72 protein-coding genes and 1 pseudogene (1 of these 73 cut by a window edge) are annotated in these 56,857 nt (G+C 38.9%); all 73 read left to right on the top strand.

The window, feature by feature from the left end:
• Window positions 1-72, top strand: the 3' portion of a protein-coding gene (locus AN618_RS02880) for a QueT transporter family protein (RefSeq protein WP_066351972.1). It extends 405 nt beyond the left edge of the window; only the last 72 of its 477 coding nucleotides appear in the window; the start codon falls outside the window, past its left edge; it ends in the stop codon at window positions 70-72.
• 14 nt (window positions 73-86) lie between these two features.
• A complete protein-coding gene (gene mltG, locus AN618_RS02875; protein WP_066351849.1) occupies window positions 87-1,160 on the top strand; it encodes an endolytic transglycosylase MltG in 1,074 nt (357 codons plus the stop codon).
• A gap of 176 nt (window positions 1,161-1,336) precedes the next feature.
• Window positions 1,337-2,806 (top strand): peptidoglycan D,D-transpeptidase FtsI family protein, encoded by a 1,470-nt coding sequence (locus AN618_RS02870; protein ID WP_157081609.1) that lies wholly within the window; start codon window positions 1,337-1,339, stop codon window positions 2,804-2,806.
• A 60-nt stretch (window positions 2,807-2,866) separates the two neighbouring features.
• Window positions 2,867-3,586 carry an RNA polymerase sporulation sigma factor SigK gene (sigK, locus tag AN618_RS02865; RefSeq protein WP_066351842.1) on the top strand — a complete coding sequence of 240 codons (720 nt, stop codon included), beginning with the start codon at window positions 2,867-2,869 and terminating at the stop codon, window positions 3,584-3,586.
• Between the two features lie 66 nt (window positions 3,587-3,652).
• The gene (locus tag AN618_RS02860; RefSeq protein WP_066351835.1) at window positions 3,653-4,165 is read left to right on the top strand and encodes a YqeG family HAD IIIA-type phosphatase; all 513 of its coding nucleotides are present in this window, start codon (window positions 3,653-3,655) and stop codon (window positions 4,163-4,165) included.
• Window positions 4,166-4,227: 62 nt separating this feature from the next.
• Window positions 4,228-5,931 (top strand): GspE/PulE family protein, encoded by a 1,704-nt coding sequence (locus AN618_RS02855; protein ID WP_083515011.1) that lies wholly within the window; start codon window positions 4,228-4,230, stop codon window positions 5,929-5,931.
• A 17-nt stretch (window positions 5,932-5,948) separates the two neighbouring features.
• Entirely contained in the window at window positions 5,949-7,154 is a 1,206-nt protein-coding gene (locus tag AN618_RS02850) for a type II secretion system F family protein (RefSeq protein WP_066351834.1), read from the top strand.
• 28 nt (window positions 7,155-7,182) lie between these two features.
• Window positions 7,183-7,527 carry a type II secretion system protein gene (locus AN618_RS02845; protein ID WP_066351833.1) on the top strand — a complete coding sequence of 115 codons (345 nt, stop codon included), beginning with the start codon at window positions 7,183-7,185 and terminating at the stop codon, window positions 7,525-7,527.
• A gap of 22 nt (window positions 7,528-7,549) precedes the next feature.
• Window positions 7,550-7,624, top strand: a pseudogene (locus AN618_RS14135) (prepilin-type N-terminal cleavage/methylation domain-containing protein); the annotation flags it as partial.
• Window positions 7,625-7,657: 33 nt separating this feature from the next.
• The gene (locus AN618_RS02840; RefSeq protein WP_245628362.1) at window positions 7,658-7,999 is read left to right on the top strand and encodes a GspH/FimT family protein; all 342 of its coding nucleotides are present in this window, start codon (window positions 7,658-7,660) and stop codon (window positions 7,997-7,999) included.
• Window positions 7,983-8,366 carry a type IV pilus modification PilV family protein gene (locus AN618_RS02835; protein WP_066351827.1) on the top strand — a complete coding sequence of 128 codons (384 nt, stop codon included), beginning with the start codon at window positions 7,983-7,985 and terminating at the stop codon, window positions 8,364-8,366. The genes AN618_RS02840 and AN618_RS02835 overlap by 17 nt, the downstream gene beginning before the upstream one ends.
• Entirely contained in the window at window positions 8,341-8,817 is a 477-nt protein-coding gene (locus AN618_RS02830; RefSeq protein WP_066351826.1) for a PilW family protein, read from the top strand. The genes AN618_RS02835 and AN618_RS02830 overlap by 26 nt, the downstream gene beginning before the upstream one ends.
• A gap of 20 nt (window positions 8,818-8,837) precedes the next feature.
• Window positions 8,838-9,113, top strand: a complete 276-nt coding sequence (locus tag AN618_RS02825) for a late competence development ComFB family protein (RefSeq protein ID WP_066351823.1) — start codon at window positions 8,838-8,840, stop codon at window positions 9,111-9,113.
• A gap of 11 nt (window positions 9,114-9,124) precedes the next feature.
• Entirely contained in the window at window positions 9,125-10,129 is a 1,005-nt protein-coding gene (gene pilM, locus AN618_RS02820; RefSeq protein WP_066351820.1) for a pilus assembly protein PilM, read from the top strand.
• Window positions 10,129-10,698 (top strand): PilN domain-containing protein, encoded by a 570-nt coding sequence (locus tag AN618_RS02815; protein WP_066351818.1) that lies wholly within the window; start codon window positions 10,129-10,131, stop codon window positions 10,696-10,698. The genes pilM and AN618_RS02815 overlap by 1 nt, the downstream gene beginning before the upstream one ends.
• The gene (gene pilO, locus AN618_RS02810; RefSeq protein WP_066351816.1) at window positions 10,673-11,209 is read left to right on the top strand and encodes a type 4a pilus biogenesis protein PilO; all 537 of its coding nucleotides are present in this window, start codon (window positions 10,673-10,675) and stop codon (window positions 11,207-11,209) included. Before AN618_RS02815 ends, pilO begins: the two co-directional genes overlap by 26 nt.
• A gap of 105 nt (window positions 11,210-11,314) precedes the next feature.
• A complete protein-coding gene (locus AN618_RS02805; protein ID WP_066351814.1) occupies window positions 11,315-12,388 on the top strand; it encodes a M24 family metallopeptidase in 1,074 nt (357 codons plus the stop codon).
• Window positions 12,389-12,426: 38 nt separating this feature from the next.
• On the top strand, window positions 12,427-12,984 hold the full coding sequence (efp, locus tag AN618_RS02800) for an elongation factor P (protein WP_066351810.1): 558 nt from the start codon (window positions 12,427-12,429) through the stop codon (window positions 12,982-12,984).
• Window positions 12,985-13,007: 23 nt separating this feature from the next.
• Window positions 13,008-13,469, top strand: a complete 462-nt coding sequence (locus AN618_RS02795) for a CD1247 N-terminal domain-containing protein (RefSeq protein ID WP_066351808.1) — start codon at window positions 13,008-13,010, stop codon at window positions 13,467-13,469.
• A 99-nt stretch (window positions 13,470-13,568) separates the two neighbouring features.
• On the top strand, window positions 13,569-14,585 hold the full coding sequence (gene spoIIIAA / locus AN618_RS02790) for a stage III sporulation protein AA (protein WP_066351796.1): 1,017 nt from the start codon (window positions 13,569-13,571) through the stop codon (window positions 14,583-14,585).
• Complete coding sequence (gene spoIIIAB / locus AN618_RS02785) at window positions 14,585-15,103, top strand: stage III sporulation protein SpoIIIAB (protein WP_245628361.1); 519 nt, start codon at window positions 14,585-14,587, stop codon at window positions 15,101-15,103. The genes spoIIIAA and spoIIIAB overlap by 1 nt, the downstream gene beginning before the upstream one ends.
• Before the next feature lie 28 nt (window positions 15,104-15,131).
• Window positions 15,132-15,329 carry a stage III sporulation protein AC gene (gene spoIIIAC, locus AN618_RS02780; RefSeq protein WP_066351790.1) on the top strand — a complete coding sequence of 66 codons (198 nt, stop codon included), beginning with the start codon at window positions 15,132-15,134 and terminating at the stop codon, window positions 15,327-15,329.
• A gap of 12 nt (window positions 15,330-15,341) precedes the next feature.
• Entirely contained in the window at window positions 15,342-15,728 is a 387-nt protein-coding gene (spoIIIAD, locus tag AN618_RS02775; protein ID WP_066351788.1) for a stage III sporulation protein AD, read from the top strand.
• 4 nt (window positions 15,729-15,732) lie between these two features.
• Window positions 15,733-16,890, top strand: coding sequence for a stage III sporulation protein AE (gene spoIIIAE / locus AN618_RS02770; RefSeq protein ID WP_066351786.1), 1,158 nt, complete (start codon window positions 15,733-15,735; stop codon window positions 16,888-16,890).
• Window positions 16,891-16,894: 4 nt separating this feature from the next.
• Window positions 16,895-17,485, top strand: a complete 591-nt coding sequence (spoIIIAF, locus tag AN618_RS02765; protein ID WP_066351784.1) for a stage III sporulation protein AF — start codon at window positions 16,895-16,897, stop codon at window positions 17,483-17,485.
• Entirely contained in the window at window positions 17,485-18,084 is a 600-nt protein-coding gene (locus AN618_RS02760) for a hypothetical protein (protein ID WP_066351782.1), read from the top strand. The genes spoIIIAF and AN618_RS02760 overlap by 1 nt, the downstream gene beginning before the upstream one ends.
• A gap of 17 nt (window positions 18,085-18,101) precedes the next feature.
• Window positions 18,102-18,641: a SpoIIIAH-like family protein gene (locus tag AN618_RS02755; protein WP_066351780.1), complete on the top strand. Its 540-nt coding sequence runs from the start codon at window positions 18,102-18,104 to the stop codon at window positions 18,639-18,641.
• A 92-nt stretch (window positions 18,642-18,733) separates the two neighbouring features.
• Entirely contained in the window at window positions 18,734-19,111 is a 378-nt protein-coding gene (locus AN618_RS02750; RefSeq protein ID WP_066351778.1) for an Asp23/Gls24 family envelope stress response protein, read from the top strand.
• 48 nt (window positions 19,112-19,159) lie between these two features.
• Window positions 19,160-19,699 (top strand): alkaline shock response membrane anchor protein AmaP, encoded by a 540-nt coding sequence (amaP, locus tag AN618_RS02745; protein WP_066351777.1) that lies wholly within the window; start codon window positions 19,160-19,162, stop codon window positions 19,697-19,699.
• Complete coding sequence (locus AN618_RS02740; protein WP_342670459.1) at window positions 19,696-19,920, top strand: DUF2273 domain-containing protein; 225 nt, start codon at window positions 19,696-19,698, stop codon at window positions 19,918-19,920. Before amaP ends, AN618_RS02740 begins: the two co-directional genes overlap by 4 nt.
• A 15-nt stretch (window positions 19,921-19,935) precedes the next feature.
• Complete coding sequence (gene nusB / locus AN618_RS02735; protein WP_066351775.1) at window positions 19,936-20,358, top strand: transcription antitermination factor NusB; 423 nt, start codon at window positions 19,936-19,938, stop codon at window positions 20,356-20,358.
• Between the two features lie 17 nt (window positions 20,359-20,375).
• Window positions 20,376-21,608: an exodeoxyribonuclease VII large subunit gene (xseA, locus tag AN618_RS02730; protein WP_066351772.1), complete on the top strand. Its 1,233-nt coding sequence runs from the start codon at window positions 20,376-20,378 to the stop codon at window positions 21,606-21,608.
• Entirely contained in the window at window positions 21,595-21,825 is a 231-nt protein-coding gene (locus AN618_RS02725; RefSeq protein WP_066351771.1) for an exodeoxyribonuclease VII small subunit, read from the top strand. The genes xseA and AN618_RS02725 overlap by 14 nt, the downstream gene beginning before the upstream one ends.
• Window positions 21,816-22,718 (top strand): polyprenyl synthetase family protein, encoded by a 903-nt coding sequence (locus AN618_RS02720; protein ID WP_245628360.1) that lies wholly within the window; start codon window positions 21,816-21,818, stop codon window positions 22,716-22,718. Before AN618_RS02725 ends, AN618_RS02720 begins: the two co-directional genes overlap by 10 nt.
• Before the next feature lie 857 nt (window positions 22,719-23,575).
• Window positions 23,576-24,052 carry a hypothetical protein gene (locus tag AN618_RS02710; RefSeq protein WP_245628359.1) on the top strand — a complete coding sequence of 159 codons (477 nt, stop codon included), beginning with the start codon at window positions 23,576-23,578 and terminating at the stop codon, window positions 24,050-24,052.
• A gap of 17 nt (window positions 24,053-24,069) precedes the next feature.
• A complete protein-coding gene (locus tag AN618_RS02705; RefSeq protein WP_066351762.1) occupies window positions 24,070-24,864 on the top strand; it encodes a TlyA family RNA methyltransferase in 795 nt (264 codons plus the stop codon).
• A gap of 29 nt (window positions 24,865-24,893) precedes the next feature.
• A complete protein-coding gene (locus AN618_RS02700) occupies window positions 24,894-25,409 on the top strand; it encodes a hypothetical protein (RefSeq protein ID WP_066351759.1) in 516 nt (171 codons plus the stop codon).
• A complete protein-coding gene (locus tag AN618_RS02695) occupies window positions 25,402-26,262 on the top strand; it encodes an NAD(+)/NADH kinase (protein ID WP_245628358.1) in 861 nt (286 codons plus the stop codon). The genes AN618_RS02700 and AN618_RS02695 overlap by 8 nt, the downstream gene beginning before the upstream one ends.
• Before the next feature lie 14 nt (window positions 26,263-26,276).
• On the top strand, window positions 26,277-26,723 hold the full coding sequence (locus tag AN618_RS02690) for an arginine repressor (RefSeq protein ID WP_083515006.1): 447 nt from the start codon (window positions 26,277-26,279) through the stop codon (window positions 26,721-26,723).
• A 16-nt stretch (window positions 26,724-26,739) separates the two neighbouring features.
• Window positions 26,740-28,470 carry a DNA repair protein RecN gene (gene recN, locus AN618_RS02685; protein WP_066351752.1) on the top strand — a complete coding sequence of 577 codons (1,731 nt, stop codon included), beginning with the start codon at window positions 26,740-26,742 and terminating at the stop codon, window positions 28,468-28,470.
• Between the two features lie 118 nt (window positions 28,471-28,588).
• Window positions 28,589-29,902 (top strand): SpoIVB peptidase, encoded by a 1,314-nt coding sequence (spoIVB, locus tag AN618_RS02680; protein ID WP_066351957.1) that lies wholly within the window; start codon window positions 28,589-28,591, stop codon window positions 29,900-29,902.
• A gap of 83 nt (window positions 29,903-29,985) precedes the next feature.
• Entirely contained in the window at window positions 29,986-30,771 is a 786-nt protein-coding gene (gene spo0A / locus AN618_RS02675; RefSeq protein WP_066351750.1) for a sporulation transcription factor Spo0A, read from the top strand.
• 168 nt (window positions 30,772-30,939) lie between these two features.
• The gene (steA, locus tag AN618_RS02670; RefSeq protein WP_066351749.1) at window positions 30,940-32,073 is read left to right on the top strand and encodes a putative cytokinetic ring protein SteA; all 1,134 of its coding nucleotides are present in this window, start codon (window positions 30,940-30,942) and stop codon (window positions 32,071-32,073) included.
• A gap of 12 nt (window positions 32,074-32,085) precedes the next feature.
• Window positions 32,086-32,715 carry a copper transporter gene (locus AN618_RS02665; protein ID WP_066351747.1) on the top strand — a complete coding sequence of 210 codons (630 nt, stop codon included), beginning with the start codon at window positions 32,086-32,088 and terminating at the stop codon, window positions 32,713-32,715.
• Between the two features lie 32 nt (window positions 32,716-32,747).
• Window positions 32,748-33,518, top strand: a complete 771-nt coding sequence (locus AN618_RS02660; protein WP_157081605.1) for an MraY family glycosyltransferase — start codon at window positions 32,748-32,750, stop codon at window positions 33,516-33,518.
• Window positions 33,519-33,537: 19 nt separating this feature from the next.
• Window positions 33,538-34,686, top strand: coding sequence for a DUF3866 family protein (locus AN618_RS02655; protein WP_066351742.1), 1,149 nt, complete (start codon window positions 33,538-33,540; stop codon window positions 34,684-34,686).
• Window positions 34,629-35,171, top strand: coding sequence for an NUDIX domain-containing protein (locus AN618_RS02650; protein ID WP_066351731.1), 543 nt, complete (start codon window positions 34,629-34,631; stop codon window positions 35,169-35,171). The genes AN618_RS02655 and AN618_RS02650 overlap by 58 nt, the downstream gene beginning before the upstream one ends.
• On the top strand, window positions 35,172-36,344 hold the full coding sequence (locus AN618_RS02645) for an endonuclease Q family protein (protein WP_066351727.1): 1,173 nt from the start codon (window positions 35,172-35,174) through the stop codon (window positions 36,342-36,344).
• A gap of 96 nt (window positions 36,345-36,440) precedes the next feature.
• Complete coding sequence (gene spoIIM, locus AN618_RS02640) at window positions 36,441-37,034, top strand: stage II sporulation protein M (protein WP_245628367.1); 594 nt, start codon at window positions 36,441-36,443, stop codon at window positions 37,032-37,034.
• 46 nt (window positions 37,035-37,080) lie between these two features.
• Window positions 37,081-37,968 carry a site-specific tyrosine recombinase XerD gene (xerD, locus tag AN618_RS02635; RefSeq protein WP_066351956.1) on the top strand — a complete coding sequence of 296 codons (888 nt, stop codon included), beginning with the start codon at window positions 37,081-37,083 and terminating at the stop codon, window positions 37,966-37,968.
• A gap of 55 nt (window positions 37,969-38,023) precedes the next feature.
• Complete coding sequence (locus AN618_RS02630; RefSeq protein WP_245628356.1) at window positions 38,024-39,199, top strand: D-alanyl-D-alanine carboxypeptidase family protein; 1,176 nt, start codon at window positions 38,024-38,026, stop codon at window positions 39,197-39,199.
• 102 nt (window positions 39,200-39,301) lie between these two features.
• A complete protein-coding gene (gene spoIIAA / locus AN618_RS02625; RefSeq protein WP_066351723.1) occupies window positions 39,302-39,637 on the top strand; it encodes an anti-sigma F factor antagonist in 336 nt (111 codons plus the stop codon).
• Window positions 39,638-39,648: 11 nt separating this feature from the next.
• Window positions 39,649-40,080, top strand: a complete 432-nt coding sequence (spoIIAB, locus tag AN618_RS02620) for an anti-sigma F factor (RefSeq protein ID WP_066351720.1) — start codon at window positions 39,649-39,651, stop codon at window positions 40,078-40,080.
• A gap of 20 nt (window positions 40,081-40,100) precedes the next feature.
• Complete coding sequence (gene sigF / locus AN618_RS02615; RefSeq protein ID WP_066351718.1) at window positions 40,101-40,835, top strand: RNA polymerase sporulation sigma factor SigF; 735 nt, start codon at window positions 40,101-40,103, stop codon at window positions 40,833-40,835.
• A gap of 71 nt (window positions 40,836-40,906) precedes the next feature.
• On the top strand, window positions 40,907-41,128 hold the full coding sequence (locus AN618_RS02610) for a hypothetical protein (protein ID WP_157081604.1): 222 nt from the start codon (window positions 40,907-40,909) through the stop codon (window positions 41,126-41,128).
• Window positions 41,109-41,321, top strand: a complete 213-nt coding sequence (locus tag AN618_RS02605) for a dodecin family protein (protein ID WP_066351712.1) — start codon at window positions 41,109-41,111, stop codon at window positions 41,319-41,321. Before AN618_RS02610 ends, AN618_RS02605 begins: the two co-directional genes overlap by 20 nt.
• An 18-nt stretch (window positions 41,322-41,339) precedes the next feature.
• Complete coding sequence (gene spoVAC, locus AN618_RS02600; protein WP_066351711.1) at window positions 41,340-41,792, top strand: stage V sporulation protein AC; 453 nt, start codon at window positions 41,340-41,342, stop codon at window positions 41,790-41,792.
• A 9-nt stretch (window positions 41,793-41,801) separates the two neighbouring features.
• Complete coding sequence (gene spoVAD, locus AN618_RS02595; RefSeq protein WP_066351710.1) at window positions 41,802-42,812, top strand: stage V sporulation protein AD; 1,011 nt, start codon at window positions 41,802-41,804, stop codon at window positions 42,810-42,812.
• Between the two features lie 23 nt (window positions 42,813-42,835).
• Window positions 42,836-43,189, top strand: a complete 354-nt coding sequence (gene spoVAE / locus AN618_RS02590; RefSeq protein ID WP_066351949.1) for a stage V sporulation protein AE — start codon at window positions 42,836-42,838, stop codon at window positions 43,187-43,189.
• A gap of 15 nt (window positions 43,190-43,204) precedes the next feature.
• A complete protein-coding gene (locus tag AN618_RS02585) occupies window positions 43,205-43,576 on the top strand; it encodes a hypothetical protein (RefSeq protein WP_066351709.1) in 372 nt (123 codons plus the stop codon).
• A gap of 154 nt (window positions 43,577-43,730) precedes the next feature.
• On the top strand, window positions 43,731-44,729 hold the full coding sequence (locus tag AN618_RS02580) for an acyl-CoA dehydratase activase-related protein (RefSeq protein ID WP_066351702.1): 999 nt from the start codon (window positions 43,731-43,733) through the stop codon (window positions 44,727-44,729).
• Window positions 44,726-45,832 (top strand): acyl-CoA dehydratase activase-related protein, encoded by a 1,107-nt coding sequence (locus tag AN618_RS02575; RefSeq protein ID WP_066351699.1) that lies wholly within the window; start codon window positions 44,726-44,728, stop codon window positions 45,830-45,832. The genes AN618_RS02580 and AN618_RS02575 overlap by 4 nt, the downstream gene beginning before the upstream one ends.
• The gene (locus AN618_RS02570) at window positions 45,810-46,778 is read left to right on the top strand and encodes an acyl-CoA dehydratase activase (protein ID WP_066351697.1); all 969 of its coding nucleotides are present in this window, start codon (window positions 45,810-45,812) and stop codon (window positions 46,776-46,778) included. The genes AN618_RS02575 and AN618_RS02570 overlap by 23 nt, the downstream gene beginning before the upstream one ends.
• Window positions 46,779-46,920: 142 nt before the next feature.
• Window positions 46,921-47,625, top strand: coding sequence for a 30S ribosomal protein S2 (gene rpsB / locus AN618_RS02565; protein ID WP_066351947.1), 705 nt, complete (start codon window positions 46,921-46,923; stop codon window positions 47,623-47,625).
• A 64-nt stretch (window positions 47,626-47,689) separates the two neighbouring features.
• Entirely contained in the window at window positions 47,690-48,304 is a 615-nt protein-coding gene (gene tsf, locus AN618_RS02560; RefSeq protein ID WP_066351694.1) for a translation elongation factor Ts, read from the top strand.
• Between the two features lie 67 nt (window positions 48,305-48,371).
• Window positions 48,372-49,085, top strand: coding sequence for a UMP kinase (gene pyrH, locus AN618_RS02555; RefSeq protein ID WP_066351693.1), 714 nt, complete (start codon window positions 48,372-48,374; stop codon window positions 49,083-49,085).
• 40 nt (window positions 49,086-49,125) lie between these two features.
• On the top strand, window positions 49,126-49,647 hold the full coding sequence (frr, locus tag AN618_RS02550; RefSeq protein WP_066351945.1) for a ribosome recycling factor: 522 nt from the start codon (window positions 49,126-49,128) through the stop codon (window positions 49,645-49,647).
• 259 nt (window positions 49,648-49,906) lie between these two features.
• A complete protein-coding gene (locus AN618_RS02545) occupies window positions 49,907-50,644 on the top strand; it encodes an undecaprenyl pyrophosphate synthase (RefSeq protein WP_066351692.1) in 738 nt (245 codons plus the stop codon).
• A 1-nt stretch (window position 50,645) separates the two neighbouring features.
• Window positions 50,646-51,467, top strand: coding sequence for a phosphatidate cytidylyltransferase (locus AN618_RS02540; RefSeq protein ID WP_066351691.1), 822 nt, complete (start codon window positions 50,646-50,648; stop codon window positions 51,465-51,467).
• A complete protein-coding gene (gene ytvI / locus AN618_RS02535; RefSeq protein WP_066351690.1) occupies window positions 51,464-52,504 on the top strand; it encodes a sporulation integral membrane protein YtvI in 1,041 nt (346 codons plus the stop codon). The genes AN618_RS02540 and ytvI overlap by 4 nt, the downstream gene beginning before the upstream one ends.
• 17 nt (window positions 52,505-52,521) lie before the next feature.
• A complete protein-coding gene (gene rseP / locus AN618_RS02530) occupies window positions 52,522-53,532 on the top strand; it encodes an RIP metalloprotease RseP (protein WP_245628354.1) in 1,011 nt (336 codons plus the stop codon).
• 15 nt (window positions 53,533-53,547) lie between these two features.
• Window positions 53,548-54,702: a flavodoxin-dependent (E)-4-hydroxy-3-methylbut-2-enyl-diphosphate synthase gene (ispG, locus tag AN618_RS02525; protein ID WP_083515005.1), complete on the top strand. Its 1,155-nt coding sequence runs from the start codon at window positions 53,548-53,550 to the stop codon at window positions 54,700-54,702.
• A gap of 224 nt (window positions 54,703-54,926) precedes the next feature.
• Complete coding sequence (proS, locus tag AN618_RS02520) at window positions 54,927-56,363, top strand: proline--tRNA ligase (protein WP_066351681.1); 1,437 nt, start codon at window positions 54,927-54,929, stop codon at window positions 56,361-56,363.
• Window positions 56,364-56,857: the final 494 nt, after the last annotated feature.

Genomic DNA, 56,857 nt, shown 5'->3' with positions numbered 1-56,857 from the left:
TTTCTGGGAATACCTATGTTGCTATTTATAAAAAGGACAGGCTTGAGAAGATATTTCGATAAAGCTCGATGAAGGTGGGGTTTTACTTGCAAGATATAAAAGTTTACTGGCAAAAGCTTAGGGATAGCCTGTGGAGACAGAAAATACGGCGATGGAGGCTGCTTTTTGTAGCGATACCTTTACTCTTGAGTCTTTCTGCGGTTTGGTGGTACTTTTGGATGCTGTCGCCGGCGAATCCAAAAAGGCTAGACACAGTATCCTTTGAGATAACAAGGGGTATGACGGCAAAGACCATAGGCGAAAGTCTGAAAAAGGAAGGATTGATAAAGAATTCTCTTATTTTTTTAATATATACGAAAATAAATCGACTTGATACAAAATTTAAAAGCGGCTGCTACCGTTTAAATTATGCCATGAGCCTTCCGGAGATGGTAGATAAATTTGTAAAAGGAGAAGTGGCGCTGAAAAAGGTGACTATTCCTGAGGGGTTGACTTTGGAAAAAATAGCCGAAGTGTTTGAGTCCAATGGACTTGCCGCCAAAGAGGAATTTTTGAGATTGGCTGTTCCTTCGCTATTTGAAGATAAATATCCATTTTTAAAGACGTTACCGGCAGGAGCAACGTTGGAAGGCTTTTTGTTTCCTGATACGTACTACTTGCCGGAAGACAGCCCTGTAAGCTTGTACATAGATGCAATGATAAAAAGATTTTACGATGTATATTATAGAAATGGAGAATTTCTAGAAAAGGAAAAAAAGCTGGGGCTTAATACATATCAAGTGATTACGCTGGCTTCTATAGTAGAAAGAGAAGCAAAATTGAACAGTGAAAAACCAGTTATTGCTGCCGTTTTTCTGAATAGATTGAAAAAGGGCATGCCGCTTCAGTCATGTGCAACTGTAGAATATGTACTTAAAGAGCATAAAGAGGTGCTTACTCTTGAAGACCTCAAGATAGAATCACCTTACAATACTTACATTAATTCCGGGCTTCCTCCTGGGCCCATATCTTCACCTGGAATGGAGTCCATAAAGGCTGTTTTAAATCCAGCAGATGTGGATTATCTATACTTCGTAGCAAATAAGGATGGTTCGCATACTTTTAGCAAAACATACGAAGAACATCTTAAAGCTAAAAAAGAAAGCGAACAAAAAAGGTAATTTTTATATAGCATAAAAAAATTAAAAAGTGAAAATCTATATATGGGTGATTGTATGTGAATAAGGGCGATAGAATAAGTTTTTTGTTCGCCTTTATATTTTTTTTAACAGGAGTTTTAATATTAAGGATTTTTGATATTCAAATATTATCTCACGATTACTTATCCAGCAAAGCTATGGCTCAATGGCGGGGAGTTTCGGGGGAAGTAACACGGGGTGGAATTTTTGACAGGAACGGTGAATCTCTTTTGGGTTCTTACGAAGAAAAGTATGTCTATATTTCTCCAAAGTGGCTAAAAGATACTGAAATTGAATTTCTGCAGAAAAATAACGTCCTAACTAAAACAAACTCGGACGAACCTAAGAGTATAAAGTTATCGGACATAAATTTGGAAATTACTAAAAAGTTTATCGGCAAGACCCCTGGTATTTTTATTTATTCAAAAAAGATGCGTTATGGATCTAGTGCCCTTGCTACTCATCTGGTTGGGTACAACGGAAAGGCGGGGATAGAAAAAGCTTTCAATCAAATTTTGGAAGGAGACAAAAAAGCAAATATATTTTTCGACGGTTTGGGGCAACCCATACCGGGAATATCGAAAGATGCATCCGGCGAAGAAAAGTGGGGAGTCTATCTGACAATTGACAGTAAAATACAATCCATAGTGGAAAGAATTATGGATCAATCGGTAAAAAAAGGCGCCGTTGTCGTAATGGATGCTGATAGTGGTGAGATTTTGGCGATGGCAAGTAGACCGAATTATAAACAATATGAGCTTGAGAAGTACATTAAAGGTGAAGATTCACCTCTTATAAATAGAGCTGTGCAAGCTTACATACCAGGCTCGATATTTAAAATCGTAGTTCTTTCTGCCGCTCTGGAAGAAAAGATTGCAACACTCGATGATGAATTTTTTTGTACAGGTTCAATAGAGGTAGGAGGAAATGTAATCCGTTGCAGCAGCTATGAAAAGGGTGGTCACGGACGTATTACCCTAAAAGAGGCTTTCGCTCATTCTTGTAATTCTGTTTTTATAGAACTTGGAATAAAGTTGGGCAAAGAGAGGATTTTAGAATACGCGGAGAAATTTGGTTTGGGTAAAACGGTATTGGATATACTGCCGGAAGAAAAACCTGGTTACATTCCACCTTACAAGAATGTTTATTATGCCGATCTGGGCAATCTTTCGATAGGGCAGGGGAACCTTCAAATTACGCCGTTACAAGCAGCACAAATCATGTTCATTATAGCGAACGACGGCCTTAGAAAACCTCCATTGCTTGTAAAAAAAGTGGTTGATAAAGACGGAGTCGTAAAGCAGCTGGAATTTAAAGAAAAAGAGGCGGAGAGAATAATTTCATCGGATACCGTAAGGAAGGTAAGAGAAGCTCTCGAGGCAGTGGTCGATTACGGAAGCGGCTTGTTCGCAGCTCCTTCGGAAGATGTTTTTAAAGCGGCAGGGAAGACAGGAACCGCCGAACTGGGCGACGGAACTAATCATGCATGGTTTGTGGGATATTTCCCGGCGGACAATCCACGATATATCATAGCCGTTTTTATAGAAAAAGGGCAGTCAGGTCCTTTAAAAGCGGCTCCTGTCTTTAGAAAAATTGCAGAAGAAATTTATTTTTTGAACGGAAAGTAAACATGCACTTCTTTTCACCCAAAGTCATATTATATAGGTACGCGAGGAAGGAGGATTCAAATGGAAGGCGTCCTGTCTTCCCTTTTGACTTTGGGTTTTTTATTTTTTAAAGAACTGCTTACATGGATGGGGTACATCAATAACAATAATACTTTTCCGCAACCGCTCACTCCTGAAGAAGAAGAAAAATATCTCGAACTATATAAAAAAGGTGACGAAGAGGCTAAAAACATATTAATAGAACGGAATTTGAGACTAGTTGCCCACATAGTTAAAAAATTCGCTAATACTGGAGAAGATATGGATGACCTGATTTCTATAGGCACTATCGGGTTAATAAAAGCCATAAATACGTTTAATGAAAGCAAGGGTAACCGACTGGCCACTTACGCTGCACGATGCATAGAAAACGAAATTTTGATGAATCTTCGTTCGACAAAGAAAACGAAGGTTGAAGTGTCTTTGCAGGATCCCATAGGTGTCGACAAGGAAGGCAATGAAATTTCTCTGATGGACGTATTAGGCACCGATTCCGATGCTATAATAGATGAAATAACGAATAAATTTCAGCTAAAGAAACTCCGAGACAAAGTGGGAACGGTTCTGGAAGAACGCGAAAAAAGGGTAATAGAATTGAGGTACGGGTTATACGATGGCAAAGTAAGAACTCAGAGAGAAACAGCCAAGATATTGGGGATTTCTAGATCTTATGTATCTAGAATAGAAAAAAAGGCGATAAAAAAATTATTTAATGAGTTTTTTTCAGAAGGCTGCAGTTAACCGGCTCGTAGTATGATATAATTTATATGCGCTTTTTTATTTAAATTATTTTTTACGGAGGCCTTTATGTGGAACTTATTTTTGCCAGATTTTTACGTTATGGACATCTTCGAAATAGATTTTGACTATTTGAAAAAAAACGATATCAAAGCTATATTAATAGATCTGGATAATACGCTCGTTCCATGGAATTCCAGCGAGGTGAACGATGAACTTATAGAATGGATTGAAAAAGGCAAGGCAAAAGGCTTTAAATTTTGTATAGTGTCGAACAATCTAGCTCGGAGAATAATAGAGTGCTCGAAAAAATTGGGGATTCCCGCCGTAACAGGAGCTTTTAAACCGGGCAAAAAAATCTTTTTAAAAGGATTGGAAATTACGGGGACTTCGGCAAAGGAAACCGCTTTTGTAGGAGACCAGTTATTTACGGATGTCTTGGGGGCCAAAAGGATGGGAATGATGGTTATATTGGTAAAACCGATAAGTGAACAAGAGTTTTTCTGGACAAGAATTATAAGGCGTTTTGAGAAAAAATTGATCGATTTTATGGAAAAAAGAGGTCTCTTGACGAAATTTTAGGTTTTATCAACTTTACAAGGCAATTTTTTTTATGGCTTTTTAGAGGAATTTGAAAAATAACGTTGAATATTTACCATGTAGGAAAAATTTACTACAATGGTGATACGGTGATTAAAAAAATTGGCGAAATATTGTTAGAATACAATATAATTTCCAAATACCAGCTTGAAGATGCTCTGGATTTACAAAAAAAGACCGGGAAACGAATTGGTGAAATATTAGTTGAGCTTGGGTTGATAAAAGAAAAATTGTTGATGGAAGTCCTGGAATTTCAATTAGGAATACCCTATGTGGATCTAAATGCTTATGATATCGATCCTGAGATCATAAAATTCCTACCAGAGAGCCTTGCAAGAAAATATAACGCTTTTCCAGTCAAATATAAAGAAGGGGTCCTTACTTTAGCTTTAAGCGATCCTGTAGACGTTGTTGCGATAAACGACTTAAGGGTTATAACCGGAAAGGAGATTCAAATAGCTCTGGCATCGAAAACTCAGATAGAGCGGGCAATAGAAATATTTTATTCGGCAAAAGATTCCATAAAAGAGGTTCTACAGAACATAGGTATTAGACTTCAGGATGAATCATCATACGAGGATTTATACGATGAAGAAAGCGCTCCAATAATAAAATTGGTAAATACCGTTCTATTCAGGGCAATTTCTGAAGGCGCAAGTGACATCCATATAGAACCCCAGGGAAAAGAGATCAGAGTAAGGTATCGTATAGACGGGGAGTTATTTGAAGTTATCAGATGGCCGAAAGAACTTCTCGATTCCGTAGTTACGAGAATTAAAATTATGGGTGGCATGGATATAGCTCAGAAAAGAATTGCACAGGATGGGCATTTTGATTTTCCTATTAACGATAACATCTATGACATTAGGGTATCGACGATGCCTACAATTCACGGAGAAAAACTGGTCCTTAGAATATTCAATCATCAGCGGATGACACTGGATTTGAAATACTTGGGATTTGACAGCTATGAACTGGATTTAATATCGAAAATGCTCCAATTCCCGCACGGAATGATACTCGTTACTGGACCGACCGGAAGTGGCAAAACGACGACTCTTTATTCCATGCTGAATCACATCAATAATTCATCAAAAAACATAGTTACGTTAGAAGATCCAGTAGAATACATAATTGACGGTATAAATCAATTACAAATAAATCCAAAAGCTGGAGTTACTTTTGCCCAGGCCCTTCGTTCAATTTTGAGGCAGGATCCAAACGTCATAATGGTAGGGGAAATAAGGGACAGGGAAACGGCGGAGATAGCGGTAAGAGCTGCGCTTACCGGACATTTGGTCCTTTCAACTCTACATACAGGAGATGCGGTTGGGTCAATAACTAGGTTGCTCGGTATGGGCGTGGAGGCATCATTGGTAGCTTCCAGCTTAATAGGAGTAGTTTCACAGAGGTTGATAAGAAAAATATGTCCATACTGTAAGGAAGAATACCAACCGGAGGTGCAAGACTTAATAGCATTAGGTTTGGGTGTAAACCAAAAACTATTTCACGGGAAAGGCTGTAATCTGTGTAATAAGTCGGGGTTTAGCGGGAGAACTGTCATAGCAGAGATTCTTCTCCTTACTCAAAAGCATCGGGAACTAATCACTAGAGGAAATTTAACCGAGGAATTTACAAAAGTTTCTAAGCAGATGGGTTTTAGGAGCATTCGAGAAACTGCAGTAAAAAAAGTTATTGAAGGGATAACCACACCGAGAGAAATAATCAAGGTTATTTTTTCTAATTAAAAGAGGTGTTCTTCCAATTGGCTGTATATTACTATCGCGGTAAGAACTTGAAAGGGGAAATATTGCATGGAGTTTACGAAACGCAGAGTGAAACCGACATCGTTGAACTCTTGAGAAAAAATGGGTTCTATCCGGTCACCATTAAAAAACATCCTTTCTATTCTTTTTTGTACTTTTTGGGAGAGATTTCTTTAAATAAAAAATATAATGAGCTCGCATTTTTTTGCCGTCAGATGTCCGGAATGCTTGAAGTGGGCATGCCTGTAATGGATTGTCTTGCGGTCTTATGTCAGCAAAGTTCCCATCCAGGCCTGGCGAGGACTTTTAAAAAAATGATGAGAGATTTAAATAGGGGTTTTACTTTGTCGGAAGCTTTCAAAAATCAACCGGGTATATTTCCGGATATACTCGTATATGCCGTGGAAACGGGGGAAATTTCGGGCAAGTTAGAAGACATCCTGAAAAAGTTGGCGGTGTATTTTGAAACAATTGCAAAATACCGGCAGCGTTTTAAAACCTCCATGATTTATCCGGCCTTTTTGGGTCTTATAAGTATAGCCGTTTACTATTTTTTATCATACACCTTAATGCCATTATACTCTAATATGTTTGCGCAAGCTGGAATCTACCTTCCGGTGCCGACTCAAATTTTTATAGCTATTACTGTTAATTCGAAAGGACTTGCGATTTCTCTGACTTTAATTATTATATCGATATTGTTGATTCAACACAGGTTTAGGCAAAATTCAAAAAAAGCTTACAAAATCGATAAATTTTTACTTAATATGCCGGTGTTAGGGCTTTTAATAAAAAACAATAATGCGGCCAATTTTTGCAGGATTCTCGGCATTTTGTTGTCAAGCGGCATACCTTTGATAAAGGCTATCGAGCTGGCCGAAAAGAATATGAGCAATTATGTATTTAAATTGGACTTACGGGTAGCTAGAGAAAATATAAAAAAAGGGGAAACATTGGCAAGTTCCCTAAAAACTTCATCTTTTCCCATCTTTATGTTGAGGATGTTGCAGACCGGTATAGAATCCGGAAGGCTCGATGAAATTTTATTTAAAACTGCAGACTTTTATGATAACGAAGTTAATGCCTTACAACAGAGGGTTTTGGCTTTAGTTGAACCGCTGGCAATTCTTTTAATGTCGATAATTATAGGTTTTACGGTAATATCAGCAGTTCTTCCTATGTTTCGCATGTATACTACATTTTAAATTGAGAGAAAAAGAGGGGGGGATAATTTTGGCGAATAAAGGAGAACAGGGATTTACGCTGTTGGAGCTGCTTATAGTCATAGCAATCATTACTTTGGTATTAGCGATTACCGTTCCTAGTGTATCGGGTTTGATAAACGATTCGAAACAAAAAATAGCCAAGGCCAATGAAACCATGCTGAAAAACGCCCTTGAAATGTACTATACAGCAAATGAAAAATACCCAGTAGGTGACGTCAATAATTTAAAAGAAGCTTTAATCCCGACCTACTTAAATCAAGATAGTTGGGACAAAATGACAGAAAAATTCGTCATAACATACAGTTCATCCGACGGTACTAGTTTCGAATTGAGCGTAAGCTCTAAAAATTAAATTTCCTCTTTCGAGGTGACCTATGGGTATTAAATTAACGTCCAGAGGCTTTACTTTGATAGAAACTATAGCGGCAACGGCGATTTTTTGTGTCCTTTGTTTTGGTCTCCTTCCTAATGTAAAGGGTATCATGGAAAATTTCAAACTGCAGCTTGCAGCTCAAAAATTATCCCAAGATATAAGAACTATACAACAGCAGGCCATGTCTGAAGGTGAAAACTACAAAATCCTGTTTGACGTATATAGGCGTGATAATTATCAAATACTTAAGGGCTTTAAGTCATCAAGAGTATTTTTGCCGAAAGGAATTTCTTTTTTGTGGACAAATTTTCCTGATAACACATTGATATTTACTCCTTCTGGAGCTCCACAGCAGGGAGGCACCGTAGCTATAAAGAATCAAAAGAAGAGACTTTACGTCATAGTGAATGTTGCTACAGGAAGAGTGAGAATTAGTGAAATGGCACCGTAACTATATTAGGGGGGACGAAGGTTTTACTTTAGTTGAAATAGCAGTAGCCGTTGCAATTTTGGGGATTGTTGTTGCTTCTTTACTCAGCCTTTTTGCTCAAAGTCTTTTTGCGTCAAAATTTAGCAAGGAGATTACTGCGGCTACATTACTAGCCCAGGAGAAAATAGAAGAAATAAAAGGTTTATCTTTTGAAGAACTTCAAAAAGCAGAAGGACTTACCGAAGAAACTGTAGAATTGAGCGATATGGAATTTACGATCTACGAAAAAATTGAAAAAATTGACGACGCCTTGATGAAAATTAGCGTGGAGGTAAAAACAAAAAATAACAATGGGGTTAGAATTGTCACGTATCGCGGAACATTTTAGAAACGAAAAAGGAATGACCCTTATCGAACTGATATTATCGGCAGCTATTTTATCTCTTTTATTTGTTGCATCTTATACATTACTTGGTTCGGGGATGAAAATATACAGGCAAAGTTGGGAAGAACTGTCGAACCTGCAAAATGCCCGTTATGCAATAAACAGGCTTTCTATTGCGATAGTACAGGCAAAGGATGTAAAGGTTGTATCGAACAGCAAAATTGAAATCAGGCTGCCAGACGACTCCAAAGTTTATTATTACCTGGAATATGGCACTTTGTACCGGGAAAAAAACGGCGGGAAAAACCCGGTAGCGGAACTTTCTTTTATCGAATTTCGACAAAATCCGGGTTCTAAGGTCGTAAAAGTTGCACTGAAAGCCGGGAAAGAGAGAAGCGTTACTTTCCAAACGTCGGTAACCCCCTTTGGGGCCTTAATTGGTATTCAGCCTTAGGTTTTGGAGGGAAAGAAAAGATGGGGAAGAAGTTGTGCTTAAAAAATTATATGGAAGACGTGGTATTTTCTCTTTTGGATGGATTGATAAAAGAAAAAAATGCATGTGCCTGTGAAAGATGTAAATACGATATCGCGGCTATAGCATTAAACAATTTGCCTCCTAAATATGTCGTCACAGAAAGCGGCGAAGTTTTTGCAAAAACGCAACTCTTAAATCAGCAATTCAGGACAAATGCAGTGGTCGAGATTTTAAAAGCTATAGAGATTGTCCGAAATAATCCGCATCATTGTTGAAAGGTGAAATCATGTTTAACCTCCCGAAATTTGTCGGTATTGATGTAGGGAACAGAGCTATAAAGATTGTTCAATTAGAAAAATGTAAAAATAAATTAAGAGTAAAAAATTTATGGTCTATACCTAATCGTTCGGAGAACCGAGCCTGTTCAAAAGAGGCGGGGTGTGAAAACCTCATCGCGGTTTTTGATCTTCTAAAAGATCATCTAAAAAAGCAGAAGATAACGATTGGTATTCCAAATGATAGAGCGCTTTATAAAAAAATAGAATTGCCTAAAATGGGACCTGGAGAACTGAAACAAGCCATTTTCTGGGAGAAGAAGGAATTAATGGAAGAATTAGATGGAGAGTATGTTGTAGATTATGAAGTAATAAAAGCCAAAACTAATTCTTATGAAATTTTAATGGCCGCGGCGTCAAAAGGCGATGTAATGGGTTACTTATATTCTGTAAGAGAATCGGGATTGTTTCTTGAAGCCATAGATATCTACCCACTTTCAATTTCTCGGGTATTTAAGTCCTCGTTTCCAGAACATAATCTGGTAGTAGTCGACATTGGTGCTGCAAGGACGGAGATTACACTATTTGATTGCGGCAAGGTAGATTTTACTTATTCAGTTCCCACAGGCGGCGATGACATGACAAAGTTAATAGCTAAATCCTTTTCGCTCAATGAATCTGAGGCAGAATCAATCAAAAAAAATCCCGGAAATTATCAAAACGAAGTTAAAGAATGCCTTACCCCCTTAATTCATCATCTGACGCTTCAGATAATTAGATGCATAAAGTATTTTCAACAAAGAAAAGGTGAGGAAGTAAAAACCGCCGTTTTTACCGGTGGTGGGGGAAAGCTACTAGGGTTGAAAGACTATTTTTTCAATGAAACGCGAATCGAAGTATTCCTGGCCCACGAGCTCGATTTTCCTAATATAGAAATAGACCCAAATTTAAAAAGCGGTTTTGATAAGATGGAATTTTCGTGTGCTTTAGGTTATGCCTTGAGAGGAGTATTCTAGTGCACAAATTGAATCTGATTCCCGAAGAATACTTAAAAACTGGCAGAAAAAAACGAACAAAACTGTCATTTATCTTTTCGGGACTTGTTATATTTATTTTTATGACGGTTAGTGTCTTAAGATATAATGCCTTGTTATCAGAGTTAAAAACTGAACTCGAAGAATTGGATAAGTCTATTTTCTTTTATCGTTCTTCTTTCGGTTCTGGGAAGGATGCAGAAAAACTCTATTTAGATTTACAGGAAAGAACGAAAATAATAAATGCACTATTGAAAGATAGAGTAATAATGTCCGAGTACCTCCGAAAAATATTGGAAACGCCTCCTCCTGGCACGCTTTTGACTTCTATCGATATAGATGGCGGCGGAAATGGTGTAATAAGGGGAATTTCCCCCGAATATTCGTCTATTGCGTATATGATTGAAAATCTTAAGGAAAACAACGATGAAATATCTAAAGTGCGCCTTGGATTTATAAAAAAAGAATCGGAAAAAAATTTTTATACCTTCGAGATAATTTTCCACATCCGGGGGAATGATTTGATTGAACAACAAACTGACCCGACGTGAAAAAATTTTATTGTCATTGTTTTTTATAACCTGTACATTTATTGCTTTTTTCAAAATAGGCTACGGATGGATAGAAAAGTACCTCCTTACAAAAGCCGAAGTGCAACAGAAAAGAGCAGTTCTTTCACTATTGCAGGGGATTTACAGCAATAAAGATAGCGTAGATGAAGTGATTAAAACTAGTTTAGTGAAACTCCCTTCGGATGATGAAATATCTACTTACATTGTTAAGGTAGAAAGCTGGGCTAGGACTGAAAATATTAGCCTTCTTAGCATAAAACCTGGAGAAATTGTGGAGAATGGTAAAAGTAAGGTAAAAGTTATTCCCGTTGAAATCACATTGGAAGGTAAAAGAGATTCTTTTATAAGATTTTTAAACTGCATGGAAAGTTTTGAAAGAATAAGTCAGGTGAGTCGAGTAATAATGGAATATACAGGTAAAGCTGACTTATGGAAAAGTATATTGACGGTAAATCTTTTTTATTATCCAATGCCGGATGTAACTCATTAAAAAAATGGCATCTTCAAAAGTACCTATTCAAATAGTGGGAAATATGGTAATATAATAGGAGATTTGTTATGTATATTGTGCAAGGTAAAATTCAGGAGGTCGTATATGAATCAATCAAGAATCAGCAATTTGCGACAAAAGTTAATAGATAAAGGTTTTGATGCGATACTGATTGTTAAACCCGAAAACCAATATTATCTTTGTGGATTCGATGGGGAAGGTTTTCTCGTAATAGGTAAAGAACGCAATATTGTTTTTACGGATTTTCGCTATGTCGAAGAAGCAAAAAGCAAAACAACCGGTGTGGAAATAGTAGAATTGAAATATAACATTTCACCTTATGAAAAATTTGCCCAGGAATTGATATCGATGGGGGTAAAGAAGATTGCCGTCGAGGGCCACTATCTGACGTTAAAATCATACGAAGAGATGAAAAATTTCTTTAATGGAATCGAAATAGTGAGCACGGAGAATCTTGTAGAGGAATTGAGAACGGTAAAGGACGAAACAGAACTTGATTTTATAAAACAAGCCCAATCAATTACCGATAAGACTTTTTCACATATTTTAGGTTATATCCGCCCGGGTGTTTCCGAAAACGACATAGCCCTTGAAATCGAATACTTTGTGAAAAAAAGCGGAGCTGATGGCCTTGCTTTCCCGACGATAATAGCTTCAGGGCCGAGAAGTTCACTTCCGCACGGAAAACCTACCGCGAGAAAACTTGAAGCCGGTGATTTTCTGACAATAGATTTCGGTGCAAAATTTAATCACTACTGCTCGGATATGACTCGAACAGTTTTTTTAGGCAAGTTAGATAAAGAAAAGGAAAGAATGTACAATATAGTCCTCGATGCGCAAAAAAGAGCATTGGAATATATTAAAGCAGGAGTTTCTTGTAAAGAGGTGGATACAATAGCAAGAGAGTTTATTGAAAAAAAGGGATTTGGCAAAAATTTCGGCCATAGTCTGGGTCATGGAGTGGGATTAGAAGTGCATGAAGGCCCAAGACTCAGCCAAAAAGGCGATGGTTGCCTTTTGCCGGGCATGGTAGTTACTGTTGAACCCGGAATTTATGTGGAAGGTTTTGGTGGAGTGAGGATTGAAGATTTGGTAATAGTTACTGATGATGGTTGCATAAATTTAACCCAATCGCCGAAGGATATAATTTGCTTATAACAACAACTTATAAAATTTCAATGAATGGAGGTATAGCCATGATTTCCACCAATGATTTAAGACCTGGTGTAACTGTTGAAATTGATGGAGAAGTTTATATGGTCATTGATTTTCAACATGTAAAACCCGGAAAAGGAGCGGCGTTCGTAAGGACAAAAATAAAAAATGTCAAGACGGGTCAGGTTTTTGAGCGGAACTTTAGGGCGGGAGAAAGGTTAAACAGAGCGATTGTAGAAAGAAAAACTATGCAGTATTTATATCAAGCTAGTGATACATACTATTTTATGGATACCAAGACTTATGAACAGATTCCTCTTACTAAGGAACAACTGGGTGACGCTATACTGTATCTGAAAGAAAACCTTGAAGTAGTTGTAATGTTTTACGAAGGAGTGCCTATTGGCGTTGAATTGCCGACTTTTGTGGAACTGACCGTGGTTGACACCGAACCAGGATTCAAAGGTGATACTGCCACTGGTGGTTCAAAACCCGCAACTTTGGAAACCGGAGCGGTAATTCAAGTGCCTCTATTTATAGAAAAGGGTGATGTAGTAAGGGTAGATACTAGGACCGGTGAGTATTTAAGCCGAGTCTAAATAAAATACGGGGAGGAAATAAAATGGATAATTTAAAGTCGAGGGTTTCATACCTCAAAGGATTGGCCGATGGACTGGGCCTGGATGAGTCCAAAGAAAAACGACTGTTAATAGAAATAGTAAAAGTAATGGAAGAAATGGCCGAAGCAATTGATGACCTGAGGGCGTTTTCTGAAGCTACTCAGGAATATGTGGAAAGCATCGATGAAGATCTAGGCCAGCTGGAACATGATTTTTATGGCGATGAAGATTCAGACGATGATTTCGACGAAGATTATGAGGAAGATTACGACGATGAATATGAAGACGATTACGAAGAAGATTACGATGAAGATGAATACGATGACCTCGATGAGGATTTGCGAGAAATCGAGTGTCCCAAGTGCCATGAAATCATATTCATAGACGAGGATCTGATTGATGAAGAAGGAAAAACTGAATGTCCAAACTGCAAGGCGGAAATAAGAGTGGAAAATAACGATTGAAGGTTAAAAGAGGGTAAAAAAGCCCTCTTTTTTTTTATGTTTTTCCAGTCATATTGCCTGGATTTAGAAAATATAAATTAAAAGAGGAGGGACAAGAGGTTGCAAAGACGAGGAGAGCAAAACTTTCTAGAAAAATTAGAAAAACACATATCACCTATACTTCCCTCGACTATAAGGACCGCATTTTTTAAATTGCCGCCCGAAAAATTGGAAAAGGTAGAGGAGATCCGACTGCGTCGGAGCAAACCACTTATGGTGGTCGAAGGAAGAACTGACTACATGGTAACGCCCGATGGCTCAACCACTGAGGATCCAAAGAGTGCTTATATTGTAACCGACAACGACGCAGAAAAGACTTTCCAATTGATTAGCCAAAGTTCTATCTATGCATGGGAAGACGAGATAAAAAACGGCTACATTACCTTGAAAGGGGGCCATCGGGTAGGGATTGTCGGAAAAGTGGTGATGGAAGCAGAGAGAATCAAAACTATAAAGCATGTATCCGGATTCAATATAAGAATAGCAAGGCAAATTTTGGGAGCTGCCGACGAAACAATTCCATTCGTAATAAATGAAAAAGGCGAATTTTTAAATACAATGATAATATCGCCGCCCAAAGCGGGTAAAACAACTTTGCTAAGGGATTTAATCAGGCAGCTTAGTTCCGGGAGTTCCAAACTAGGCTCTAAAGGTTTTAAAATCGGAGTAGTAGATGAGCGGTCTGAAATAGCCTGTTGTTATGAAGGAGTGCCTCAGAATGATGTAGGCATACGTACAGACGTACTTGACGGGTGCCCGAAAGCGCGAGGTATTATGATGCTTTTAAGGTCTATGTCTCCAGAAATAATAGCTACCGACGAGATTGGAAGGCCTGAAGATGTGGAAGCTTTGGAAGAGGCAATAAATGCCGGCGTCAAACTTTTAACGACTGCCCACGGCACGGATTTAGAAGATTTGAAAAGAAGGCCCACCATACGGAAGTTGATAGAAAACCAATTCTTCGATAGGTACCTGATTTTGGGGTTTAGCAACGGAATAGGCACTTTAGAAAAGGTGGTTGAAGGAAAAGATTTTCGAATTATCTACGACAGAAATGAAAAGGGGGAAGTTAAATAATGTTAAAGTTGGTGGGAAGTGCATTGGTGATTTTTTCGTGCACTATGATAGGTCTTATTATGGCGGGATATTACCAACACAGACCTAAAGCTCTGCGAAATTTTCAAACGGCCTTATCCATGCTCGAAACGGAGATTGATTACGGTCAATCCCCCCTTCCTGAGGCCTTAAACAACGTAAGCAAAAGATGTGATCCAACAATCTCTATGTTTTTAAGGAAGGTCCGTCAACTTTTACTTTCAATGGAAGGATATACGGCATCGGAGGCCTGGGAAATTTCCCTGAATGAGTTCAAATCTCAAATTCCGCTCAACGATTCTGATTTTGAAATACTGACTTCTTTTGGCAAATATCTCGGTTCCTCGGATAAGGAAGATCAGATAAGAAATTTAAAGTTGACCCTGTCTCAGTTAAAGCAGCAAGAAAATTTAGCTGTAGAAGAAAAAAATAAAAACGAAAAATTATGGAAATATTTAGGAGTCTTAACCGGTCTGACGCTGGTCCTTTTGTTGTATTAATTCAGATTATCTTGAGAGGTGTCATCGAATGGACGTAGACGTTCTATTTAAGATAGCGGGGATTGGGATAGTAATCTCTATTTTGAGCAAAGTCCTTGATGAAGCTGGAAGAAAGGAACAGGCCCAAATGACTACTCTTGTAGGTGTGGTAATAGTACTTATGATGGTCATTCAGCTGATAAGCCGCCTTTTTGACAATGTAAAATCAATGTTCCACTTATATTGAGGAGATGGAGGCATGGAGATTATCCAAATTGTAGGAATTGGCCTGATGGCAGCGGTTTTCGTAGTGTTATTGAGAGAAGAAAGACCAGAAATGGCCTTGCAGATTAGCATAATCGCAGGCACCATAGTTTTTCTTTTGATGCTCAATAAAATTGCTTCGGCCTTAAGTCTTCTTCAAAACATGGCAGCGAGGGCAAACATAGATTTTATCTTTTTAAATACGATACTAAAAATTATAGGTATTGCCTATGTGGCCGAATTTGGAGCTCAGATTTGCAGGGATGCCGGTTCTTCCTCTATAGCGACAAAAATCGAATTTGCCGCAAAAATTATAATAATGCTTCTTTCGATACCGATCCTCATGGCGGTGCTTGAACTTTTGCTGAAAATTCTTCCCTGAAAAGGTGATCGCTTTGAAAAAATTTTTACTTTGCCTTTTGGTAGTTTTGCTGATAACTTCACCATTGTCTTTGGCTGCCGATGATATAGAAAATCAACTGGAAGATCTTAACATTGAGGAAATTGACGATTTTATAAACGACTTCAACCGGGAATACGGCAGTTATTTTCCTTTAGGTGATTTAAAAGACCTTATAAATTCTCTAAGGAAGAATCAAAAAATCGATTTTAAGTCTTTGTTCGAAGGGATTATGCGGTATGTATTTCATGAAATTACCGCAAATTACAGTTTACTTGTAAAATTAATAGCACTTTCTGTGATATGCGCTGTTTTAAAAAATCTTCATCACGGGTTTGAAAAAGATAATATAGGGAAAATGGCTTACAGTGCGGTTTTATTCGTTTTGGTGATAATAGCTATTCAGAGCTTTACAATTGCCATCGAAACGGGACAAGAAGCGATAAATAAAATGGTTTCTTTTGTGCAAGCCATAATGCCCACAGTATTTACGCTACTTGCTGCAGTGGGAGGAATGACTTCCGTAAGTGTCTTTAATCCTCTCATTTTCATGGGTATTACTGCTGCAAGCACGTGGATTAAAGACATAATCCTGCCTGTTATTTTTTTCATCTCGGTTTTGAGCTTGGTGAATAATATTACCGACAGTTTTCACGTTTCCCAGCTCGCCCATCTTTTGAGGCAGGTATGCGTATTTTTGATGGGGCTCTTCTTGAGCGTTTTTTTGGGCATCATGGTAGTCCAGGGAGCAACGGCTGCTACTGTTGACGGGATAACTATAAGAATGGCAAAATTCGCATCGAAAAATTTTATGCCCATCGTTGGAGGTATATTTTCCGATGCCTTAGACGCAGTAGTCGGCTATTCGCTTATATTGAAGAACGCAATAGGATTAATTGGATTGTTGACATTATTTCTCATAACAATTTTTCCTGTGATAAAAATCCTGTCGATTATTTTCATATACCGTTTGAGTGCTGCAATAATACAGCCTGTTGGTGAAGATTCAATAGTAAAATGCTTAAATGACATAGGCAATTCGTTGACCTTGATATTTATTTCGGTTGCATCGGTAGCGATGATGTTCTTCATAGCTATAACAATTGTGTTAGCTTCAGGAAATTTATCGATTATGTTGAGGTGATGTTGTGGTTGCCAATTTGAGTTCATGGATTAAACAGATAATTATGGTAGCAATGTTTACGTTGTTTGTGGATTTGTTCATGCCTGATAACGACTTGCGGAAATATATAAAAGTGATCTTAGGGATAATCGTGATGATTGCTATATTGAATCCGATAATTTCGCTTCTGAATGCCGATACATTTTTTGCCGGTGTACAGCTAGAAGCGGGGGGATACCTTGACGAGAACTCAATTTCTAGGCAAGCAGAAAAATTAAAACAAAAAAATATGGAAATGGCACTGGAATTGTATGAGAAAGAACTCGAGGAAAGAATTGTTCGACAGCTAAGACAACTTACTTTTCTTGAGGTTTCCAAAACAGATGTTAAAGTAGAACAAGATGGGAGTATTAAAGAAATTCACCTCGTAATTAAAAAAAATTCTCCTCAACCCAAAAAGAATGTGGAGAAAGTATTTGTAAGTCTAGATTCGCATCTTAGCAGTACTTCGAAAACTAATTTTGAAAAAGATGAAATCAAAAAATTAAAAGAGTATTTGAGTGCTTTCTACGAAATTCCCGAAACAAACATTTCAGTAGAAGTGGAGGGAAATTAATGGAAAGTGAAATGATAAAAAATTTTATGAACTTATTCAAAAAAAATAAAAATAAATCTCTTAATTTTTTAATAAGTATAGGATTGATGGGACTCTTAATGCTTTCTTTTGCCAAAATTACATCGCAAGAAAAATCGTTAGACAGTACAGGAGTCAGTTCCATTGAGTCCATAGATAATTCAGGTATAGATACCGACCCTCAACTTTTTCAATCAGAGATGGAAAAAAGACTAGAGCAAATTTTGTCTCAAATAGAAGGTGCAGGAAGGGTGGAAGTTATGATTACCCTTGAAAGCGAGGGATATATTGAACCCGCCTTTAACTCGGTTGATAATAAAAGAGTTACCGAGGAAAACGATGGCGAAGGAGGTGTCAGGACTATAACAGAACTTCAGGCAAACAAGCAAATAGTCCTGCTCAACAAAGGCGGCAAAGAAGAACCTCTCCTCGTAAAAAAAGTGACACCTACGGTAAAGGGAGTTTTAATAGTGGCTGACGGAGGAGATTCCTCTGAAACCGTAGATAGGATAACAAAAGCCACATCTACTTTGCTGGGTATTCCTCTTTACAAAATTAAAGTTTTGCCATTTTCGAAATGAATGGGAGGGAAAAGCCGATGATTTTGTTTAAACGTAAGACTTTGCTTATAAGTTTTTTTATAGTCTTGTTGGTATTTTCAATGTACCTGATGATGTCCGGAAATTACCCCAAAGTAATTTACAGAGATACCAACGTTCCTGATGCTGAAGAAGTTTCCACCTTAAATCCTCCTGATAGTGAATCGGTAAGTGCAAAAAATGGTAGCGAAAAAGACTTTTTCGTCGATTACCGACTAGAGAGGGACCGCTTGAGGAGTCAGGAAGCCGATTATTTGCGCGAAATCATAAACAACCCCAATGCAAGCCAGGAATCTAAGGAAAAAGCTCAAAAAGACCTCATTGCATTGGCTGAAAAAGTAGAAAAAGAAATGAACGTAGAAAACCTGATTAAAGCGAAAGGGTTTGAAGATGCTGTCATAATTCTTTCAGGGGATTCAGCTAATGTTATAGTAAAATCGGAAGGTCTTTCTACGAAGGAAGTGGCGCAGATTACGGATATAGTAACTCGAACTACAGGACTTTCTATGGAAAAAATTACCATTGTAGAGAGAAAGTAATTGATGTAATTGTAATTTCTTCTGATTTTTGTTATAATTTAATCGTTCCTTCGGTCAAAGTTTACTATAGCTGAAATTGGAGGGTGTTTTTAATGGAACCTACTAACGGAAAAGGCTCTGTAAAGATAACCGACGAAGTAGTTAGCATAATAGCCGGTCTTGCAGCAACGGAAGTTGAAGGAGTCGCCGGTATGAGCGGGGGTTTGGCAGGCGGAATAGCCGAAATGCTGGGTCGCAAAAATCTGTCGAAAGGCGTAAAGGTTCAGGTCGGAGAAAAAGAGGTGGTCGTGGATATATACATAATTGTGAATTACGGCGTTCGTATTCCCGAAGTGGCGTGGAAGGTTCAGGAAAACGTAAAAAAAGCCATCGAAAACATGACCGGGCTTACGGTGGCGGAAGTAAACATTCACGTGCAGGGTGTAAATTTTGGCCAGCCATCGAAGGAAAGTGATACAAAGGCGAAATAAAACCCCCTATTTTAGGGGGTTAATTTTCCATTTGAAAGGGGTATTTTGATGAGATTATTTGAGCGGGTAATTGTGTTTTTTATTTGCGTAGCCATGGTCGTAGTTTCCGCGCTTGCTATATTATTTTCACTTAAAGTTTTTTCACTGGATTATTTTTGGACAAGATTGGTATACTTTTATGGGCGCTGGGAAATGGGTACCGTGGCCGGAATATTTTTGGTCGGCAGTATCTTGATTTTACTTTCCGGTTTTAGAAACAGAAAAATTCCAGAAAGCGTGATAAATAACGGTGAAATGGGAAGTGTTAGCATTTCTTTCAACGCAGTCGAAAATTTAATCCTTAAGGCTGCTAACAACGTTGAAAGATTGAAAGACGTGAAGGTGAAATTGAAACCTCGAGAGGATTCCCTTTCTATAATTCTCAAGGTGACGGTGGCTCCCGACACCAATATTCCGGAACTTACTTCTGAATTGCAAAGGGTGGTAAAAGATTACGTAGAGTCTATGGCAGGAATTACAGTCAGGGAAATAAAGGTTAAGGTTGAAAATATCGCAATTCCTCAAAAACAGAAAAGCAGTAAGGGGTGAGAATTGTGGACTTTTTTTGGGAATTATGGGAGCATCACAGGGGTAAACTCATAGGTGCTATTATAGGATTTGGAATAGGTCTTTTAATATTAGTTTTCGGATTCATAAAAGCCATTTTTCTTGTTTTTTGCGCTTTTTTAGGGTATTATATTGGCAAACACATAGATAAAAAGGAAGGATTGAGGGATATTCTTGATAAAATTTTACCACCAGGCAGGTAAAGGAGTGCAGTACACTTGAGCAGAAAACTTGCAAGAGAATTATGTTTTAAAATACTTTTTGCCATAGATGCCGGAGGAAATACCATAGATGAAGCTTTTAAAATTGCGGTAGACAAACCTTTGAACGAAGATGCGAAAGTATTCATACTTAATGAGGTTAATGGAGTACTTGAAAGAAAAGAACAAATAGATGATATAATCGATGATTACTCTATAGACTGGAGGCTGGAACGCCTTAATGTGGCAGACCGAAACATACTGAGAATAGCCATATACGAGATGTTCTTTTGTGATGATATCCCTTTGAGCGTTTCTATTAACGAGGCGGTAGAAATTGCTAAAAAATATGGGGATGCAAAATCTCCCAAGTTTGTAAACGGAGTGTTAGGCGCGGTGGCTAGGGATATGGAAAGGTTGCGACCGAAATTTTCTGTTTAACTCTGGAGGAAGACGTTATGCATGGGCCTGTCCTCACGGTCAGCGAGCTGACCGGAATGATAAAATATTTGTTTGATTCCAACGAAATATTAAGGCAGGTTTATGTTCGGGGCGAAATTTCAAATTTTAAGTACCACCTTTCAGGTCACTTATATTTTGTTTTAAAAGATGAAAAGGCTCAAATCCGTTGTGTAATGTTTAAAAACCGAAGCATTTTATTGCCTTTCATGCCGGAAAACGGAATGAAAGTAATTGCTTTTGGCTACGTTACAGTGTACGAAAGAAACGGAGAATATCAGTTATACGTCGACGATATGCAGCCCGACGGAATAGGGGCACTTTATTTGGCTTACGAAAAATTGAAGGAAAAATTGAAAAAAGAGGGCCTATTTGATGTAAGTTCCAAAAAACCTATTCCTTTCTTACCCAAAAATATAGGGATTATAACTTCTCTAAACGGTGCGGTCATAAGAGACTTGCTAACGGTTATACGGCGAAGGTATCCAAATGTGAATATTCTGATAGCTCCGGTATCGGTTCAAGGGAAACAAGCTGCCGATGAAATTTGCGAGGCGATAAAGGACCTAAATAAGATAGGAAATCTAGATGTGATAATCCTGGGCCGTGGGGGAGGCTCGATAGAAGAACTGTGGACTTTTAACGAAGAAAAAGTGGCTCGGGCGATATATGGTTCTAGGATCCCGATAATTTCGGCAGTGGGTCATGAAACCGATTACACTATAGCCGATTTCGTTGCAGACAAAAGGGCACCTACGCCTTCAGCAGCGGGGGAAATGGTAGTCCCGGAAAAAAGACAACTACTTTCGGAAATAACACAAAGAAAGAAAAGATTAATAGCTGCTGTTTGTGCGCTGATTAATTCAAGAAAGCAGGAAATTGAATACATAAAAAGATCTGTCGTATTTAAAAAACTTCGCTCGGAGATAGACAATAACCGGATTTTAATGGATTCTCTAATGAAAAGACTTGTAAGAGAAATTGTAAATCATGTGACAAATAAAAAAACCGATTTGAAATTTTTGGCAGGAAGGCTTAATATTTTAAGTCCCTTAGCAGTATTGGAGAGGGGATACAGTATATGTCAGAAGATGGACGACTTTAAAATAGTGACAAGAATAGAAGATGTGAAGGTTGGACAGAAAATCAAAATAATCGTTTTAAACGGTTACTTGCTTTGTTGTGTAAAAAGTAAGGAGAAAAAAGGAGAGAAAAGTGATGCCGGAATATAAATACGAGGAAGCGATTGCCCGCCTTGAAGAGATTATTGAAAAGCTAGAACAAGGCAACCTCTCTTTGGAGGAGTCGTTGTCGCTTTTTGAAGAAGGAATTAAACTTACAAAAATTTGCACGAAAATCTTGGATGAGGCAGAAGGACGCGTGCAGGTTTTAATAAAAGATTTGAATGGCCAGATAGATTTCAAAGATTTTGATGGAGGGTGTATCTAGAATTGCAAAGTTTTGAAATGGAATTAAAAGAAATGGGGAAAATAATAGAAAAAGCTCTGGATAACTACCTGCCAAAATCCAATGAATATCCGTCAAAAATTCATGAAGCCATGCGCTACAGCACCTTCAATGGTGGAAAGAGGATAAGACCGATTTTAACGATAAAAGCAGCGGAATTGTTCGAACTGCCGGGCGAAAAAGTGTTGCCGACTGCGTGCGGAATAGAAATGATACATACCTATTCCCTTATCCACGACGACTTGCCAGTAATGGATAACGACGATTTCCGAAGGGGAAAACCCACTTGCCATAAAGTCTTCGGAGATGCCATAGCGTTGTTGGCCGGAGATGCTTTGCTGACCTTAGCATTCAGAACTATAGCTAAAAATGCTGAAATTGAAGGTATATCATTGAGAGCGGTGATAGAAGTTATAGATAGAATATCTTTGGCCTCCGGAAGTTTGGGTATGATTGGAGGTCAAACCGTGGATATTTTGTCGCAAGGTATTGACATCGATGAAAATACTTTGTTTTATATGGATAACCATAAAACCGGTTGTCTTATCAGGGCGTCTTTGTGGTCGGGAGCAAGGTTGGCGGAAGCTCCGGCGTCAGACCTGGATAAATTAGACAAGCTGGGAGAAAAAATCGGTCTTATATTTCAAATAGTCGATGACCTTCTAGACGTGCATGGGGATGAAAAAAAACTAGGAAAGCCCATAGGAAGCGATGTGAGGAACAAGAAAAATACTTTCTTGAGTATTTACGGGTATGAAAAATCAAAAAAGTTGGTGAAGGTTCTTTCCGACGAGTCAAAAGAAATAGCGAGCGAATTTAAAAACAGTAGATTTTTTATGCAGTTAATCGATTTTCTAGTAGAAAGGCAGTATTAATCGTTTAATTGATTTTAGCTAGATGCAAAGAATCAAGGCGCGATTTGAACCGCATGAATTATTTTTGTTATAATATACTCGGGTAATACACTCGGTGTTTTAGGTGGAACAGGTGGTGCAGTATTCTAGTCGAAGTCCTCTTCTCTGAAGACGGGGCTAAAAATCCGTCGAGGGCACATCGATGAAGTTCCTTGTGCTGGCTTCCGACGCCCAGTCGGGGGTTGGTGCAGGGAGTAAGGGAGTGGGGCAACCTGCAAAGGCATGCAGGCGCGACCCTACTCCCGTGGAGACCTAAGTGCGTGATGGAAGGCTAAAAGCCTTCTGTTACGGCTTGGGGCGTGAACCTGCATCCGATACAAACCGTGTTGGGTGCAGTGTAGCCTGCCTTGAGCGGGAAGGGTGGAAAAAGGGAAAACCGCATTTAAACTGGCCATTTAAATGCGGCCTAATTACCTTTGAAACCCTTGCTGCAAAAGAGGCTAGGAGAAGGTGGACTTCGGTGAGGAAAACTCCTAGACTGTTCCGAAAGGAAGTGAACTGAGGATTGCAGTGCGGTCTAAGTGGCAATCCAGCCCTGCCTTTGGCGACAAGGCAGAGAGGGGCTTAAAGGGGAACCGCCTTTTCCGGCGACGGGAGGTGCTTCTCTGGGAAATCCTGCTGGACCTAAGCCGCAAAATTTACTCAGTTCACTACCTCCTGTTCCACCTCGTTTGAGGTGAATTTTTTTGAGTAAAAACAATAACAAAAAAAGCACGTGCAAAAAAAATAACGGAGGACCAAAAGCTACTTGGATACATAAAGTTGTGATATTGACTTTTGGACTTTCCGTTTTTTTTAGCTTTATTTCGGAAACATTAATGGATAAGTTGAACTTAATCCTCTCATTTTTTATTTTGTCCTGCATAGTGTTCATAGGGATAATATTTGATATCATAGGAATTGCGGTTACCTCTGCTGACGAGACACCTTTTCATGCCATGGCGGCTCATAAAATTCCGGGAGGAAAAGAAGGGGTACGGCTGATAAGAAATGCCGATGTGGTGTCAAACTTCTGCAATGACGTCATCGGCGATATTTCGGGAATAATAAGCGGTGCAGCCGGTGCCGCTATAGTAGCAAAAATAATTTCTGGCAAAAATGACGTCTCGGATATAATAATTAGCACTTTAATTGCCGGCATGATTTCAACAATTACGGTAGGTGGAAAGGCCTTAGGCAAAAGCATCGCCATAAAAAAATCCAAGGAAATCGTTTATAAGGTCGCGTATTTTCTCTATTTGTTAAAAATACGTTTCGGGATTGAATTGTTTCCCAAAAAATCCGGTAAGTACTGACTTGAGGTGAAAAAAATTTGCAAAAAGAAAGGTTAGATGTTTTATTGGTGCAAAGGGGCCTCTTTCCGAGCAGGGAAAGGGCAAAATCTGAGATTATGATGGGGAATGTGTTTGTAAACAATACGAGGGTGGATAAACCTGGAACTCTCGTTGATATAAATTCTGAAATAATAATTAAAGAAAAGTCTTTGCCTTATGTGAGCAGGGGTGGATTGAAACTAAAAAAAGCTTTGAGTGTGTTCCCGATTGTTGTAAAGGATAAAATTGCCTTGGATGCAGGGGCTTCGACTGGTGGATTTACCGACTGCCTTTTAAAAGAGGGAGCCTCTAAAGTTTATGCGGTTGACGTCGGATACGGGCAATTAGACCTTTCCCTTAGAAACGACCCGAGGGTAGTAAACATTGAACGAAAAAATGTACGTTACCTCAGTTTTGAGGATATAGGCGAACTCGTTGATATAATTGCGGCTGACCTTTCCTTTATATCTTTATCCAAAGTTTTTGAACCTCTTTTTAAACTTCTAAAAGAAGATGGGGACTTTATAGCCCTTATAAAGCCGCAATTTGAAGTTGGAAGGGAAGAGGTAAAAAACGGCGTTGTTCGCGATAGAAAATTGCATGAGAAGGCAATCACCCAGGTGATTGAATCGGCGAAATCCATTGGATTGTTTTGTTGCGGATTGACGTTTTCTCCGATAAAGGGCCCTAAAGGGAATATAGAATTTTTGTCGTGGTTCAGAAAGATTCCGAACAATAATTCTGAAACCGACATTGTGAAAGTCGTCGAAGAAGCCCATAGAGCACTAAATTAATCAAAAAGCCAAAGAGGTTTTATTTATTTATGAAAGAGTACATCGGTATATTATTGATCGTTACAGGTATTTTCCTGGGAATATGGTGTTTAAAATTTTATCAAAAAACAACTTTACGGCGTCGGAGGAAAAAAGCTCGAATTTGCGAGAAAAAAGCAATTGATTTGCTAAAAAAGTACGGTTTTGATATATTAGATGTACAGAAAAGCGCTTCTTACTTTATTTTTATCAACGGAAAACCTAAAGAAATTAAGGTTAGGGCCGATGTGATAGTAAAAAAAGGTCGCAAAGTCTATGTAGCAGAAGTAAAATCCGGAAAAACTTCTCCTTTGCTGAATGTGCCGGCTACGAGGAGACAACTTCTTGAATATTATCTTGTATACAAACCTGCCGGCCTTCTGTTGGTGGATATGGAGCAGGAAAAGATAAAAACCATAGAGTATTCCATTTTGAAAAAAGATTATTCCAAATTACGCTATATTTTTTATGCTCTAGGAATTTTTTTTGTCGGTTTTTTACTTGGTTTTTTGACTAGAGGTGAATGAATTGCAAAGAATAGGTCTTTTCCTGAATCTTTGTAAAAATAATGCATTAAGTGTGGCGACATCTCTTGTACAATGGCTAAAAGAAAATAATTATGATGTATTTACTGAATCGTCTATCGTAAATAAGCTCGGTCTTCCCGTAGAATCTAATAATTTAGAAGAATTGGCAAAAAATATCGAACTTGCTATAACCCTCGGCGGAGACGGTACTTTGCTTAACGTAGCGCGCAAGCTGGCTCCCTATGATATCCCTATTCTCGGGATAAACCTGGGACATTTAGGATTCCTTACTGAAATAGAAGTGCCTGATTTGTACAGCGACTTAGAACTTCTAAAGAGGGGGAAGTTCTACATAGATAAAAGAATGATGATTGAGGCGAAAGTTTTCAGAGAAGAAAAATTCGTAAAAAATTTTTTGGCTCTAAATGACGTTGTAGTCACAAAAGGCCCTTTCGCCAGACTGATAAGATTGAAAACATCAGTTAACAATGCTTACGTAGATACATTTAATGCAGATGGCCTCATAATTGCCACTCCTACCGGTTCAACGGCGTACTCTCTTTCCGCAGGCGGACCTTTGGTCGATCCCAACGTCGAAGTTCTGCTTCTGACTCCCATATGTCCCCATACTCTTCAAAACCGTTCGATGATAATTTCTCCCAATGATTCCATTACCGTTCAAGTAGTCGCAGAGCACCAGGAGATAATGCTTACAGCGGACGGACAACTGGGATACCGTCTGCAGCCTTATGATAAAGTGGTCGTGAAAAAATCGCAGTATTACGCCAAACTGGTGCGCATTAAAAGCAGGAGTTTTTACGATATTTTGAGAAAAAAACTTAGAGAGCAATAAAGGAGGTGTACTGTTTGAAGGCGAAAAGACACATGAAGATAAGAGAGATTATCAGAGAAAAGCCGATAGAAACTCAAGAGGAACTGGCAGAAGAACTGAGAAAATGCGGGTTTAATGTTACTCAGGCCACCGTATCTCGAGATATAAAGGAATTAAGACTCGTCAAAGTTTTAAGGGACAATAACCGTTATTGTTATTCGGAACCTGACAAAACTGTAGTCGTCTCGGACAAACTGGTGAGGATGTTTAGAGAGTCTATAGTGAAAATTGATTCATCGGAAAACATTGTGGTAGTGAAAACTCTATCGGGCACCGCTCAAGCAGCTGCTGCCGCTATAGATGGTTTGAACTGGGAAGAAATAGTAGGAACGGTTGCCGGTGATGATACCATATTAGTTGTGGCACGCTCCAAATCTGCAGTAAAGAGTATTATGGAAAAACTTGAAAATCTTATAAAATGAGCCCGGGAGGCGCAATATGCTTCTTAAATTGATAGTAAAAGATTTTGCGTTGATAGACGATGTAGAAATAGAATTCAAAGAGGGGCTGAACGTTTTAACGGGAGAAACGGGTGCAGGTAAATCTATAATAATAGATGCAATAGGAATGATTCTTGGAGAAAGGGCATCTAGTGAATATGTAAGAGCGGGTAAAGAATTTTCGGTAATAGAAGCCATATTTGAATACGACAATACAATAATCGACAACATCCTGGCAGAAATGGGTATTGAACAAGAAGATAATCTTTTAATAATTTCACGCAAAATTACCCAACAAGGTAAGAATTATTGCAGAATAAACGGAACTAGCGTACCTGTTTCAACTTTAAAAAGCATAGGCAAGTATTTGGTGGACATTCACGGTCAGCACCAACACCAATCCCTCTTAAATCCAGAAAAACATTTAGAAATGTTAGACCTTTTGGGCGGAGAAGAGATACAAGAGAAAAAAGATAAGGTACGAAGTTTGTATAAAAAAATTCTCGATACAGAAAATAAACTTAAGGATCTTATCAAAGCTCGAGATGAATTTTTGAAATATAAAGAACAATTACAATTTGAAGTTGATGAGCTGGAAAAAGCCCAATTAAAACCTGGAGAAGATTCGATATTGGAAAGAGAGCTCGAAATTCTCGAGCATTCGGACAAAATTTTAAGGTCTCTTAGTTTCAGCCTTCTAACTCTTTACGAAGGAGACGAAAATAATCCTGCTGTTATAGACAATGTGGCAAAAGTAATCAACGTATTAGAAGAAGTGGTCGACTACTTTTCGCCTATAAAAAAGGATTTGGATAGCTTAAGAAATATTTTATACGAATTGGAAGATGTAGTTTCTGATTTGAGAGATCATTCAAAAACAATAGATTTTGAACCGGGAAAGCTAGACGAAATACAAGCAAGGATTTCCTTTTTGAACAGACTAAAGAGCAAGTACAACAAGAGCATCGACGAATTAATCAAATATAAAGAGCAAGCTGCTTCTAAATTGGACGAAGCCTTGAATATAGATGAAGAGATAATAAAGTTGGAAAATTCCCTAGAAATACTCAAGCAAGATTATATAAAGAGCGCTCTGGAACTGCACGAATTAAGAAAAACTATCGCCTCAACATTTGAAAAAAATATTTCAAAAGAATTGAAAGATCTGGGAATGAAGGATGTAAAATTTTCGGTAGACATAAATTGGATAGAATCGGAAGAAGGAGTGGAGGTAAAAAATAAAACCGTCAAAATAGGCGAGAGAGGATTGGATACGGTGGAATTTTTGATTTCCACGAATCCGGGAGAGCCGTTAAAACCTCTCGCTAAAATTGTATCCGGCGGTGAAGCTTCACGCATTTTGCTGGCTTTAAAAAGCATCCTTGCTCAGATAGACAACATTCCTTGTTTGATTTTCGATGAAATAGATGTGGGTATTGGCGGAAGAATGTCCCAGATAGTAGGAGAAAAATTATTCAAAATATCGCGTAACCATCAGGTACTCTGCGTCACCCATTCACCTCAAATAGCCAGCCTGGGGGATGCGCATTTTTGTATAAACAAAATATCTAATAACGACAGAACATTTACAACGGTTAAGGAAATAAAAGGCGAGGAGAGAATTAAGGAAATTTCAAGGATGTTAGGCGGAACTGAAATTACTGACAAGACAATTGCACATGCAAAAGAAATGCTTGAAATGGCCGAGAAAATAAAAAGAAAATATTAAAAAAATGAAAAGCCCCTTTTTTGGGGTTTTTTATTTTTTTCTTCCAGTATTAAAAGAAGCGAACCGGGTTATCTTAATTTTCAGGCCCGGTTTTTTCATTTTTACAGGAGGAGTGAAAGTGGTGGTTACGAACAATAGGAAAATTGTAGGCATTCTATTAGCAGTTCTTATAACGCTTCTATCATTTTCTCCACAATTTTCAGCATTATACAGGTTTCCTGATAAAGTCAAGATAATAGAAGGCAAGGAACATGTAATAGACATTGGAATACCTCTTAAATTCCAACTTTTTACAAAAACACGAAATTCTTTAACGATTAACGGTAGCAGCTTGCAAGATAAAATTTCTGTAAACTTAGGAAATCCCCTGTCCATTAGGTCGAGTCGTTTAGGAACGTACGATCTGGAGTTTCGATTGTTCGGAATTATCCCTGTAAAAAAGATGAAATTAGAAGTATTGCCCGAAATAAAAGTTGTACCAGGAGGACATTCTATAGGAGTAAAATTGAGGCCAAATGGAGTAATTGTTGTGGGAATTGCTTCAGTCGTTGACGAACAAGGAAAGGCGTATTATCCTGCTAAAAATGCAGGAATTCAAGTTGGTGATACCGTTATTTTGGTAAACGGCCAAAAGATTTATACTGCTGATGATCTAGCGGAGATTATAAATAGAGATGAAGACAAAGTAATAGACTTAACTGTAAAAAGAAATGACAAAACTTTCAATACACGATTGTCCGCGGTAAAAAATAATCATGGCATTTATCAAATAGGACTTTGGGTGCGGGATATCGCTGCTGGCGTCGGTACCCTTACCTTTTATGATCCCAAGTCTGGGTACTACGGTGCTTTGGGGCATATCATATCAGATTCAGACACAGGCAAGGTCGTCGAAGTTGGTCAGGGAGAAATTATTAGAGCGAGCATAACTAACGTGGTGCCGGCCAAGAAAAACGTCCCGGGCGAAAAAAGGGGAGTTTTTGTGGAAGAAGAGGACGTAATCGGCAATATTTTAATTAATACGCCATTTGGCATATTTGGAAAGACGTACAAACCGGTTATAAATCCACTTTTTGGAGAAATTCCAGTGGCTCTTTCAAGTTACGCCCACGAAGGGAAGGCCCAAATCCTGACTGTTATCGATGGTGAAAAGATAGAAAAATTTGATATAGAAATTCAAAAGATTATAAAACAGGACTATCCTAGTACCAAAGGAATGATAATAAAAATAACCGATCCGCGCCTATTAGAAAAAGCTGGCGGAATTGTCCAGGGAATGAGCGGAAGCCCAATAATTCAGGATGGTTGCCTTATCGGAGCGGTAACTCACGTTTTCGTGAATGATCCGACGCGAGGTTACGGAGTTTTTGCCGAATGGATGATAGAAGAGATATCAAAATTAAAAAGTGAACGACAAGTATATAAATATTAAAACATTTTATGGAATTTCAGGAGGATAATACCACTAATTGTCGAATATATCAAAATAGAGAATTTTATAGGGGGGTCAGCAAGATGGGCGACAGGAAAAAAATACTTTTAGCAGACGACAACAAAGAATTTTGCGATCTTCTGGAAGAATTTTTCTCAACGCAGGAGGATTTGGAAGTAGTAGGTAAGGCTCATAACGGACTAGAAGTCCTGGAAAAAGTTCAAGAGTTAAATCCAGACGTGGTTGTTCTTGATATAATTATGCCTAATCTTGATGGACTGGGCGTAATCGAAAAATTAACAAATTTCGATAAAAAACCCAGAATTATTGTCCTCTCCGCGGTAGGGCAGGATAAAATCACCCAGAGAGCCATAAATTTAGGCGCCGATTATTACGTAGTCAAGCCCTTCGATTTAAAAATTCTGGTGGAGCGCATACGTGAGCTGGACGCGGGAAGTGTAGTGCAAAAATCTATAAAGAGTACAAACACTCAAACTTCGAAGCGCAAGGATACCAATCTGGAAATGGAAATAACCAATATAATACATGAAATTGGGATTCCGGCGCACATTAAAGGTTACTTTTACTTAAGAGAAGCTATTGCCATGGTGGTAAACAACGTTGAACTGTTGGGAGCCGTAACCAAAGTGCTTTATCCGACCATAGCAAAAAAATACAATACCACACCGAGCAGGGTTGAAAGGGCGATAAGACATGCTATTGAAGTGGCATGGAACAGAGGTTGTGTAGAAACCATTAACAGTCTCTTCGGCTATACCGTTCAAAAGGACAAAGGAAAGCCCACGAATTCGGAGTTCATAGCTATGATTTCGGATAAGATAAGAATGGAACAAAAAGCCATATCTTGAGGGTTTGCAGGTCACAAACGCCTCTTGTTAGTTGGATAGAAACTAACGGGAGGTGTTTTATTTATTGTTATTATGTTGGAGAACTGGCGTGTTATAAAATGAATTTAGTGGAAATAATAAGAACAGGTTAACTGCAAATAGTTAATCATATTGAGAGGAAACCACAAAATGGCTGAATTCATTGTGGGAAGAGCTGTTGTTGATAAGAAAACAAAAAGATTAATACAGCGTGCAAAGCCGGGAGATATAGCTGTCCTTTGTCATAAAGATATTGATGAGGTAGCAGCTCTGCAACTTATAAAATCTAAAGTGAAAGGGATTATTAATTTTCAACCTTCCATTAGTGGGCGATTTTTGAATCAAGGCCCTGAAATACTTGTTAACTCCGGGAAGGTTGTGGTAGATGTTTGTCAGGACGGATTATTTGATATGATACATGAAGGAGATTTGATTAAGATCAAAAACAATGGGGAGATAATAGTAAACGAAAAATTTTTCTGCAAGGGATTAGTTTTAAATAAAGAATTTATCAAATCCAAATATGAGGAAGCAAAGGCTAATTATGAAAAAGAAATAGAAAGATTTGCCATTAACACTCTTGAATACATCAAACGCGAAAAAAAAATTTTATCATCGGATTATGCTGTACCTATGCTCAAAACCGATATGCGTAAAAAACATGTCATGGTCGTGGTGCGGGGTAAAGATTACCGGGAAGATATTTTGGCATTAAAGTCGTACATAGAAGAAATAAAGCCGGTTCTTATAGGAGTGGATGGGGGAGCCGATGCTTTATTAGAATTCGGTTTGAAACCGGACATTATAGTTGGCGATATGGATAGTATAAGCGATAAAGGATTAAAGTGCGGTGCGGAAATAGTAGTGCATGCTTACCCGGACGGCAGAGCACCGGGACTTGAACGAGTAAAACGACTAGGCCTTGAGTATAAGATTATGGCAGTTACCGGAACAAGTGAAGATGTGGCATTGCTTCTGGCTTATCACAGCGGCGCTGACTTGATAGTAACGGTAGGTACTCACACAAACGTAATAGATTTTTTAGAAAAAGGACGGCAGGGAATGGCTAGTACTTTTTTGGTACGGCTCAAAGTGGGGCATATTCTAATAGACGCTAAAGGTGTTAACAAACTTTACCGGAGTAGAATAAAAAGCAATTATTTAGCCGCCTTGCTAGCAGCAGCTTTTTTTCCGCTTTTAATAATCAGTGCCTCTTCTCCCGTAGCCAAACACTTAATCAGACTTCTAATCATTAAGGTAAGGATGATGATTGGCTTTTTGTAGAGGTGATTCTCTTTGTACAATTTCAAACACGTAACCATACTGCTGATTGCAGTATTTATTTCTCTGGGTATAGGTATAGCAGTGGGTTTTACAGCCAATAGCGATAAACTGTTGATAAAGCAGCAAAAAGCAATAATAGATCAGCTAGAAAAGAGTTACAATATCATGAAAGAAAGTAACAGGATGAAGGATAAACAGTTAAAGTCGCTTATCGAAAAGCAAAACAAAGATTATGAATTTCTGGAACAAAATTTTGAAACATTACTAAAAGGAAGTCTTGAAGGAAAGAAAGGAACTATACTACAACTTGGAAATAAAGGCGACCTAACGGAAGTCATAAAGTGCCTTGAAGATGCAGGAGCTATTGTGCAGAACACCACAGTTTTAAACGATTATGAAAAAGAAGGAGAAGCTGAAACGATAAATTTTCATGACTTTGTTGTAATCGTAAGGACTGACGAAAATTTAAATCCCAATTCTATAGCAAAAAGAATAAGTGATATAAAGCCCGTTGCCATTGTCCAAACTTCTAATTTACCGCGATTGGACATAACAACCGGTAAAAAATTGCTTTATATCGATAACATAGACACAATAATTGGAAAATACAGATTGATAGTCTGGTTAATAAATAATTCCTGAGGTGTTTAACTTTGGCATTGACCTTTTTGTCATTGATAACGACTATAGTTTTTCTTGAGAATTTTCGCACGTGGGAGCGTGCAGTCAAAAAAGTAAATTACAGGAATAAGGAAATAATTACTGCTGGCGGAGTGGTTTTTGTCATCATATTGATCCTGATGAACGTTTACTCGGCTTTTTACTGGGACGATACGGATTTTCTCGAATACACAATGTTATCTGCCGCATGCATAGGTTTTTCGGGTTTGCTGGACGATATATACGGAACCAACGCAGTCAAAGGTTTAAAGGGACATTTTTCTGAACTATTACGAGGTAAGATAACGACCGGAAACGTAAAGGCTATAATGGGGTTGAGTATAGCCTGTTTTTTATCCATGAAAAAAAACGAATTTTGGCCAGAGATATTTATTGATACGTTAATTATTGCTCTTTCCACTAATTTATTAAACCTGATGGATTTGAGACCCGGCAGAGCCTGTAGGTTTTTCTTGTTTTCTATAGCTTTAATGTTTTTATATTTTCTACACGAAGGCTCCACTAATTTAATATATTATTTTATGCCGCTTGTTGCATCGGTTTTGGTCTTTTTGTTTTATGACTCCAGAGAATTATTGATGATGGGAGATGTAGGGTCTAATGTGTTAGGTATATGCCTCGGAATGATGATATCATGGGGGAGTTCTTTTTACGTAAAGATAGGAGTATTGTCTTTTTTGATTGGAATACACCTCGTTGCAGAATTCTATTCAATCAGCGAGATTTTAGAAAGGATAATTTCGTTTAGGAAAAAAACTTTATGATTTATTAAGGGGAAATTATATGATAAGATTAAGGAAGGGAAAGGTTTTAGAAGTTTTAGAGGAACAAGCGGGACTACAAGAACTTTTGGTTGAGGTGGAGGGTGAAAAAAATAAGGCAATAAATTATACGGTGCTCACAGGCTATTGCAAAAAAGGCGATGAAGTAGTACTAAATACTACGGCAGTTTTTTTAAACCTCGGAAGCGGAGGTTATCATTTCGTCATTTATAATTGCTCGGTCGAAAATCTTGATATCGAAAAAAAAGGCCATATAATGAAGCTAAGGTACACCCCCTTTCAAATAAAAACTTGGAGTGCAGAAGAAAGCACCAATCCTTTGGCTGAAAAACTGTCAAACACCGTATCGCTTTCAGGTATGCCGGTGGTAGTGGGAACGCTCCACAGCATGTTGGCTCCAGCTTGTGCAGGAATAAAGAAAAATTCTAAAAACCTTAAGGTAGCATATGTGATGACCGATGGGGGGGCCCTCCCTCTTTTTTTGAGCCGCATTGTAAGGGAATTGAAAGAAAAAAAGCTCATAGATTTGACCGTTACCACCGGACACGCCTTCGGAGGTGACCTGGAAACAGTGAATATTTATTCGGGTTTATTATCGGCAAAAGCTTCTGGATGCGACGTGGCAGTAGTTACGATGGGGCCCGGCATAGTCGGAACCGGTACAAAATACGGTCATACAGGCCTGGAACAAGGAGAAATAGTCAATGCGGTCAATATACTTAATGGAATCGCTGTGGTAATACCACGAATAAGTTTCGAAGACAAAAGAAAGAGGCATTACGGAGTGAGCCATCATACGATTACATCGCTTCGGGAAATTGCTTTAAAGAAAGCTTTTGTAGTAATCCCAAAGATGGAAAAAGAAAAACTCGATGAGGTAATGAATCAGCTGAAAAGTTGCGGGATTCACCGAAAACACCGTATAGTAATTGAAGACGGCATTGAAGGCATAAGTGTTTTAAAATCGTTAGGCATCGAGCTTGAGACTATGGGGAGAGATTTTGAACAGGACAGTGAATTTTTCTTGGCGGCAAGTGCCGCCGGTAATTTTGCATCCAAACTCGTCATGAATAAGGGAGGGGGCTGGAGGCAGTGGATTTTTTCGAAGCTACAATCAATACGAAATATATTTTTTCAGGTAAGATATTGAAATTAAGATTGGACGAAGTTAAACTTCCTGATGGCAAATTTTCAACGCGGGAAATAGTTGAACATCCGGGAGCGGTTGCAATTGTCCCTATAGATGAGGATAAAAACGTAATAATGGTTCGACAATACCGAAAACCGGTGGAGGAAATGCTCTTAGAAATACCGGCAGGCAAACTCGAAGTAAATGAAGATGTTAACATTTGCGCTCAAAGAGAGCTATTGGAAGAAACGGGCTATAAAGCCAAAAAATTGATACATATAATGGACTTTTATACCACTCCTGGTTTTTCAAACGAGAAGATGTCCCTCTTTTTAGCATTTGGACTCGAGGAAGCCGAAAGCAAAGCCGATGAAGATGAATTCATAAAAAAAGAGAAAATACCCATAGAGAAGGCTATGGATATGGTTAAAAATGGAGAAATAAAAGATGCGAAAACGATGGTGGGACTTTTAGTGTCCCAAATGTTTTTGCAAGGGGAATTCTAAATGGAATATTTCGCAGATTTGCACATACATATAGGTCAATCCTGCAATAGACCCGTAAAGGTGGCTGCTTCTCGTCAGCTGACTTTAGATGCTATCTTAAAAACATGCATCGATGTTAAAGGCATAAACATCATCGGACTGGTCGACTGCGCATCGCCTTTTGTCCTCAACGAAATAGAAGAAAAGATTAAATCGGGAGAATTGGAAGAATTATCGAAAGGCGGTTTATCCTATCATGGTAAGTTGACAGTGATTCTAGGGGCAGAAATAGAGACGCAGGAGGAAAAAGGCGTTGCTCACAGTGTAGCGTATTTCCCAGGTTTTAAACAGATGGAGGAATTTTCGAATATATTACAAAAATACATAACAAATATCTACCTTAGTTCTCAAAGAGCGTCGTTGAATGCACGTGAACTGCTATATATAGTAAGAAATTTAGGAGGAAAACTTGTACCTGCTCACGTATTTACCCCTTTTAAAAGTTTTTATGGGAGTTGTTACGATAGGATTTCATCAGCTTTTGAAGAACATTTCGATGAAATATCCACGGTAGAATTGGGTTTGAGCGCCGATTCGGATTTGGCAGACAGAATAAGAGAATTATCCGCAAAAAAGTTCGTAACGAATTCCGATGCCCATTCCTTAGATAACATTGGAAGAGAATATAATAAAATTAAGCTCAACAACCCGGATTTTGAAAGCTTGTTTGAAGCCATTGGAGGAAGAACTCCGAACAATGAGATAATTGCCAACTACGGATTAGATCCAAGGTTGGGTAAATATCACAGGACTTTCTGCCTTTTTTGTAACTATATAGCAGATGCAGAACCACCCGTTATGAGTTGTCCTCGTTGTTCGAGCGATAAAGTAATAATAGGAGTATTAGATAGGATTACATTGATTGCCGATTTTAAAGAAACTGTGCATCCTCAAGGGCGACCGCCGTATTATTACAACGTGCCCCTCAAATTCATTCCAGGTATTGGGAAGAAAACGGCAGAAAGGTTGATAAAAGCTTTTGGCAGCGAAATTAATGTAATGCACTACGCCACTTTTGAGGAACTGAAAGGTGAAGTAGGCACTGCGATTGCAGAAAAAATAATTGCAGCGAGGGCCGGGACTTTGAAGCTGAAAGCGGGCGGAGGGGGCATTTATGGAAAGATAATATCGTGAGCAAGTTATATTGATACTCCTCCCGGCATAATATTTTATAGGTGGACGGGGAGGAGATATTCTTTGAATTACTTTATTTTAAAAATAGCAAATTATATGAAACAGAATATAGGCTATTACTTGCTAGTAGTCCTTATACTGGTATCGGGCATCGTTTTAGGGAGCTTTTCTGTGGGATTGCTTTCGGATGCACAAAAGCAGGAACTTCTAAATTATGTTGAATTATTTTTTTCTAACGTGAGGAATGTAAATATAGATTCTTCAGTAGTATTTTATACATCGGTTCTCAACAACCTCAAGACGGCTCTTGTTATAAGCCTCGCCGGCCTCTTTGTTATAAGCTTTCCATTAATACCCGCAGTCATCTTTTTCAGGGGGTATATTTTAGGTTTTACAGTAGGATTCTTAGCATCTGAATTCGGAATTAAAGGGTGCATTTTTGCTGCATTTTCAATACTTCCTCAGAATATCATTATAATACCGGTGATCCTTTCCATTGGAGTTACAGGAATTTGTTTTGCAGCTGCAGTAATCAAAAATAGGAAGAGGATGGATAAAAGAGAATATTTGAATATGACTGCAAGTTATGTGCTATTGAATTTGGGATTTTGCTTATTTCTAATCCTGGCGGGTTTAATAGAAGGGTATATTTCTCCGGTATTTATTAAACTTTTTTCAACGTACATCTAAAAGGGAAATCAATTTTTTTATGGAATTTATTATACTGGTGATAATGATGGAAGAAATGATAAGGCAATTTTTAAATTTTATAAGTGTTGAAAAAGGCCTTGCGCCCAATACTATTGAATCATATCACAGAGATTTACAAAACTATCTGCGTTTCTTAAAATCGCAAAATATCACAGATTTTAAGTTCACATCAAAAACGACGATAATTTCTTACCTTTTGCTCATGCAAAAAAGCGGAAAGGCCAGCAGCAGCATCTCGCGGGCTTGCGCAGCAATAAAATCGTTTTATCATTTTCTTATGCGTGAACGTTATATAGACGAAGACCCTACTATTAACTTGGATACTCCAAAACTGGAAAAAAAACTTCCAAGAGTTTTAACAGTAGAAGAGGTTGAAAGACTTTTAGACCAACCGGATATCAGGGATCCGCTTGGATTTAGGGATAAAACGATGCTGGAATTGTTATATTCTACTGGCATAAGAGTCTCGGAATTAATCTCATTGACTACAGAAGACATTAATCTGGATATGGGGTTTTTGCGTTGTACCGGTAAAGGTTCAAAAGAAAGAATAGTTCCAATAGGATCCTTTGCTGTAACCTACTTGAAAGAATATGTTAATAACGTGAGAAGGCTTCTGATAAAGGACAAAAATACCGATATTCTTTTCGTGAACCATTTGGGCAAAGCGTTAACTAGACAAGGTTTTTGGAAAATAATAAAAAAATACGCTCGAATGGCTGGAATCAATAAAGAAATAACTCCTCATACCCTTCGACATTCGTTCGCAACCCACCTTATTGAAAACGGCGCAGATTTAAGAGCGGTTCAGGAAATGTTAGGTCACGCGGATATATCTACAACCCAGATTTATACACATTTGACAAAAACCCGCATAAAAGAAGTATATGATAAAACACACCCCAGAGCTTAACTGAATAACATTCCTCCCTGAGGGATAACATATAACCGAAGGGAGGAAGCTTTTTATGATGTCGAGTTTAAATAATAAAAGGAAAAGGGCTATATTATGCTTTTTAATATTAATTTTTTCAATTGCCAACAACGCGAATTTGTATGCCCAGCCTTATCCTGATATCAAATCTTCTTCGGCGGTGCTGATAGACGCGCAAAGCGGTACTGTGTTGTATGAAAAGAACGCCCATGAGAGGATGGAGCCGGCGAGCATTACAAAAATAATGACTCTCCTTGTGGCTTTTGATGCCATAGCTCAGGGAAAAGCAAACCTTAAAGATAAGGTCAAAATAAGCGAAAGGGTGTGGAAAACCGGCGGCAGTCAGGTCTTTTTGGGACCGGGTGAAGAGCAGACGCTGGAAAGTTTGATGAAATGTATAACAATAGCCTCGGCCAATGATGCGTCGGTTGCCGTGGCCGAATATATAGGAGGAAGTGTGGAAGGATTTGTAAAGTTAATGAACGAAAAGGCAAAGTCTCTTGGAATGAATAACACACATTTTTCCAACCCCCACGGCTTACCAGATCCCAATAATTATTCTACCGCTTATGATATTGCTATAATGAGCAGGGAGCTAGTCAAGTATCCGAAATTCTTTGAATGGTCTACTGTATGGGTCGACTATTTAGAACATACCGATAAAAAACGCGAGCCTACAATGCTGGCGAATACTAATAAGCTCCTGGGGAAATATGAAGGATTAGATGGTTTAAAAACTGGTTTTCACGCAAAGGCCGGATATTGTTTCGCCGGGACGGCCAAACGAGGGAATTTGCGGTTGATATCGGTTGTGTTAAATTCGCCTACTTCAAATGATCGCTTTGAAGACACCAAGAAGCTTTTAGATTATGGTTTTGGAAAATACGATTCGATACAAGTTGCAAAAAAGAATGAAGTTTTAGTCCAGTTACCGGTGGAAAAAGGAATAAAAAAACAGGTAGATATTATAGCGTCTCGCGACCTCAATATATTGGTTGAAAGAGGCAAAGAGAATGCTATTGGTACCAAATTGGAAATACCGGATAGATTGAAAGCTCCCCTTTCAGCGGGACAGAGGATAGGAAAATTAATCGCGGAAAAAGACGGTAAAGTCGTAGGAGAAGTAGATCTAGTGACTTCGGAGGGAATCGAAAAGGCAGGTTTATTTTATATATTCAGAAAACTTATCGGGAACTTGTTCGATTTTTAAACGCACTTCGTGCGTTTTTTTATTTTTAGCAGGAATTTCCTAAAATTTGTAGAAATTATACTTGTTCCCGATGCAACTTATATTGTGGGGGTATGGAACTAAATGGGGGTAACTTTTAAAGTTTATAACGACATTTTAATTGTAAATTTAAAGGGAGAACTGGACCATCATATGGCGCGGATAGTAAACGAAAAGCTGGATGAATATTTAATGCGACAGACTTTTAAAAAGATATTATTTAACTTCAAGCATGTAAATTTTATGGATAGTTCCGGGGTAGGGATGTTAATAGGAAGATATAAATCCTTTCAAAAAATTGGGGGTAAAGTGGGTGCAGTAAACTTAGGTAAACAAGTAAGGCGAATTTTTGAGATTTCGGGTCTTTTCAATATAATCCCTTGCTACAACGATGAAATAGAAGCTAGTGAAAAAATGTAGGGAGTGATTATATGGAAATTTTAAACGAAATGACGATTGATTTTTTAAGTAAATCGCAGAATGAAGCTTTCGCAAGAGTAGTAGTGGCTGCTTTTGCTTCGCAGTTAAACCCTACCCTGGACGAGCTGGCTGACATAAAGACGGCTGTATCCGAAGCCGTGACTAATTGTATAATTCACGGCTATGAGAATAACTTGGGCACAATCAGGATAAAAGCCATTCTTCGTGAAAATGAAATTGAAATATGGGTGCAAGATTGGGGAAAAGGCATTGAAGACATTGAGAAGGCAAGGCAGCCGCTGTGGACATCAAAACCAGAACTCGATAGATCAGGGATGGGATTTACCATAATGGAGAATTTTATGGATAGAGTAGAAGTCGAATCCACACCTGGAAAAGGCACTATTGTTAAAATGTACAAGACTATAAAAAATAAAAAATAATTTGTTCTGGGGTATAGGTCATGACTTTGAAGAGTTCGGCAGGGCAATTACAATTATTAAAAAAAGCGAAAGAAGGAGATGAGGAAGCAAAAAACGAATTTGTCGCTTTAAATTTAGGTCTGGTCTGGAGTGTGGTAAAGAAGTTTTCAAATAGAGGTTATGAACCTGAGGAACTTTTTCAAATCGGAAGTGTAGGTTTATTGAAAGCAATAGACAAGTTCGATTTTACTTACAATGTTAAATTTTCAACATACGCTATTCCCATGATAATAGGGGAAATTAAGAGATTTATAAGGGATAACTCTCCTGTAAAAATGGCAAGATCGCTTAGGGATTTAACTATTAAGATACAATCTGCAAAGGAAAAATTATTATATGAATTGAACAGAGAACCCACTATAATCGAACTTTCTGAAGAGATAGAAGTTCCGCCGGAAGAAATAGTAATGGGTCTTGAAGCCATTCAACCTATTGTTTCTTTAAATGATGTGGCATACCAGGAAGACGGAGCTCCTATTTATTACATAGACAAACTTGACGACGGCGAGCAGTTACATAGTCAGTGGATCGAGAAGATAGCCGTAAAAGAGGCTCTCTCAAGGTTGGATAAATTGGAAAGACAAATTATTATTCTGAGATACTTTAAAGAAAAATCTCAAACCGAAGTGGCTAAGGTTTTAGGTATAACACAGGTTCAAGTATCCAGGTTGGAAAAAAAGATTCTAACAAAAATAAAAAACATGCTTACCCAATAAAGGCCTTTTTAAAAGGCTTTTTTTGTTTATGAATAGCATTTAAAGCAAAACCAGATACTATTTTTAGAGGGGTGGTAGTAGTGATAAAAAATAAAATTTTTTATATAGCCCTTCTGTTAATTTTAACTTTAATCGCAGGCGCAATGTATATAAACAACGTAAAAACGAGAATCCCAAAAAGCGCTAAACTTGTGATCGTCCCGTTTGAGAATAAAGATTATTTAATGGGAGAAAATATAATTGAAAACTTTAAAGAATTAGGGAGGGAAAATAATGACGGTAAAAGTCATTGAAGTAGTGGGAGAATCAAAAAATAGCTGGCAGGAGGCTGTTGAAAACGCTGTTCGAGATGCCAGCAAAACAATAAGAAACATTACCGGGATAGAGGTGAGAAATCAAACAGCAAATGTTCAGGGTGGAAAAATTGTTGAATACAAAGCCAATGTAGCTATTGCTTTTAAAGTTGAAGGTAGTACCGAAGCATAATTTAAAAGGAGAAGTCTAATGGCCAAAATTACACAGGAACAGAAAGATTATCAGCAGTTGGTTAAAAACGTAAAACCCAAACCTCCATATTTGAAAAATATAGTAATGGCTTTTTTAGTCGGGGGATTAATTTGTTTAATCGGACAATTAATATTGAATTTTTATATTTCTTTAGGCTTAGACAGCACGAAAGAAGCACCCAGTGCCACGTCGGCCACTCTAGTATTTCTTGGCGCTTTTCTCACCGGACTGGGTGTTTACGACAAAATCGGGAAAAGAGCAGGTGCTGGTTCAATAGTGCCTATCACAGGATTTGCAAATTCCATCGTGGCACCTGCAATGGAATTTAAAAGCGAAGGATATGTATTTGGAGTGGCTGCAAAAATGTTTGTGGTGGCAGGACCTGTTCTTGTTTATGGAATTGCCTCTTCTGCTTTAATCGGATTAATCTACTACGTGGTAAAGTTTTAGGAGGATATGATGGCTGTAAAAAAACTCGGAGCCCAGACGGTAAAATTTCAAAACCCTCCTTCGATAATAGCCACAGCGACCGTTGTGGGGCCTGTTGAAGGAAAAGGGCCATTGAGAAATTACTTTGACCTTATTTTGGGCGATTTTAAATTTCAGGAGAAAAGCTGGGAAAAAGCAGAAAAGAAAATGTTAAAAGAAGCGGTAGAAATGGCCGTCAAAAAAAGCGGTGTTCCGAGCGATAAAATTGAGTATTTCATAGCTGGAGATCTTCTCAATCAAATAATCTCCGCAAGTTTCGCCGCCAGGGAATTAGGATACCCTTTTTTAGGAATTTACGGGGCGTGTTCAACAGTTGCAGAAGGTTTGGGAATAGGCGCAATGCTAGTTGACGGAGGATATGCAGATAATATCGTAGTGGGTACTTCCAGTCATTTCTGTTCCGCCGAAAGACAATACAGATTTCCCCTAGAATTAGGAAATCAAAGGCCACCGACAGCCCAGCGCACTGTAACCGGCGCTGGGGCTGCTGTAATTTCAACCAAAAATCAAAATCCAAGAATAACTTACGTAACTACAGGAAAGGTAATAGATATGGGTGCTGTCGATCCAAACGACATGGGCAGCGCGATGGCACCGGCGGCAGTTGACACAATTGTAATGCATCTTGAGGATTCTAAGCGTACTCCTGAAGATTACGATTTAATAGTAACAGGAGATTTGGCGAGTGTAGGAAAGGATATAGCTCAAAAATTAATGCTGCAAAAGGGCATCGATGTTTCAAATAAGTATACTGATTGCGGGCTATTAATTTACAGCCCCGAACAAGATGTACATGCAGGCGGAAGTGGATGTGCTTGCGCTGCCGTAGTTACGTTCGGGTATATTTTTAACGAAATGCAGAAAGGTAGATACAATAAGATTCTTCTCGTGGCAACGGGAGCTTTAATGAATTCTACTATTGTCCAGCAAGGTGAAACAATTCCGTGTATCGCTCATGCCGTAGCATTAGAAAATCTATAGCCTGTAGCGAGGGAATAAAAATGATCGATTATATAATGGCGTTTTTAGTTGGTGGGCTTATATGTGCGGTGGGACAAATATTGATGGATTTCACACCTCTTAGCCCTGCCCACGTCCTTGTAGTTTTTGTAACTTTAGGGGCAATATTAAGCGGGTTAGGATTATACCAGCCTTTGATAGACCTTGCTGGCGCTGGAGCATCTGTTCCACTACCCGGTTTCGGACACACACTGGTGAAAGGTGTCATAGACGAAGTTAATAAATCCGGTGCATTGGGGATTTTGACGGGTGGATTGAAAGCTACGGCGGCGGGAATAACTGCGGCAATAGTTTTCGGCTATATCATGGCTCTTATTTTTAATCCTAAACCCAAATGAAGATGGGATTTTAAAATGTTTCTGGATTTTATAGGGATTTTCCTTACGACTTTAATAGTTAGCCCAAAATATTTTGCTCAAGTGATTTTGGTATGTTTTTTTGCAAACATTATTGATATACTGGTAGCCATCGTTTTTAATTCTCAAGTTACCGAAGTTATTTCCGGAGGCATATTTAGTTCTATAAATTATCTCGGCAGCAATATCGTACTGCCATATTTTTCTCCATTAATTTTAATCTTAATAGGCCTGGGTTTAAAAAACGGCGATTCAATAAGTTTTTGGAGATTCATAAATCCTTTTGCTAAGTACAAAAGGCCGTGGCCTCTTATCTTTTTAAAGGTAGGTGTTGCAAGAATTTTGGTGCTCTACATTTTGGGAAAATGACAAAAAATAGAAATTTGCTATCCAAAGGCAATCCTACAATGCCTTTATTTCTTTGTTCAACGAATTACCTTTCTTTGGTAATTAAGTTAATAAAATACATAATCGTGGGAATAATATAAGTGAAAATATTAATAAGGATTGAGAAGGGGTTAGAATGCGGATAGGTGTTCCAAGAGCTTTATTTTATTACATGTACTACCCTTTCTGGAAAACATTTTTCGAAGCTTTAGGCCACGAAGTAATATTGTCAAGTCCGACCAATAAAAAGATATTAAAAGACGGTTTGGAATTTGCCGTTGATGATGCCTGTTTGCCCGTCAAAGTTTTTCACGGACACATAGTGGATCTAATAGAGAAAGTAGATGTTCTTTTTATTCCTAGAATAATCAGCATCGAACCTGGAGAATTCATTTGCCCGAAGTTTTTAGGTTTACCTGATATGGTAAAAAGCAGCATACCGGATTTGCCTCCAATTATTGACAGCAACCTTTCTGTTTATAAAAACAGAAAAGGCCTCATCGAACATGCAAAATCGATAGGTACAGACCTGGGGCATTCTTCAAAGCTTATTTTGAAAGCGTACAAGATAGCCTCAACAAAATTCAATTCCTATAAGAAATTTCAAATAAGCCACGAAAAACTTCCTCTGGATTCGGGACAAAAGAGTTTTTTCGATTCTAACTCCTCGTATTTTTCTAGGCATAAAAACAAATGCCTTGGAGAAAATACTTTAAATGTCCTTTTACTAGGGCATCCTTACAATATATACGACAATTATATTAGTATGAATCTAATAACAAAATTGCAAAAAAATGGTATAAAAGTCATAACGCCAGAAATAATACCGGTCAAAAACATCTCGGCAGGGGCAAAAAATCTTAAGAAAAGATTATTCTGGACTTTGGGAAAAAACATAATAGGAAGCACTTACTATTATATGGATTGCGGTAAAGCTCTTGATGGGATAATTCATCTTGCTTCCTTCGGATGTGGACCTGATTCGATCGTAGGAGAGCTATTGGAACGCAAACTTTCTCGTAACCGGCTGGTTCCTTTTCTTCGGATTAATATCGACGAACATTCCGGCGAAGAAGGTTTCAATACGAGGTTGGAAGCTTTCATAGATGTAATAGAAGGGAGACGTCGGAATTGAAAGTTACCTTTCCGCATATGGGAAATCTATATATCCCTCTTAGAACTTTTTTCGAAAACTTGGGCGCCGAAGTGGTGGTTCCTCCACTTTCTAGCAAGAGAACATTGGAGATAGGCTGTAAATATTCTCCTGAGTTTGCTTGCCTTCCTCTGAAAGTAACTTTGGGCAATTTCATAGAGGCGCTGGAGATGGGGGCAGATACCATTGTGATGGCCGGAGGGGTGGGTCCCTGCCGCTTTGGGTATTACGCGGAAGTTCAAAGAGAAATCTTAAAAGATTTGGGTTACGATTTTGACATGATAGTGTTAGAACCCCCTCAAGGTCATTTCTGGGATTTAATAAAAAAATTTAAGTATATAACCAATAAAAAGAGCTTTAAAGAAATTTATCTGGCCGGAAAATTAGCGTGGAAGAAGATCATCTTATTAGATAGACTGGAAAAGATGGTAAATCGCATAAGAGCTGTAGAACTTGAAAAAGGTAAGACCGATAAAGCATATAAAAAGGCATTAAATTTAATATCAAATGCGAGGGATGAACAGGAGCTAGCCTTTGCAAGGCAACAAATTGCAAAAGAAATCTCGTCAATAAAAAAAGCTAAAGAAAGAAATTTACTTAAAGTAGGTTTGGTGGGTGAAATTTATACCCTTTTAGAACCCTTTGTTAATTTTAACATAGAAAAACAGTTGGGCGAACTAGGGGTTTTAGTAGAACGAAGTATATACATAAGCCAATGGGTTAGGGAAAACCTCCTGCCTTCTTTTATGAAATCAAAAGAGCCGGAAGTACTTGCAAAACTTGCTGAACCTTATATTCCATGCTTTGTAGGAGGCCACGGTCGGGAATCCGTTGCACAAATTGTCAGTTACGCAAAACAGGGATTTGATGGGGTAATTCACCTTCTCCCGCTTACATGCATGCCGGAAATTGTTGCAAAAAGTGTTTTGCCGATGGTAAGTAAAATTCATTCTATACCGGTGATGACATTCGTCTTGGACGAACATTCTGCCGAAACGGGATTAAGGACTCGCCTTGAGGCGTTTGTCGATTTGATCCGCGAAAGGAAGGAGGAAAAGGAGTTTGGAGTGTTATCTGGGGATTGACGTGGGTTCTGTAAGCACTAATTTTGCTTTGATAGACAAACATGGAAAAATGCTGAAGAAGCTTTACTTAAGGACTGCAGGACGACCTATAGAAGCAATAAAAAGTGGTTTAAAGATTCTTAAAGAAGATTTAAAGGACGATATAAAAATAAAGGGGGTAGGTACCACCGGCAGCGGCAGAAAATTGGCATCGGTCATAGTAGGCGCCGATGTGGTAAAAAATGAAATTACGGCCCACGCCGTCGCAAGCATATCTGAAATTCCCACCGTCCAAACTATTTTAGAGATAGGAGGACAGGACTCAAAAATAATAATACTGAGAGACGGGATCGTTGTGGATTTTGCCATGAATACCGTATGCGCCGCCGGAACGGGCTCTTTTCTCGACAGACAGGCCCAAAGGCTCGGAATACCCATCGAACTATTCGGTGAAATTGCCATAAGGTCGAAGAACCCCACCAGAATTGCTGGCCGCTGTGCAGTGTTTGCCGAATCAGATATGATTCACAAGCAACAGTTGGGGTATAAAGTTGAGGATATATTAAAAGGGCTGTGCCAAGCGCTGGTTAGAAATTACCTGGCAAACGTGGCGAAGGGAAAAGAGATAAAGCCTCCGGTGGTATTCCAGGGCGGAGTTGCGGCCAATTCCGGAATAAAAAGAGCTTTTGAAGAAGAACTTGGCATGGAGATCATAGTGCCGGAACACTTCGACGTGATGGGAGCTTTAGGGGCTGCATTGCTTGCGAAGAAAGCCATGTCTCAAAATAAGCAAAAACAGACTAATTTTTACGGTTTTGAAGCTGCCTTTAAAGAGCATAGGGCAGAAAGTTTTGAATGCAATGGGTGTCCCAACTTGTGCGAAATCGTACAAATTTATGTAGACAATAAATTGATGGCACGATGGGGAGACAGATGTGGAAGGTGGTCGGAGAATGTAGCCGTGTAGTGGAAAATTATATTGCATAAGGTTTTTTTTTATGATATACTATCACCGGTAATTCACACGCTGGAAATATTTCAACGAGGGTGCCGAAAGGTCTCGTTGAGAGATGATTCCGGCGGAGGAAAAAACCAAAGGAGGTAAAAAAATGTCGGTAGTTTCCATGAAACAATTGCTGGAAGCAGGGGTCCATTTTGGCCACCAGACTAGAAGATGGAACCCCAAAATGAAAGAATACATCTTTACTGAAAGAAACGGTATTTACATCATTGATTTGCAGAAAACTGTTAAAAAATTGGACGAAGCCTATGAGTATGTAAAGAATTTAGCTGCAGAAGGTGGAAAAATTCTATTTGTAGGTACAAAAAAACAGGCTCAGGAGTCGATTCAGGAAGAAGCCAAACGCTGTGAAATGTTTTACGTCAACCAGCGCTGGTTGGGCGGAATGCTGACCAATTTTAAAACGATTAAAAAGCGTATAGAACGTCTGAAAGAACTCGAACGCATGGAAGAAGAAGGGCTCTTTGAAGTCCTTCCGAAAAAAGAGGTACTAAACCTCAAGAAAGAAAAAGAGCGTTTGGAGAAATATTTAGGCGGTATTAAAAATATGACATCCCTGCCGGATGCACTTTTCATAGTAGATCCGAGAAAAGAAAAAATAGCCGTTTCGGAAGCTAGAAAGTTGAAGATTCCGATTATAGCTATAGTAGATACCAACTGCGATCCGGATGAAGTAGATTATGTAATTCCTGGCAACGACGATGCCATAAGAGCTGTTAAATTGATTACCGAAAAGATAGCCGACGCAGTACTCGAAGGCAAGCAAGGAGTTCAGATGGCAGCAGAAGGATAATTTCATGAGGTAAGGGGGATTTTTTCCATCCCTTACCTTTAATAATCTTTCGGGAGGTTTTGATATGATTAGTTCAGAACAAGTAAGGGAACTAAGAGAACGCACAGGCGCCGGGGTAATGGATTGCAAAAAGGCTTTGATGGAAGCCGGCGGAGATATAGAAAAGGCAATAGTTATATTAAGAGAAAAAGGGCTTGCTAAGGCTGCAAAAAAAGTGGGCCGTACAACAGCCGAAGGAATTATTGATGCTTACATACACGGAGAAGGTAGAATAGGTGTATTGGTGGAAGTTAACTGCGAGACCGATTTCGTGGCGAGAAACGAAGAGTTTAGAAGTCTAGTTAAGGATATCGCCATGCAAATTGCAGCATCAAATCCCAAGTATATTTCTCGGAATGATGTCCCCCAGGAAGTTTTGGAAAGAGAAAAGGAAATACTTAAAGCGCAAGCTATAAACGAAGGCAAACCCGCTCACATAGTAGATAAGATTGTTGAAGGCAGACTTGAGAAATTCTTCGAAGAGAACTGCCTTTTAGAACAGCCGTTTATTAAAGATCCGGATAAGAAGGTATCTGAGTTGATAATGGAAAAAATTGCCTTATTGGGTGAAAATATCACAGTCACCCGCTTTGCCCGTTTTGAAAGAGGAGAGACTGCACCAAAAACCAATCAGGATTAACACTAAAAAAGAGACACTCATTGTGTCTCTTTTTTAAAAATAAGTCTGCAAAAGAGAGGGTTAATAGATGCAAAAACCAAAGTATAAACGGGTCGTTCTTAAAATCAGCGGTGAAGCTCTAGCTGGCAAAAAAGAATTTGGGATAGATCAAAACGTTATTAATTCTATAGCCGACCAAATAAAAAAGGTAAGGGAATACGGTATTGATGTTGCTATTGTAGTTGGCGGGGGAAACATATGGCGCGGACGTAATTATCCAGATATGGACCGGGCTACTGCCGACTATATGGGGATGCTGGCAACTGTAATAAATGCTCTCGCACTGCAGGACGCATTGGAAAAAAGAAACATAGAAACACGTGTTCAGACAGCCATAGAGATGAAAGAAATTGCGGAGCCATACATAAGACGCCGAGCCATAAGACATCTTGAAAAAGGCCGGGTGGTCATTTTTGCTGCTGGTACAGGAAACCCCTATTTTTCTACCGATACCGCAGCAGCTTTAAGAGCTGCAGAAATAGAAGCAGATGTTATTCTGCTTGCAAAAAAAGTCGACGGAGTCTACGATTCGGATCCGATGAAAAATCCCAATGCTCAGAAGTTCGATAGTTTAGACTATATCGAAATACTCAACAAAGGGTTAGGTGTTATGGATTCCACGGCCACCTCACTTTGCATGGATAATAAAATCCCGATAATCGTGTTCGGCATCAACGAAGAAGGCAATATAGTAAGGGCCGCTCTTGGGGAAAATATAGGAACTTTTGTGAAAGGAGGTTGATTTGGTGGATAAAAAAATTTACAAAGAAACCGAGGACAAAATGAAGAAGGTGCTCGACAATCTCAAATCTGATTTAGCGGCAATAAGAGCGGGAAGAGCCTCGACTGCACTCCTCGATAAAATATCAGTGGATTATTACGGCGTTCCGACTCCAGTTAACCAGTTAGCAACTATAAGTGTACCCGAACCGAGAATGATATTAATACAGCCCTGGGACGTGAAGACGATTACCAGTATCGAAAAGGCCATCTTAAAATCTGACCTCGGTCTTACACCTACCAGCGACGGCAAGGTAATAAGGCTTGTCCTTCCCGAATTAACTATGGAAAGGCGCAAAGAGCTAGTTAAGATGGCTAAAAAGAAGGCAGAAGATGCAAAAGTTGTCGTGCGGAACATCAGAAGGGATACAAACGAATTGATCAAGAAAATGGAGAAAAACGGTGAAATATCTCAGGACGATAGCAAAAGGTGGCAGGAAGAAATACAAAAACTCACGGATAACTATATTGAACAAATTGATAAAGCATTGACGAATAAAGAGAAAGAAATAATGGAGGTATAGCGCTATTACTGAAAAAAATTTAGAACTCATAGGTTTTACTTTAGAGGAAGCTAAGGAATTTTTAATGAAAAAAGGTATCAAGATCTGCGATATTAAGTACACCTTCCCTGTTACTCGCAAAGAAGACTATTGTAGACCGATAATAGTAAGAGTAGAAAAAGACAATCATGGCGACGGCGTGATCTTACTCGTTGCTTATTTTCGTTAAAAATGCCCCCCTCGTATAGAGGGGGCTTTTGATAATTGGGAGGCTCGAAAAGTGGGAATAAAGGAAATAGATTTAATTGATCCAAAAAAACTGCCTTGTCACATTGCTATAATAATGGACGGCAACGGACGGTGGGCTCAGAAGCGAGGTCTTCCTAGAATAGCGGGTCATTGGGCCGGTGCCGAAGCGCTTCGCAGTATTGTGGAATTTTGTGCAGAGTTAAAGATAAAGGTTCTTACTGTTTATGCCTTTTCTACAGAAAATTGGAAAAGACCCTACGAAGAAGTAAAGACCATTCTAAATCTTCTCGTATACTACTTAAAAAAAGAAGTGGACAATTTGAACCGCAATAATATAAAATTAATGGTGACTGGAGATTGGCAGGAGCTGCCATATCGGATTAGAGAAGAAATAAAAAAATCGGTAGAACTAACTTCGAATAACACAGGCCTGATATTGAACGTAGCGTTAAATTATGGATCTCGCCGCGAAATAGTTAAGGCATGTAAAACCATATCAAGGCTTGTTGATAATGGAAGATTGAAACCAGAAGAGATTGATGAAAAGCTTTTCGAGAAGTATTTATTTACTGCCGGGCTTCCTGATCCCGATCTTTTAATCAGGCCCAGCGGGGAATTGCGGTTGAGCAACTTTCTTTTGTGGCAGATAGCCTATTCAGAGCTGTGGTTTTGCGATACTTATTGGCCGGACTTTAAGAAAGAGCACCTGGTCCAAGCTTTACTTGATTTTCAACGCAGAGAACGGAGATTTGGAGGTTTAACAAAATAAAATGGACGAAACTTTTATTATAAGATCTTTGACCGCAATATTAGGTATTGCCCTGCTTTACGTTGTAATCGGCAGTGGAGCTATTTCGTTTCTTGTTTTTATCATATTAATGACCCTGATAGCCAATTGGGAACTTGCAATGGCTTTTAAAAAAGCGGGTATAAATGTAAACATGGGCTTTAGCGGAACGGCAGGTTCAATTTTGCTGACCATGATATATTTCTGGTCCGGTGCGAAGACGACAGTTTTTTTCCCTTTTTGCCTGCTTATAATCTTAAGTTTTTTTTCTTCCATAGTAAAATACAAGCAAAATAAGTTGATGGATACCGTTTTTACTACTTTTTCCTTTCTCTATACTTCCATCCCGTTTTCGCATATCATGCTTATCAAAGATCTATCGCAAGGACCTGTTTTATTGTGGTTGGTTTTTGTAACAACGTGGAGCTGCGATACTTTTGCCTACATAACGGGAATGCTTTTCGGCCGCCATAAACTTTCTCCCCAAATAAGTCCTAAAAAAAGTATCGAAGGAAGCATCGGCGGAATAATAGGAAGCATTTCGGCAAGTTTTATTTATTCAATGATGTTTTTACCTCAGATTAAAATTCTAGATAGAGTAGTATTAGGTTTATTAATAGGAATTTTTTCTCAAATGGGCGATCTTTCGGCTTCTCTCATAAAGAGATTTTGCGGAATAAAAGATTTCTCTAATCTAATTCCCGGTCATGGTGGAATTTTAGATAGATTTGATAGTAGCCTCTTTTCTTTCCCCGTAGCATACTATTATATTATAACAGTGATTCAAAAGGGTGGTCTTACTTGAAATTGAAATCAGATTACAAACCCATCGTTTTTCTAGGACTTGCCATTGCCTTGGTTTCTTTAGCGCTGTTCATTACAATAGAATATTTTCTCCCTTTCGCAGTAGGCATAATAATCGCTTTAATTATAGACCCAGTAGTAAAATACTTTGAGGTAAAACTTAAAATCCAACGAGGTATAGCTGTGGTTATAGTCTTACTTGCTATTATTTCATCTTTCGGGTATTTAATCATTCTTGCAATTTCCAGGTTTATTTTCGAAATAGGAAAACTGGTGAATACATTACCCAATTATACTGACTATTTGAACTCCATTTTTGACAGTGTAAGCACATTTATGTTTTCCGTTTACGACATTATACCTAAAGAAGTAATGGATTATCTTTTTAAAAACTGGGGACAAATTATTACTTATCTGACCGGCTTCTTATCAAAATTTTACACTCTCGCGGAAAAACTTGTCGTTATCCCGAACTTACTCATATTTCTCCTTTTTACCTTTTTATCCAGCTTCTTCTTTGCGAAAGACAAAAACAAGATAATATCTTCCATAAAAAGCATCCTGCCGCATAATTGGTATAAAAAAATAGAAATAATACAATCGGAGCTTATCGCATCCGCCATAGGATTAATTAAAGCACAAATAATATTGATATTTATTTCGACAATTATTACCATAGCGGGGTTCTATATTCTAAATGTGGATTACGCTCTAACTTTAGGCATAATATGCGGTCTTCTTGACATACTTCCTGTTATCGGACCAAGTTTAATATTCGTTCCATGGGCCATAGTGGCGTTGCTCCTAGGAAATTTAAAATTTTCACTGTCGCTGATAATCTTACATCTTTTTGTTTCTGGAATGCGTCAGATTTTACAGGCAAAAGTCATAGGTACCCATTTGGGATTAGACCCGTTGCTGGCCCTAATATCAATATATGTCGGCGTAAGATTGTTCGGTTTTATGGGGTTATTTATCGGACCTATGGTGGCTGTAATTGTTAAGGCCATATTCCAATCAGGCTTTTTGCGTTCTTAAAAATAGAAAACCGGAAGGTGAACAAGTTGAACACAATAGCAATTTCAATTATAGTATTCGGTGCTCTCGTTTTTTTTCATGAGCTGGGGCATTTTTTGGTGGCGAAGTTGTGCGATATAAAAGTTAATGAATTTAGTTTAGGTTTTGGGCCAATTTTAGTATCGCTCAAAAAGGGTGAAACTCTCTATTCCATCCGAGCCTTACCTTTGGGCGGATATGTAAAGATGGAAGGTGAAGACGAAAAAACAGGGGATCCAAGGGCTTTCAGTAACAAACCCGTGGGAGCAAGAATGGCAGTTGTAATATCAGGTCCGATGATGAACCTGCTGATGGCAGTAATTTTAATATCGCTGATAGGATTTTTCAGCGGAGTTGCAACCACAAAAGTTACAGTTATACCGAATTCTCCAGCAGAACTAGCAGGGATTAAGGATGGCGATATTATTGCCGCTATAGATGATAAGAAAATTTCATCGTGGGATGAAACGGTAAGCATAATCAGCCAGAAACCCAATCAAACATTGGAAATAGAAATCCTAAGAAACGGAGAAAAAAAAGAGATTTTGGTAAAGACGGAGCAAGAACCGGAAACCGGGAGGGGCGTAATTGGCATAAAATCAGTGGTTATAAGATATTCTCCATTGCACAGTCTAAAAACTGGAATTCAAAAGACCCTTTGGGCATCAAGCATGATTTTGTCTTCTATCCCCAGACTGTTGACAGGAAGGGGCTTGTCTGATCTGGTTGGGCCTTTGGGTATTGCCCATATGGTGGGAGAAGCTGCTCGGGTTGGTATATTTAACGTATTATACCTTACAGCATTCATAAGCATAAACTTGGGACTCCTGAACCTTTTGCCAGTTCCCGCTTTGGATGGAAGCCGTTTGGTTTTCCTGTTTGTGGAATTCTTAAGAGGAAAACCTATAGATCCCGAAAAAGAAGGTATGATTCACTTTTTGGGTTTTGCTCTGCTGATGCTATTGATGGTATTTGTACTTTACAGAGACTTTATGAGATTATACATGTAAGCAAGGGGAGTTAATATGGTGGATGACAGGACTTCGATTAAAAGGAGAACTACAAAAAAAGTATACGTTGGCGATATTGGGATAGGCGGGGATTTTCCAGTATCCGTTCAATCCATGACGAATACGAAGACTCAAGATGTAAAAGCTACCGTCAACCAAATCCTGGCCCTTGAAGAAGCAGGCTGTGATATTGTCCGCGTTGCCGTTCCCGACATGGAAGCGGCTCAAGCTATTTCTGAAATTAAACGGAATATCCACATTCCGTTAGTTGCCGACATCCACTTCGACTACCGGCTTGCGATTGAGGCAATAAAGAACGGCGCAGATAAGGTACGAATAAATCCTGGCAATATTGGGGGAGTAGACAGGATAAAAAAAGTTGTAGAAGCGGCTCGCGAAAGGAACATTCCCATTAGAATTGGCGTTAATTCAGGCTCTTTGGAAAAAGATTTACTAGAAAAATACGGTTCGCCCTGTGCCGAAGCTTTGGTAGAAAGTGCACTAAGGCATGTGAGCATCCTTGAAGGATTGGACTTCTCCGATATAGTAATTTCTATAAAGTCTTCCGATGTATTAACCACAGTAAAAGCATACGAAATGCTGGCAAAAAGAGTCGATTACCCCTTCCATCTTGGAGTAACCGAAGCGGGAACTATCTTTTCCGGTACCGTAAAATCCGCCGTGGGACTGGGCATACTGCTTTACGAGGGAATCGGAGATACCATAAGGGTTTCGCTGACAGGGGACCCCGTCGAAGAAGTAAGGGTTGGTAAAGAAATCCTGAAAAGCCTCAATCTGATTGAAAGCGGAGTTAATCTAATATCTTGTCCGACTTGCGGCCGTTGTCAGATAGACCTCATAGGAATAGCCAGGGAAGTCGAGAAAAAATTAGCAGGCATAAAAGCACCCATAAAAGTTGCCGTGATGGGATGCATAGTAAACGGTCCCGGCGAAGCACGAGAGGCTGACATAGGAATCGCAGGCGGAAGCGGTAAGGTTGCGGTGTTTAAAAAAGGGCGTATACTCAAAACGGTACCCGAAAGCGACGCTGTTGGTGTATTAATATCGGAAGTGCGGAGTATGTTGGATGATAATTTGACAAAAAAAATTAACTCTGATAAAATAACAGACAAACAGCATACTGTGAATGGCGTTGATGGAGGCCAGTAAGAAGTAAACCCGATGAAAAGAGAGCGGTCCCACAGGCTGAAAGGCCCGCCATCGGGGGCTTCTGAAACCCACCTCCGGAGTCTGCCGGAAACGGCCGGCACTTTGCCGTTAACCCAATGAGTAACCCTTTTGCCTTCTTATTAAAAGCAGGGTGGTACCGCGAAAAACCTTCGCCCCTTCGGTGCGAAGGTTTTTTTAATAATTTTTTTCGGGAGGAGAGAACAATGGAAGAAAAATACGTCAAGAAAATTACGGCTAAATCAGAAGACTTTTCCCAATGGTACGTAGACGTTATCGTAAAAGGCGAACTTGCCGATTACTCTCCCGTCAGAGGATGCATGGTCATAAGGCCTTATGGTTACGCTTTGTGGGAAAACATGCAAAAACTATTAGACCGGCGCTTCAAAGAAACTGGGCATAAAAATGCATATTTCCCGGTATTTATTCCCGAATCTTTGTTGAGAAAGGAAGCAGAGCATGTAGAGGGATTTGCTCCTGAAGTTGCGTGGGTGACTCACGGTGGACAGGAAGAGCTTTCGGAACGCCTGGCGGTAAGACCTACTTCCGAGACAATTATATGCAGCATGTATTCCAAATGGATAAAATCGTGGAGGGATTTACCCGTTTTAATCAACCAGTGGTGCAACGTAGTCAGATGGGAGAAGAGCACCAAACCCTTCCTGAGAACGGCTGAATTCCTCTGGCAGGAGGGGCACACCGCCCATAGAACTGAAGAGGAAGCTGAAGAAGAAACACTGCGCATGCTTGAAGTATATAGGGATTTTGTAGAAACCGAGCTGGCATTGCCGGTTATAAAGGGAAGAAAATCTGAAAACGAAAAATTTGCAGGAGCTTTGAGGACATATACAATAGAAGCCATGATGAGCGATGGCAAGGCATTACAGGCGGGGACTTCTCACAATCTAGGTCAGCATTTTTCCAAGGTGTTTGACATTAAATTTTTAGACCAAGACGGGAAGTTGAAATACGTATGGCAGACTTCCTGGGGAGTGTCGACCCGACTTATAGGTGCTGTAATAATGACTCACGGCGATGATAGGGGTCTCAAACTTCCGCCTAGAGTCGCGCCCATTCAAGTGATTATCGTTCCTATTTTTGGTCAGCAAAAAGAGGAAATTCTGGCCAAATCAAAGGAGTTGTATCAGCTTCTTAAGGAGAATTTCAGAGTGGAATTAGATGACCGCGATGAATACACCCCCGGTTGGAAATTTAACGAATGGGAAATGAAAGGTGTTCCTGTAAGGCTTGAGATAGGCCCTAGAGACCTTGCGCAAAACCAAGTGTTGCTGGTTCGGAGAGACACTGGCGAGAAGATTCAAGTCAAAGAATCGGATTTGGTAAATTATTTAAATAAATTGCTTGAGGATATCCAAGCCAATATGTTCAAACAAGCCAAAAAATTTATGGATGACAATACCAATACTGCAACCAATTTTGAAGAATTAAAGGAATTGCTAATCAACAAAAGAGGTTTTGTTAAAGCCATGTGGTGCGGTGACAGTGAATGCGAAAAAAAGGTTAAGGAGGAAACCACCGCAACTTTACGCTGCATTCCCTTTGAACAGGAAGAAATTTCGGATAGGTGCGCTGTATGCGGAAAAGAAGCTAAGAAAATGGTCTATTTTGCAAAATCTTATTAACGGGTAGGTAATCCTAAATGAAAATGAGCGAATTGTTCCCATCTTCGCTTTTTAACCTTCCGGCCGGTTTAACCGGCCGGGGGCAAAAATACTTATACCAAAGCGGGATTTTTAGAAGCGGAAATACGGTGACTTTGTTCTCCCTCGGTGTCGAGTTGTTCAAAAACATCACTGATGTTGTGGAGGAATATCTGAAATCAAACGGATTTAAAAAGATTATCCAAAAAGATCCTTCTTATCAAGACATTATTAAAGAGGTAACATCACCTAAACAACTACCTCTGTTTTTTTATAGCTTTTCCGGTGGATTTCATATTTACAAAAATCCCGCCAGAATGCCCCCGATTTTAATCGGGGGATGAATGGCGGCTTGCTATTCTTCTCCGGTTGTGTTATGATTTAAGCGAACCGGAGGAGATACTATATGCAGACAGTAACCCTCAAGGTAAAACTCCTATCCCCAAACAAAGGCAAACTGGAAAAGATGGTTCGAA

It is taken from the genome of Fervidicola ferrireducens (genome assembly GCF_001562425.1).
Lineage (GTDB): Bacteria > Bacillota > Thermosediminibacteria > Thermosediminibacterales > Thermosediminibacteraceae > Fervidicola > Fervidicola ferrireducens.
This window is presented reverse-complemented; position numbering and strand designations above follow the sequence as displayed.

What these genes read in the sequence shown, in the direction of transcription:
- AN618_RS02755 (WP_066351780.1), top strand. Translation starts at nt 18,102, where the DNA reads ATGATTTTGTTTAAACGTAAGACTTTGCTTATAAGTTTTTTTATAGTC.
- AN618_RS02605 (WP_066351712.1), top strand. Translation starts at nt 41,109, where the DNA reads ATGACGGTAAAAGTCATTGAAGTAGTGGGAGAATCAAAAAATAGCTGG.
- AN618_RS02860 (WP_066351835.1), top strand. Translation starts at nt 3,653, where the DNA reads ATGTGGAACTTATTTTTGCCAGATTTTTACGTTATGGACATCTTCGAA.
- AN618_RS02760 (WP_066351782.1), top strand. Translation starts at nt 17,485, where the DNA reads ATGGAAAGTGAAATGATAAAAAATTTTATGAACTTATTCAAAAAAAAT.
- AN618_RS02750 (WP_066351778.1), top strand. Translation starts at nt 18,734, where the DNA reads ATGGAACCTACTAACGGAAAAGGCTCTGTAAAGATAACCGACGAAGTA.
- pyrH (WP_066351693.1), top strand. Translation starts at nt 48,372, where the DNA reads ATGCAAAAACCAAAGTATAAACGGGTCGTTCTTAAAATCAGCGGTGAA.
- AN618_RS02795 (WP_066351808.1), top strand. Translation starts at nt 13,008, where the DNA reads ATGGATAATTTAAAGTCGAGGGTTTCATACCTCAAAGGATTGGCCGAT.
- AN618_RS02655 (WP_066351742.1), top strand. Translation starts at nt 33,538, where the DNA reads ATGATAAGATTAAGGAAGGGAAAGGTTTTAGAAGTTTTAGAGGAACAA.
- spoIIIAC (WP_066351790.1), top strand. Translation starts at nt 15,132, where the DNA reads ATGGACGTAGACGTTCTATTTAAGATAGCGGGGATTGGGATAGTAATC.
- AN618_RS02870 (WP_157081609.1), top strand. Translation starts at nt 1,337, where the DNA reads ATGGCTCAATGGCGGGGAGTTTCGGGGGAAGTAACACGGGGTGGAATT.
- recN (WP_066351752.1), top strand. Translation starts at nt 26,740, where the DNA reads ATGCTTCTTAAATTGATAGTAAAAGATTTTGCGTTGATAGACGATGTA.
- spoIIIAD (WP_066351788.1), top strand. Translation starts at nt 15,342, where the DNA reads ATGGAGATTATCCAAATTGTAGGAATTGGCCTGATGGCAGCGGTTTTC.
- sigK (WP_066351842.1), top strand. Translation starts at nt 2,867, where the DNA reads ATGGAAGGCGTCCTGTCTTCCCTTTTGACTTTGGGTTTTTTATTTTTT.
- AN618_RS02580 (WP_066351702.1), top strand. Translation starts at nt 43,731, where the DNA reads ATGCGGATAGGTGTTCCAAGAGCTTTATTTTATTACATGTACTACCCT.
- proS (WP_066351681.1), top strand. Translation starts at nt 54,927, where the DNA reads ATGGAAGAAAAATACGTCAAGAAAATTACGGCTAAATCAGAAGACTTT.
- amaP (WP_066351777.1), top strand. Translation starts at nt 19,160, where the DNA reads ATGAGATTATTTGAGCGGGTAATTGTGTTTTTTATTTGCGTAGCCATG.
- AN618_RS02585 (WP_066351709.1), top strand. Translation starts at nt 43,205, where the DNA reads ATGTTTCTGGATTTTATAGGGATTTTCCTTACGACTTTAATAGTTAGC.
- pilM (WP_066351820.1), top strand. Translation starts at nt 9,125, where the DNA reads ATGTTTAACCTCCCGAAATTTGTCGGTATTGATGTAGGGAACAGAGCT.
- spoVAD (WP_066351710.1), top strand. Translation starts at nt 41,802, where the DNA reads ATGGCTGTAAAAAAACTCGGAGCCCAGACGGTAAAATTTCAAAACCCT.
- AN618_RS02710 (WP_245628359.1), top strand. Translation starts at nt 23,576, where the DNA reads ATGGATAAGTTGAACTTAATCCTCTCATTTTTTATTTTGTCCTGCATA.
- spoIIAB (WP_066351720.1), top strand. Translation starts at nt 39,649, where the DNA reads ATGGAAATTTTAAACGAAATGACGATTGATTTTTTAAGTAAATCGCAG.
- steA (WP_066351749.1), top strand. Translation starts at nt 30,940, where the DNA reads ATGGCTGAATTCATTGTGGGAAGAGCTGTTGTTGATAAGAAAACAAAA.
- AN618_RS02725 (WP_066351771.1), top strand. Translation starts at nt 21,595, where the DNA reads ATGCCGGAATATAAATACGAGGAAGCGATTGCCCGCCTTGAAGAGATT.
- frr (WP_066351945.1), top strand. Translation starts at nt 49,126, where the DNA reads ATGAAGAAGGTGCTCGACAATCTCAAATCTGATTTAGCGGCAATAAGA.
- ispG (WP_083515005.1), top strand. Translation starts at nt 53,548, where the DNA reads ATGGTGGATGACAGGACTTCGATTAAAAGGAGAACTACAAAAAAAGTA.
- AN618_RS02645 (WP_066351727.1), top strand. Translation starts at nt 35,172, where the DNA reads ATGGAATATTTCGCAGATTTGCACATACATATAGGTCAATCCTGCAAT.
- spoIIM (WP_245628367.1), top strand. Translation starts at nt 36,441, where the DNA reads ATGAAACAGAATATAGGCTATTACTTGCTAGTAGTCCTTATACTGGTA.
- xseA (WP_066351772.1), top strand. Translation starts at nt 20,376, where the DNA reads ATGCATGGGCCTGTCCTCACGGTCAGCGAGCTGACCGGAATGATAAAA.
- spoIIAA (WP_066351723.1), top strand. Translation starts at nt 39,302, where the DNA reads ATGGGGGTAACTTTTAAAGTTTATAACGACATTTTAATTGTAAATTTA.
- xerD (WP_066351956.1), top strand. Translation starts at nt 37,081, where the DNA reads ATGGAAGAAATGATAAGGCAATTTTTAAATTTTATAAGTGTTGAAAAA.
- rpsB (WP_066351947.1), top strand. Translation starts at nt 46,921, where the DNA reads ATGTCGGTAGTTTCCATGAAACAATTGCTGGAAGCAGGGGTCCATTTT.
- AN618_RS02825 (WP_066351823.1), top strand. Translation starts at nt 8,838, where the DNA reads ATGGGGAAGAAGTTGTGCTTAAAAAATTATATGGAAGACGTGGTATTT.
- tsf (WP_066351694.1), top strand. Translation starts at nt 47,690, where the DNA reads ATGATTAGTTCAGAACAAGTAAGGGAACTAAGAGAACGCACAGGCGCC.
- spo0A (WP_066351750.1), top strand. Translation starts at nt 29,986, where the DNA reads ATGGGCGACAGGAAAAAAATACTTTTAGCAGACGACAACAAAGAATTT.
- AN618_RS02700 (WP_066351759.1), top strand. Translation starts at nt 24,894, where the DNA reads ATGAAAGAGTACATCGGTATATTATTGATCGTTACAGGTATTTTCCTG.
- AN618_RS02630 (WP_245628356.1), top strand. Translation starts at nt 38,024, where the DNA reads ATGATGTCGAGTTTAAATAATAAAAGGAAAAGGGCTATATTATGCTTT.
- spoIIIAB (WP_245628361.1), top strand. Translation starts at nt 14,585, where the DNA reads ATGTTAAAGTTGGTGGGAAGTGCATTGGTGATTTTTTCGTGCACTATG.
- AN618_RS02540 (WP_066351691.1), top strand. Translation starts at nt 50,646, where the DNA reads ATGGACGAAACTTTTATTATAAGATCTTTGACCGCAATATTAGGTATT.
- efp (WP_066351810.1), top strand. Translation starts at nt 12,427, where the DNA reads ATGATTTCCACCAATGATTTAAGACCTGGTGTAACTGTTGAAATTGAT.
- AN618_RS02805 (WP_066351814.1), top strand. Translation starts at nt 11,315, where the DNA reads ATGAATCAATCAAGAATCAGCAATTTGCGACAAAAGTTAATAGATAAA.
- sigF (WP_066351718.1), top strand. Translation starts at nt 40,101, where the DNA reads ATGACTTTGAAGAGTTCGGCAGGGCAATTACAATTATTAAAAAAAGCG.
- spoVAC (WP_066351711.1), top strand. Translation starts at nt 41,340, where the DNA reads ATGGCCAAAATTACACAGGAACAGAAAGATTATCAGCAGTTGGTTAAA.
- AN618_RS02840 (WP_245628362.1), top strand. Translation starts at nt 7,658, where the DNA reads ATGGAAAATTTCAAACTGCAGCTTGCAGCTCAAAAATTATCCCAAGAT.